This is a genomic window from Streptomyces sp. NPDC051207 (genome assembly GCF_040682395.1).
In the GTDB taxonomy this organism is placed as follows: Bacteria; Actinomycetota; Actinomycetes; order Streptomycetales; family Streptomycetaceae; genus Streptomyces.
This window is the reverse complement of the sequence record NZ_JBFBAX010000021.1, coordinates 1-55,819: the sequence shown is the minus strand read 5'-3', so window position 1 is coordinate 55,819 and position 55,819 is coordinate 1. Positions and strand designations below refer to the sequence as shown.

Sequence of the window (55,819 nt, the reverse complement as noted above, 5' to 3'; positions counted from 1 at the left end):
ATGTTCAACGGCGAACGTGAGGTTTCCATCCATGCTGACCGTCCTCGGCTTCGCCATGATCACGGCGGGCCCGGCCCGCCGCGGGGCAGGAAATCCAGGCCTCCGGGTGCACCGTTCCGGTCACGTTTGGGCCGAAAGGGGGATATCTGACGGTTCATCCGGCGTTGTCTCCGTGATTCCGCGTCAAACGTGACGCAGAGTCAGACGCAGAGTGATTTGTATGAAAATCACCTGACTCGGAGGAAAGTACATGACCACCTCGGTCCGTCCGCGCCGCGCCGCCGCGCTCGCGGTTCTCGCCACCGCGGGATCCATGCTCCTCGCGGCACCCACGGCCTCCGCCGCCCCCGGCGACAACGGAGACATCAAGATCCACTCGGCCACCACCGCGGCCGACGACCCCGTCAACGAGCCGAAGGTGTGCGACTTCTACCTCGCCGCCTTCAACTTCGCCCCGGGCCAGACCGTGAACTGGACCGTCGAGACCCAGCCGAAGGTCCCCAACGGCCCCACCGAGAGCGGCGTCCTCACGCTGCCGACCGGTGCCGGCAAGACCAAGAACCTGAAGCTTCCGGACGGCACCTACAAGGTCACCTGGAAGACCGTCGGCGGCATGGGCGCCGACAAGCAGAAGACGTTCAAGGTCGACTGCCCCGACGACCCGGCCTCGCCCAACGGCGGTCCCCCGGCGGGCGGCGGCGGCCTGGCCCGCGACGACGCCTTCACCTCGGTCGCGGGCGCCGCGGGCGTCGGCATGGCCGCGGTCGGTGGAGTCGCCTGGCTCCGGCTGCGTCGTCGCGCCGATGGCACGGCCTCCTGAGCGCAGCGGCCGGCCCGTCAGCCGGACGCGCGCCTACCGCCTGACGCGGACGGTCCTCGTGGCCGTCTGCCTGGTGGCGGGCGGCGTCTGGTGGGCCCAGGACGACGAGCCCGGAGCGGCCACCGCCGCTCCGGGCCCCGCGGCGACCCGCCCGGACGGCACGTCCCACGCCGCCGGGCGGGCCCCCGCACGGACGGCCGCCCCGGCCGCCCCGCCCGGCGCCAGGCGGAGCCCTCCGCCCGGCGCGCCCACCAGGCCGAGTGCCCCGGCCGCCGCGCCCGCCAGACCCGGCTCCCCGGCCGCCCGGCCCGCCGCGCCGCGTCCCCCGGCCGCGCCCCGGTCCCTGCCGCCGTCCCGCGCCACCCGCCTGTCGGTCCCCTACCTCGACGTCGACGCCCCGGTCATGGGCCTGGAACTCGACTCGCGGCGCCGGATGACGGCCCCGCCCGACGACGACCCCAACCTGGTCGGCTGGTACACGGGCGGTCCCACCCCCGGCGAGAACGGCACCGCCGTCGCCGTCGGTCACCTCGACACCGCGCAGGGTCCCGCCGTCTTCGCGGGCCTGACCGAGCTGCAGCCCGGCCGCCGCATCGAGGTCCGGCGCGCCGACGACCGCACCGCCGTCTACACGGTCGACGCCGTCAAGTCGTACGAGAAGGACGATTTCCCCGACGAGGAGGTGTACGGCCACCGGGGCCGTCCCGAACTGCGGCTGATCACCTGCGGCGGCAGCTACGACCGGCGCAATGGCTACTCCGGGAACGTGGTCGTCTTCGCCCACCTCGCGCAGGTCCGCGACCCGGGCCGGGCCCCCGCGGCGAACTGAATCCGGGCGTCCGCTTTCTCACCTGCTGAGCCGCGGCGTCCGATCCCGCCCTGTCTCTTCCCCCGAGTGCGCACATTCCGTTAACTTCCGTGACCCACAACCCCGTACGGCCCGTGCGGGGCACCGACCGCGGAGCACCAGCGCCCAGTGAGCCCTCGGGGGCACCTCGCCATGACACGCGCCATCTCCCTGCACGACGTCAGCAAGTCCTACACCCGCGGCACCCGCGTGGTGGACCGGCTGTCCCTGGACATCTCACCGGGTGAGTTCCTCGTGCTGCTCGGCCCGTCCGGGTGCGGCAAGTCCACGGTGCTCCGGATGATCGCCGGGCTGGAGGAGATCGACGAGGGCCGCCTCTTCCTCGACGGCGAACTCTCCAACGAACTGCCGCCGTCCGGGCGCGACATGGCGATGGTGTTCCAGAACTTCGCCCTCTACCCGAGCATGACCAGCCGCGACAACATCGGCTTCCCGCTGCGCATCGAGAACCCCGGCGGCGACCCCCGCCCGCGCGTGGACGCCACCGCCCGCATGCTCGGCATCGAGGACCTCCTCGACCGATTCCCGAGCCAGCTCTCCGGCGGCGAACGCCAGCGCGTCGCCATGGGCCGGGCCATCGCCCGCCACCCCTCGGCCTTCCTGATGGACGAGCCGCTGTCCAACCTCGACGCCAAGCTCCGCAACCACCTGCGCGCCGAGATCTCCAAGCTCACCCGCGAACTGGGCGTCACCACCGTCTACGTCACCCACGACCAGTCGGAGGCCATGTCGCTCGGCGACCGGGTCGCCGTCCTGCGCGGCGGAGTCCTCCAGCAGGTCGACACCCCCCGCATGGTCTACGGGCTGCCCGCCAACGTCTTCGTCGCCGCCTTCATCGGCACTCCGCGCATCAACCTGCTGCGCGGCCTGGTCCGGGCGCCCCTCGACGGCGCGATGACCGTCAGCCTCGGCAAGCAGTTCCTGCGGCTGCCCGAACCGCTGTCGTTGGACCACCAGTTGCTCCGGGTCCAGCAGGGCCGCGAGATCATCGTGGGGCTGCGCTCGGAGGCCGTCCGGATCGCCCAGCCCGCCGCCGCCCGGCCCGGCGAGGTGCCGCTCACCGGACTCGTGGAGCACGTGGAGTACCAGGGCCACGAGAATCTCGTGCACTTCAACACCGGCTCGCGCCCCGCCGTCGTCCCCGACTTGGAGGCGCCGCGCCCCGCGCCGCCCGTCCGCCGGCGCCGCCGGGAGGGCACCGTCCTGGACCGGCTCAAGGAGAAGGCGGGCGCCCTGCGCGCCGGCCCGGTGGTCGTGCTCGACCACCCCGCGGACGACGGGCCCGAACCCGCGCGCGCCGATCCCCGGCTGCCCGGCGACCTCATCGTCCGCACCACGCCGGACATCGCCCTGCGCCACGGCATGCAGGTCCCGCTGCTCGTCGACCTCGCCCACATGTTCGTCTTCGGCCAGGACGGCGAACGGATCTGCCCCACCCCGGAGCGGCTGCCGGACCTGGGGGCGTGAACCGGGTCGACTTCCGAGCCTCCGGCGGGCAGGGTGAGCCGTGCCATGCGGACCGCCCCTGGTGCCGGAAAACTAACAGCGCTAGTTTGGGGTGCGGACGACGACGCCCGCCCGGAGGGAACGCCATGAAGGCACACGACGGCATGTACATCGACGGCGCCTGGCGCCCGGCCGCCGGCCAGGACGTGATCGAGGTCGTGAACCCGGCCGACGAGCAGATCATCGGCCAGGTCCCGGCGGGCAACGCCCTGGACATCGACGCCGCCGTACGGGCCGCGCGCGCCGCCCTCGCCGGGTGGGCCGCCACCCCGCCCGCCGAGCGGGCCGCGCGCATCGCCGCCCTGCGGGACGTGCTGGTCGCCCGCAAGGACGAGATCGCCGGGACCGTCACCGCCGAACTCGGCTCGCCGCTGAAGTTCTCGCAGGCCGTGCACGTGGGCGCCCCGATCGCGGTGGCGGGCTCGTACGCCGAGCTGACCGCGTCGTACCCCTTCGAGGAGAAGGTCGGCAACTCGACCGTCTACCAGGAGCCCATCGGCGTCGTCGCCGCCATCACGCCCTGGAACTACCCGCTGCACCAGATCGTCGCCAAGGTCGCCCCGGCGCTCGCCGCGGGCTGCACCCTCGTCCTCAAGCCCGCCGAGGACACCCCGCTGACCGCCCAGCTGTTCGCGGAGGCGGTGCACGAGGCCGGCGTCCCGGCGGGCGTCTTCAACCTGGTGACCGGCCTCGGCCCGGTCGCGGGCCAGGCCCTCGCCGAGCACCCCGGCGTCGACCTGGTGTCCTTCACCGGCTCCACCGCCGTCGGCCGGCGGATCGCCGCCACGGCCGGCGCCGCCGTCAAGAAGGTCGCCCTCGAACTCGGCGGCAAGTCCGCCAACGTCATCCTGCCCAGCGCCGACCTCGCCAAGGCCGTCAACGTCGGCGTCGCCAACGTCATGTCCAACTCCGGCCAGACGTGCAGCGCCTGGACCCGGATGCTGGTGCACTCCGCCCAGTACGACGAGGCCGTGGAACTGGCCGCCGCCGCTGCCGCCAAGTACGGCGACCGCATCGGCCCGGTCGTCAACGCCAAGCAGCATGAGCGGGTGCGCGGCTACATCGAGAAGGGCGTCGCCGAGGGCGCCCGCCTGGCCGCAGGCGGCCCCGAGGCCCCCCGCGACAAGGGCTACTTCGTCAGCCCGACCGTCTTCGCCGACGTCACCCCGGGCATGACCATCGCCCAGGAGGAGATCTTCGGCCCGGTCCTGTCGATCCTGCGCTACGAGGACGAGGACGAGGCCCTGGACATCGCCAACGGCACGGTCTACGGCCTCGCCGGCGCCGTGTGGGCGGGCGACGAGGCCGAGGCGGTGGCCTTCGCGCGCCGGATGGAGACCGGCCAGGTCGACATCAACGGCGGACGCTTCAACCCGCTGGCGCCGTTCGGCGGTTACAAGCAGTCGGGCGTCGGCCGCGAACTCGGCACGCACGGGCTGGCCGAATACCTCCAGACCAAGTCGCTGCAGTTCTGACCCGACCCGAGGCCCCCGCACCCTTCGCCCGTCGTCCTCCCGCCCCAGGAGAGTTGCCCCGCCATGGCTGTTCGCGCCGCCGTCCTGCCCGCCGTCGGCTCCCCGCTGGAGATCGCCGAGATCGACCTGCCCGACCCCGGACCCGGCCAGGTCCGCATCCGGCTCGCCGCGGCCGGCGTCTGCCACTCCGACCTGTCCCTGACCAACGGCACCATGCGACTCCCCGTCCCGGCCGTCCTCGGCCACGAGGGCGCGGGCACCGTCGTCGCCGTCGGCGAGGGCGTCGGGCACCTCGCGCCCGGCGACGCCGTCGTCCTCAACTGGGCGCCGGCCTGCGGAAACTGCCACGCCTGCGTGCTCGGCGAGGTCTGGCTGTGCGCCAACGCGCTGGCCGGCGCCGCCGAGGTGCACGCCCGCCGCACCTCCGACGGCACGGAACTGCACCCCGGCCTGAACGTCGCCGCGTTCGCCGAGGAAACCGTGGTGCACGAGTCCTGCGTGCTGCCCGTGCCGGACGGCGTGCCGCTCACCGACGCCGCCCTGCTCGGCTGCGCCGTCCTCACCGGCTACGGCGCCGTCCACCACTCCGCCAAGGTCCGTCCCGGCGAGACGGTGGCCGTGTTCGGCGTCGGGGGAGTGGGGCTGGCCACCCTCCAGGCCGCGCGGATCGCGGGCGCCTCGAAGATCGTCGCGGTCGACGTCTCCCCGGAGAAGGAGGAACTCGCGCGCGGCGCGGGCGCCACCGACTACGTCGTCGCCTCCGACACCACCGCCCGCGAGATCCGCGCCCTCACCGGCAAGCAGGGCGTCAACGTGGCCGTCGAGTGCGTCGGCCGCGCGGTCACCATCCGCACCGCCTGGGAATCCACCCGGCGCGGCGGACGCACCACGGTCGTCGGCATCGGCGGCAAGGACCAGCAGGTCACCTTCAACGCCCTGGAGATCTTCCACTGGGGCCGCACCCTCTCCGGCTGCGTCTACGGCAACTCCAACCCGGCCCAGGACCTCCCGGTACTCGCCGACCACATCCGCACCGGCCGCCTGGACCTCGGCGCCCTGGTGACGGAGCGCATCGCCCTGGAGGGCATCCCGGCGGCGTTCGAGAACATGGTGGCGGGCAAGGGCGGACGGGCGTTGGTGATCTTCTGACCGGCCGTCCCGGCCGTCTCATCGGCTGAGGGGGTGGGGATCGGGGCGCGGGCCCGGGCTGCGGTGTGGCGCCGACCGCTTGCGTCCGCGGACCTTGGCCGGGTCCGGCTCGCCCCACGGCCGCCGGCCGGGCGGTACCCGGCGCGCGGGGTCGGCGCCGAGCACTCGTCGATGGCCGCGTGAGGCTGCATCGCCGTGCTCGCCGTCGGCCTGCGGTCGGTGGAAGCCCCTGGCCGACCGGACGCGCGCCCGAGCCGGCTCAGCGGTGCCGGCTGCCCTGGCGCGCGCCGGGTCTGCTCAGCGGGCCGGGTCCGGGGCGTCCGGCACCACCGGGGTCTCCGGGGCCGGCGTCGTCCGGGGCACCGCCAGTGCCCGCGACCGGGACACCGCCACGCCCGCCAGGCACAGCGCCCCGCCGGCCAGGGTGAGCGGCCCCGGTACCTCACCGAGCGCCAGCCACGACATCAGCACCACCAGCGCGGGTACCGCGTACGTCGTCGCGCCCATCCTGCTGGCCGTCGTCCGCGCCAGGGCGTACGCCCACGTCGTGAAGGCGAGCGCGGTCGGGAAGATGCCGAGGTAGATCATGTTGAGGGTCGCGGAGGCCGGGGCGCCGGCCGCCTCCTGGACGAGCTGCCCGGCGAACGGCAGACAGGCCACCGCCCCGACCAGGCAGCCGAACGTCGTCACCTGCAACGGGCTCGCCGCGCCCAGCGCGGGCTTCTGGGCGACGACACCGCCCGCGTACGCGACGGCCGCGAGCAGGCAGAGCACCACGCCGAGCACCGAGGCGCCGCCCTCGCCCGACATCGACAGCCCGACGGTCACCGCCCCCGCGAAGGACACCGCCATGCCCGCCAGCAGCCGCGGCGGCATCGCGTCACCGAGCAGCCGCGCGCCGAGCAGGGCGATCAGCACCGGGCCGATGTTCACGACCAGCGCGGCCGTGCCCGCGTCGACCTGCTGCTCGCCCCAGTTGAGGGCGACCATGTAGAAGCCGAACCACAGCACCCCGGATATCGCGATCCCGCGCCACGCGCCCCGCGGCGGGAGCCCTTCCCGGCGTATCAGGCAGATGACGGCCAGCGCCAGCGCGCCGGACAGCAGCCGGCCGAGCGCGAGCGCGCCCGGCGAGTAGGCCTCGCCCGCGCTGCGGATCGAGACGAAGGCGGAGGCCCACAGCACGACGGTGACGGCCGCCGCACCGGCGGCGAGCAGTTCCGTGCGACGGGCGGGGACGGTGCTCATCATGCTCCAGAGGGTAGGTAAGGAATCGGACAGCGGTCTCGCGGATTCCGGACGACGGGCCCGACCCGCTCGGCACGGCCCGGCTGGCGCGGCTCGGCCCAGCCAAGCCGGGGTCGGTCCGGTCCGGCTCGGTCCAGCCGGGCGAGGCTCGGTCCAGGTTCGTCCGGCTCGGCCCAGCCATGCCGGGCTCCGCCCAGCCCGGCCAGGTCAGGTCAAGCTCGGTCCGGTCCGGTCCGCCCGGTTCGGCCCAACCCTGTCCGGCTCGGCCCAACTCGGCCCGGCCAAGCTCGGTCCCGTCCGGTCCCGTCCGGTCCCGTCTACTCAGGCTCGGTCCGGCAGGCCCAGCCATGTCGGGCTCGGTCCAGCCAGGCCAGGCCAGGTCAAGACCGGGTCCCGTCCGGTCCGGCAGGCCCGGCTCGGCAGGCCCTGCCCAGCTCGCCCCGCCCCGCCCCGGCTCCGCCCGGCCAAGCCCTGCCCGGCCGGGCCCCGCCAAGCCCCGCCCGGCTCGGTCGGTACGGCCCGGTCCCACCCTTTCGCGGCCGGAGTGCGCTGGTATGCGGGGCCTGGCCTCCCTGCTCAGCGCAACAGCACCACGTCGATGCCGAGCAACGTCGACAGGGCTGTCTCGCCCGACGCAGTCACCCGCACCGCCCGTTCCGAGCCGATGCGCACGCACCAGCCCGTGTCCAGGGCGTGCCGGCACAGGGCCGCGCCCGCGACGCCGGCGAGATGTGGGCGCCGTTCGGTCCAGTCGAGGCAGGCACGGGCGAGCGGGCGCCGGCCACGGCGGTCCAGGACGATCCCGGCCGCCGCGAACCACGCCAGTCCCGCGTCCGTCAGCGCGAACCCGGTGTCCTGGCGCAGCAGCCCGCGTGCCGTCAGCGCATCGGTCACCGCGATGCCGAGCCGCCCGGCGAGATGGTCGTAGCAGGTCCGGCCGCGGGCCATCGCCGACCCGGCGCTCGCCTCGCGCAGCGTGCGCGGGCGCGACGGCACGGCGTCCGGCGCGACCTGCGCGGCCAGGTCCTCGACGAGCTGCGCGACCCGCGCGTCGGCCAGCCGCACGTACCGGTGCCGCCCCTGGCGTTCCTCGGCGAGCAGTCCGCCCGCGACGAGCCTGCCGAGATGACCGCTGAGCGTCGACGCGGCCACGCCCGCGTGCCGTGCCAGCTCGCCGGCGGTCCACGCGCGCCCGTCGAGCAGCGCCAGCAGGCAGGCGGCCCGCGTCTCGTCGGCGAGCAGTGCGGCGAGCCGCGCCAGCTGCGCCGCCCGGACGTCCCTTGAGGTCATGCGTCCAGGGTGCGGCACACACACTTCGGCCTTCGCCGAACCATCCCGCAGGGGCGTCGGACGGCCCCCGCGAAGCACCCCCGGGAACGTCAGACAGTCCGCGCCACCCGCTCGTACTGCGCCGCCAACCCGTCCAGCAGCGCCGCGAGCCCCGTCTCGAAGGCCCGTTCGTCGATCTTGTCCTGCTGCTCGGCGAGGAGGTGGGCCTGCCCCAGGTGGGGATAGTCGGTGGGGTCGTAGGCGCTCGCGTCGTCGACGAAGCCGCCGGCGAAGGAACCGAGCGCGGAGCCCATGATGAAGTACCGCATCAGCGCGCCGATGGAGGTGGCCTGCGCGGGCGGCCAGCCGGCGTCGACCATCGCGCCGTACACCGCGTCCGCGAGCCGGAGCGCGGCCGGGCGGCGGCCGGGGCCGCGGGCGAGCACGGGGACGATGTTCGGGTGGTCGCGCAGGGCGGTCCGGTAGGAGACGGCCCAGTCGTGCAGCGCGGTCCGCCAGTCCCGGCCGTCCTCGAACATCGACAGGTCGACCTGGGCGCTCACCGAGTCGGCGACCGCCTCCAGGATCTCGTCCTTGGTCCGGAAGTGGTTGTAGAGCGAGGGCCCGCTGACCCCCAGTTCCGCGGCGAGCCGGCGCGTGGAGACGGCGGCGAGGCCCTCCGCGTCCACGAGCGCACGGGCCGTCTCGACGATCCGGTCGGTGCTGAGCAGGGGCTTGCGCGGTCGGGCCATGGCGCACATAGTAGGGCTGCACCTGGAAACTAGCAGTGCTAATTTAAATGTACGGCTTTCAAGATCCGTCTTCTGTGGGGTGACTCGGCATGAACCTGGAGCTCAGCGAGGAGCAGACCGCCGTCCGGCAGCTCGCCCGGGACTTCGTGGAGCGCGAGATCGCCCCCCATGTCGTGGCCTGGGACCGCGCCGAGGAGGTGGACCGCGCCATCGTGAAGAAGCTGGGCGAGGTCGGCTTCCTCGGCCTGACCGTCGACGAGGAGTACGGCGGCTCGGGCGGCGACCACCTCGCGTACTGCCTGGTCACCGAGGAACTCGGCCGCGGCGACTCCTCGGTGCGCGGCATCGTCTCCGTCTCGCTGGGCCTGGTCGCCAAGACGATCGCCACCTGGGGCGACGAGGAGCAGAAGCGGCAGTGGCTGCCGGGCCTGACCTCCGGCGCGTACGTCGGCTGCTTCGGCCTGACCGAGCCCGGCACCGGGTCCGACGCCGGGAACCTCGCCACGCGCGCGGTGCGCGACGGCGGCGACTTCGTCATCAACGGCAGCAAGATGTTCATCACCAACGGCACCTGGGCCGACGTCGTGCTGCTCTTCGCCCGCTCCACCGACGCGCCCGGCCACAAGGGCGTCTCCGCCTTCCTGGTCCCCGCCGACACGCCCGGCCTGACCCGCCGCACCGTGCACGGCAAGCTCGGCCTGCGCGGCCAGGCCACCGCCGAACTGGTCCTGGAGGACGTCCGCGTCCCCGCCTCCGCCCTGCTCGGCGAAGAGGGCCAGGGCTTCAAGGTCGCCATGTCCGCCCTCGCCAAGGGCCGGATGTCGGTCGCCGCCGGCTGCGTCGGCATCGCCCAGGCGGCCCTGGACGTGGCCGTCAAGTACGCCGGGGAGCGCGAGCAGTTCGGCAAGACCATCGCCCACCACCAGCTCGTCCAGGAGCTGATCAGCGACATCGCGGTCGACGTGGACGCCGCCCGGCTGCTCACCTGGCGGGTGGCCGACCTCGTCGACCGGGGACGGCCGTTCGCCGTGGAGTCCTCCAAGGCCAAGCTCTACGCCTCGGAGGCCGCCGTCCGCGCCGCCAACAACGCCCTCCAGGTCTTCGGCGGCTACGGCTACATCGACGAGTACCCGGCGGGCAAACTGCTGCGCGACGCCCGCGTGATGACCCTCTACGAGGGCACCAGCCAGATCCAGAAGCTGGTCATCGGGCGCGCCCTGACAGGGGTCTCCGCGTTCTGAGGCGCCGACCGCCGCAGCCTGCCCACGCGGCCCACTGAGTACGACACCTGAGTATCCCGGCGGATGTGGTGCCCGCCACGTCCGCCGATCCTTGTCCCCATGAGCGAGACACCGGTCAAACAGCAGAACACGGCCGCCTTCTACGGCCAGGCCGTCGCGTCCTTCGCCGTCGCCCTCGCGGCCACGGCCCTCGGCATCCTCAACCTCGACACCGACATGTGGGTGCGCGCCTTCCTCGGCATCGCCGTCCTCTACCTCGTCACGTCCGCCTTCACCCTCGCCAAGGTCGTCCGGGACCGCCAGGAGGCCGGGCAGATCGTGAGCCGCGTCGACCAGGCGAGGCTCGAGAAGCTGCTCGCCGAGCACGACCCCTTCCAGAAGCTCTGAAACCGAAGCTCTGAAACCTAAGCTCTGCAGCCGTGCGGCTCCGCAGCTCCGAGCGATCATGCTAAGCGCTCGCTCACCTTCGGGGGTATGGTGATACCCCTGTCGGAGAGTGAGGGGTGAGTGATGAGTACGGCGGAGGAGACGGCCGGCGGTGAGGCGCAGGCGTGGGGCGAGGTCACGCCCGACGCGGCCCGGCGACTGCTGATCGCCGCCGTGGAGGCCTTCGCCGAGCGGGGCTACCACGCGACGACGACCCGTGACATCGCGGGCCGCGCCGGTATGAGCCCGGCCGCGCTCTACATCCACTACAAGACGAAGGAAGAACTGCTCCACCGCATCAGCCGGATCGGCCACGAGAAGGCCCTGCAGATCCTGCGGACCGCGTCGAGCGGCGAGGGTGGCGCCGCCGAGCGGCTCGCCCGCGCGGTCAGCTCCTTCGTCCGCTGGCACGCCGGAGGGCGCACCACGGCCCGGGTCGTGCAGTACGAACTCGACTCGCTCGGCCCCGAGGCCCGCGCCGAGATCCTCGCGCTGCGCCGCAAGGTCGACGGCGAGATCCGCGGCATCATCGAGGACGGCGTCGCCACGGGCGAGTTCGACGTCCTTGACGTACATGGCACGACGCTGGCGATCCTCTCGCTCTGCATCGACGTGGCCCGCTGGTTCAACGTGGACGGCCCGCGCACGCCCGACGAGGTCGGCGCCCTCTACGCCGACCTCGTGCTGCGCATGGTCGGGGCCAGGACGGCCCACGGCGGGCACGGGCCCTCTGACGATGCCCGGAGGTAGCGGGCGCGGAGCCCCCGGCGACGCTCAGAGGTAGTGGCGCGCCACCGACTCGGCCACGCTCAGAGGTAGTAGCGCGCCACCGACTCGGCCACGCACACCGGCTTGTCGCCGCCCTCGCGCTCCACGGTGAACGCGAGCGTCAGCTGCACACCGCCGGTCACGTCCTCGACGTCCGCGATCCGCGCGGTGGCGCGCAGCCGTGAGCCGACCGGCACGGGGGCGGGGAAACGGACCTTGTTGGTGCCGTAGTTGACGCCCATCTTCACGCCCTCGACGCCGATCAGCTGCGGCCCGAACAGCGGCAGCAGCGACAGGGTGAGATAGCCGTGCGCGATGGTCGTGCCGAACGGGCCCGCCGCCGCCTTCTCCGGATCGACGTGGATCCACTGGTGGTCGCCGGTGGCCTCCGCGAACAGGTCGATCCGCTTCTGGTCGACCTCCAGCCAGTCGGTGTACCCCAGCTGCTCGCCCACCGCCGCCTTCAGTTCGTCGGCGGAGGTGAAGATCCTCGGCTCTGCCATGTCGCTGGCCTCCCGCGTCGCAAGTCCGGTCCTACGTCTAAGCGACTGCTTAGCATGGTCGTCCCGGCGTTCCCTGTCAACGGAAGCGGGGCGGGGAGAGTGAGGCCAAGGGGACGGGGAGCGGAGGGCAAGGAGGGCGGGAGAGTGGTGGGCAAGGGGCAAGGGAGCGGTCGGTAGGCTTCGGGGAGTGCCCCAGATTCCCGAGAAGATCCACGAGCTCACGGTCGGCCAGCTCGCCGCGCGCAGCGGCGCCGCCGTCTCCGCCCTGCACTTCTACGAGGCCAAGGGCCTGATCAGCAGCCGCCGCACCACGGGCAACCAGCGCCGCTACAGCCGTGACACCCTGCGCCGCGTCGCCTTCATCCGGGCCGCGCAGCGCGTCGGCATCCCGCTGGCCACGATCCGCGAGGCGCTCGCCGAACTCCCCGAGGAGCGCACCCCGACCCGCGAGGACTGGGCGCGGCTGTCCGAGGCCTGGCGCTCCGAACTGGACGAGCGGATCAACCAGCTGAACCGGCTCCGCGACCACCTGACCGACTGCATCGGCTGCGGCTGCCTCTCCCTGGACGGCTGCGTCCTGTCCAACCCGGACGACGTCTTCGGCGAACGCCAGGCCGGCTCCCGCCTGCTGGTGGAACAGTCCGGCACCCGCCGCCGTGGCGGAACGCCACGACGAGGGCGGGAGACCCGAGGCTGATCCGCCGACGGCCTGCGGTGGCCGGCTCGACCGCCTACCGGTTCCGGACCGGAACGCAGTGGGTCCACCTGCCGCAGAAGCGCGGCAACTGGCGAGGTGTCCACAACCGGGTGCGGATGTGGGCCGTCGAGGTCACCCGGGAGCGGGTGTGCACCGCCCCGGTGGCAAGCCGACGGGGAGGACGACCTGGCCCGGCCGGCGCCGGTGGACTCCACGATCGTGCGCTCACCAGCACGCGGCCGGGGCCCGTGGAAGGGGCCCCGGCCGGTGAGCCGGACGACCATGCCATCGGCCGCTCCCGCGGCGGACCGACCACGAGGACTCCCCCCGCGGCCGACGGCCGGTACCGGCCACCGACGTTCGTCCTCTGGTCCGCACGCCGATCCGAGCGAAACCGCCTAGTAGTTGAACTGGATGTAGCCTCCGATTCCCGCGTCCCCGCTCGGGCTCCGGCGGATGCACTCGAGTTGGACCCTGGGGTTGGACCCGGTGTTGCCCAGCCATGTCCAGAGGTTGTACGTGGGGTCGATGTACCTCACGTCGAAGCGGCCCCCGTTGACGACGATGCGACAGGCCTCCCCTCCGGCCGCGTGGTTGTTGACCAGGAGGTGAACGCTCGGGGACCCGCCGGGGTACCAGACGGCCTCGGCGGGGAATTCGCTTGACGAGGGGCTGCACGTCGTCCAGGTGTCCGCCGACCCGCAGTAGAACGCCGTCCGCCACGAATCCTGGGCGCCCGCCGGCCCGCTCGCCGCTGCGGGCGCCGCCTGTGCTCCGGGCGCCGTTGCCAGGAGTGTGCTGGCGGCGGCTGCCAAGAACACGCTGCCGATGAATTTTCTCATCGTTCTCTCTCCTCAGCTCTCTTGATCGAATGGTGGTTCGCCCCCGGTCCGCCGCCGCACGGATGCCTTCGGCGACCGGCCGGCGGGAACGGGCGGGGACAGGGATCACCGTGTCGCGTGCCGTCCCCGTGACGTCATCACCGCGTCACCATCGGCCGCTGGGCGGGCATTTCCGTGAACGCTATGCTGTGGTCGAGTCACTTTCGGTCAGGGGAGAGCTTCGGGGGGATGGACTTTCGCGTACTCGGCGCGCTGGAGGTCTGGACGGGCTGTGAGCGGGTGCTGGTGCCCGGAGCGCGTCGTCAGCGGGTGCTGGCGGCGTTGCTGCTGGCACCGAACTCGGTGGTGCCGCTGTCCAGGCTCACCGAGATGACCTGGGACGACGAGCCTCCCGCCACCGCCGTCAAGCAGCTGCAGAACTCTGTCTCGGCACTGCGCGAACGCTTGGGTCGCGACGGCCGGCGGCTCATCCTCACCGAGGAACCCGGCTACCGGATCCGCGTCGGTGGGGAGGAGCTCGACTCGCTCCGGTTCGCCGCCGGGCTCGCCGACAGCCGCCGCCACGCCGCCGAGGGAAGGCTGGACCGGGCAGTCGAGGTGATCCGGACGGCGCTGAGTCTCTGGCGCGGGACCGCGCTCGGCGGGCTGGGCACCGCGGCGCTGACCAGATCCGCCGCACGGCTGGACGAGCAGCGGCTCAACGCGCTGGAGCTGTGTGCCGGGTGGCGGCTGGAGCTGGGCGAGCACCACGAGGTCGTCGACGACCTCACAGACCTCGTGCACGACCACCCACTGCGCGAAGGGCTGCACGCGCAGCTGATGACGGCGCTGGACCACTGTGGCCGGCGCGCGGACGCGCTGCACGTTTTCCACCGCCTCAGGACCCGTCTCGCCGAAGAACTCGGAGTCGGCCCCGGAGCCGATGTGCAGCGGCTGCACGAGCGGATCCTGCGCGGTGAACCCCGGCCCCGCCGGGACAGCCCCACCCGGGCCGTCGCCATCCTGCCCGCCCCGGGGCCGCCCCGGTCCGTCGCGTCACCGGTGCCCCGGCAGCTGCCACAGCCGATCCGCGACTTCACCGGCCGCGCCGACCACCTGGCCGCGCTCGACGCCCTGTTACCGCCGGCCGGCGGGCAGGCCGTGGTGATCTCCGCGCTCGACGGTTCGGGCGGGGTAGGCAAAACCACGCTCGCGGTGCACTGGGCCCACCGCGTCCAGGACCGGTTCCCGGACGGCACCCTGCACACCAACTTACGCGGTTACGGTCCCGGCAAGCCCGCGAGCCCGGACGAGGTGCTCGAGGACTTCCTGGTCGCGCTCGGTGTGCATCCGGCGGCGGTGCCCGCCGGGACCGGCGCGCGCTCGGGACTGTTCCGCACGCTGGCGGCGGGACGGCGCATGCTGATCGTGCTGGACAACGCCAACAGCGCCGAACAGGTCCGGCCGCTGCTGCCGGGCGCTCCCGGATGCATGGTGCTGGTGACCAGCCGCGACAGCCTGACCGGCCTGGTGGTCACCGAAGCCGCGCACCGGCTCACCCTCGACGTGCTCTCCCCGGCCGAAGCCTTGAGCCTGGTCGTCGGCATCATCGGCCCCGTCCGGGCCCAGGCGGAACCAGCCGCGGTGGAGAACCTCGTCCGGCTGTGCGCGCGGCTGCCGCTGGCGCTGCGGATCGCCGCCGGGCGGGCGGCGGCGTACGAACAGGTCCGCGTCACCGACATCGTCGCCGAACTCGCCGACGAGGACGTCAGACTCGACGCACTGAGCTGGGGCCAGGACCCCTACGCCGCGGTCCGCAACGTTCTCGAGTGGTCCTACGAACAATTGACTGCTCCGCAGGCCAACCTCTTCCGGCGCCTCGGCCTGCACCCCGGTCCGGACATCTCGGCACCCGCTGCGGCGGCCCTCGCGCGCCTGCCACCACGCGAGGCACGGCATCTGCTCAACGCGCTGGCCGACGCGCACCTCATCGAACCGGTCACGCACGACCGGTACCGCTTCCACGACCTCCTGCGCGCCTACGCGGACGAGTTGGCCCGTGAACACGACACCGAGGACGAGCGCCGCCACGCCCTCGACGCGGTGCTCACCTGGTACAGCCACACCGCTCACACCGCCGACCGCCGCCTGTACCCCACCTGCACACGCCTGGTGACGGACCCCGCCACGCCCGCCCACCCCCACCCCATAGCCGACCGTGACCAGGCATGGGCGTGGTTCACCGCCGAACGGGCCAATCTGGTCGCCGCCCTGCACCACGCCGTCGACCGCGCCATGGACCGGTACGCCCTGCACTTCGTCGACGCCCTGGGCTTCCTCGTGCTCATGGGCGGCTGGCAGGAACGCATCGACACCGCCACCGCAGGCCTGCGCGCGGCACAGCGGTCCGGCCGGCGCGAGCACGAAGCCAACGTCCTGCTCGCCCGCGGAGAGGCACTGGCGCACCTGCACCATCCCGACGCAGAGCAGGACCTCGTCCGCGCCTGCGCACTCGCCCGGGATGCCGGCAACATCCACATCCAGATCGCCGCCCGCACCGAACTCGGCCAGCTGCTGCGCCGGCAGACCCGGTTCGCCGAAGCACTGCACCACTTCGCCGAGGTGCGCGTCCTCAGCAGAGGCTTCGACACCGGACGGTGGGAAGCGGTCGCGGAGGGCAACCTCGCCAACCTCCACGCCGATCTCGGCAACCACCGGCAAGCCATCGAGCACGGCACACGCAGCGCGCAGCTGCGCCACCGGCTCGGCGACACCGACGGCGAGGCATGCGCCCTGTCGGCCATCGCCCGGGGCCGGCAGGGCATCGGCGACCACGACACGGCGATCACGCACTGCCGACGCGCGATCGCACTGGGCCGCGCGTCCCTCGGCAGCCACGACGAGACACTCGCCTGGCCCCTCGCCGTCCTCGCCACATCGCTGAACCACCTCGGACGCGTGGAGGAGGCCCTTGCCTGCTGGCAGGAAGCCGCCGCGATCTACACCGACCGAGGGCTGGACGCCGACGCCGCCACGATGCACCACCACATCCGAACGGCAGCCCGTCTGCCCACCGGTCCGCCGCCCACTCCCGGGACACCGGGTGGCGACACGGTCCGGCCCCGCACAGACGGGAGGCGGACCACGTAGGCGGTGTCGTCCGGCCAGGTGGACGGCCGCGGTCCACTCCTCACGGGCCCCGATGCGGCGCCACTGCTTCAGGCGGTTGATGCACCGCCCGACGGCGTGCCCTGCGTGCGGCAGGTGGACCACTGCGTCCCGGTCCGGAACTTGTCGGCGAGTGCGTCGATCAATCAGTTGACGCAGACGAAACCGCCTGGCCTCCGCCCGCCACCCCCCGCTCGCGCGCGTACTCCGCCAGCGCCTGCGTCACCAACCGCGCGTTCGACACCGCGGGCGTGCCGTCCGGCAGGAACAGCGTGTCCTCCAGGCCGATCCGGGTCGCCAGGCCCAGCCGGGCGGCCAGGCGCAGCACCGGCCAGGTGCCGCCGTCCTCGCCGTGCAGCAGGACCGGGCGGCCGTGGCCGGTGTCCAGGTCGGCCAGCAGGGCGCGGGCCGTGTCCGCCGCCGTACGCGGTACGGGATCCGTCACCTCGGCGAGCACCCGGAGCACCCTGGGCGCGAGCGGCGACGCCGCGAACCGGGCCGCGCCGTCCGTGCCGGACCAGATGCCGGCCTCCACCCCGACACCCCGGTCGAGCAGCGCGGCGGCGACCTCCTCGGCGCCCGGCTCGTGCCAGTTGACCGACGCGTGGTCCGGCAGGACGGTCCAGCCGCGCACGCGCTCCACCCGCGCCGCGGCGTCCGGCTCGGCCCACGCGCCGGTGGTCACCCCGACCGGCACCCGCACCCGGGCCCGTATCGCCACGAGCGTCGCGGCGATCACCCGGGGCGACAACGTGTCCCGCCCGCACGGCGTCTTCGGGTGGACGTGGATGTCGGTGGCGCCCGCCGCGACCGCGAGGGCGGCCGACCCGGCCAGCGCCCCGGGGGACAGCGGCACCATCGCACCGTCGGCGGCTCCACGGGCGCCGTTCAGGCAGACCTGCACCATGCCCCCGATGGTGCCAGGCACCGTCGGGTAAGGGGGTGCGGCGTCCCCGTCGCACCCCCGACGGGCTCGGGCGTGGTCAGGCGGACACCAGCATGCGCCCGTGCCTGGCGTCCGCCAGGGCCTGCGGTGTCAGGACCGGACGCGGCACCAGGATGCCGCAGTCCGTGCAGACCGGGCCCGCCGACGGCTCGTGGTCCAGGCCGTACTTCCACACCAGCCGTTCCCCGCCGCACACCGGGCAGTCCGTGCCCGGTTCGCGCTCCAGGGCGGCGATCAGCCGGCGCAGCACCTCGGCCAGCGGCTCACGGGGATGCAACCGCGGGTCGTCGCACCAGGCCACGCCGAACCCACCCCAGGTCAGGCGGTGCCAGTCGTCCACGCTGCCCGGCCTGCGCAGCCCGTCGTGCTTCTCCTTCCTGCGGCGCTCGGCGAACTCGACCTCGTAGGCGAGCCACACCGCGCGCGCCTCCTCCAGTTCCTCCAGTGCGGCCACGAGCCGCGCCGGGTCGGGGGAGCGGTCCTCGGGGCCGAACCCGGCCCGGGAGCACAGATGGTCCCAGGTCGCCCTGTGCCCGTAAGGGGCGAACCGCTCAAGGCACTTGCGCAGTGAGTAGCGCCGTAGCGCCAGGTCGCACCGTGGATCACGGACCTGTCTTGCGAGACTCCGGAAACCGGCCATCGCCTTGCACCTCCGTCACACCTGCACCTTGTTTTCCGGTCACTTCGGCGTCGTCGTGAGGACGTCTCGGAATGGACGTGTCGACAAGCGATTCGGCTCCCTCCGCCGTCCGGCGGCCCCCGGAACCGGGTGGGGTGGCACAGGGCCCAACTGCCGTGACTCGTACGCCCGTTGGGCCTCCTTGGCAAACTGACGCATGTTCACCTTCCCTCCCGGGGATACCGGCGGTAACGTCGGCCCACCCCGTCGGGAGGAGCTGCCATGCCTCGGCACACCCCACGCACCGCCCTCGACAGACTGAGAACTCCCCGCGCGATCCCCGGGTTCCTGAAAGCCGCATTCGTATGCGCGCTGTTCGCAGGTCTTTTGTCACCGCTTTCCCCGGCGGTGGCGGATCAGGCGGTCGGGACGGCGACGGAATCCGCTGCCGCCGCGGCCGTCGACCACTGCGGCGGCCAGTGCGCGGACATCCTGCCGCCCGGCCAGAACGGCACCGCCACCCTCGCCCAGATCCTCCTCAACCAGGCCTTCGGCACCCGGCCCGCGCACGCCGGGGACCAGCTCGGCCCCTACGCCCGCCTCGCGTCGGGTTACCCGGCGCTGACCAACGACACGATCGCCACCTTCTTCAACGACGCCTCGTTCGGCGTCCCCGCCGACCAGGTCGCCTCCACCGTCCGGCCGGCCGGACGCGGTGACGTCACGATCGTCCGCGACAAGAAGACCGGTGTGCCACACATCACGGGAACCACCCGGTACGGCACGGAGTTCGGCGCCGGCTACGCCGCGGCCCAGGACCGGCTGTGGCTCATGGACCTCTTCCGGCACGTCGGGCGCGGCCAGTTGACGCCCTTCGCGGGCGGAGCGGCGGCCAACCAGGGCCTGGAACAGCAGTTCTGGCGCGGCGCCCCGTACACCGAGGCCGAGCTGCAGGCCCAGATAGACAGCGCCGTCACCTCCGGCGGCGAGAGCGGCGCCCAGGCACTGGCCGACGTCAACGCCTACCTGGACGGCATCAACGCCTACATCGACGCCTCCGACCGGGGCCGCTACTTCCCCGGCGAGTACGTCCTCACCGGCCACAAGGACTCCCTCACCAACGCTGGCACCATCGAGCACTTCAAGGCCACCGACCTGGTCGCGCTGGCCTCCGTGGTCGGCTCCCTGTTCGGTTCCGGGGGCGGCGGCGAGGTCGGCAACGCGCTGTCCCTGCTGGCCGCCCAGGAGAAGTACGGCGTCACCGAGGGCACCGAGGTCTGGGAGTCCTTCCGCGAGCGCAATGACCCCGAGGCCGTTCTCACCGTCCACGACGGCAGCTTCCCCTACGCGCAGAAGCCGCAGGACCCGCAGGGCACCGCGCTGCCCGACGCCGGTTCGGTGGCGGCGGAGCCGCTGGTGCACGACCGCACCGGCAGCGCGGCCACCGCATCAGCCACCGGCGCGACCGCCGACGCCGTGAGGAGCGCGGCCTCCTCGGCCCGGCGCGGCATGTCCAACGCCCTCGTGGTCAGCGGCGAACACACCGCCAGCGGCCACCCGGTCGCCGTCTTCGGCCCGCAGACCGGCTACTTCGCGCCCCAGCTGCTGATGCTCCAGGAGATCCAGGGCCCCGGCATCAGTGCCCGCGGCGCCTCCTTCGCAGGCCTGAGCATGTACGTCCAGCTCGGCCGCGGCCAGGACTACGCGTGGAGCGCGACCACCTCCGGCCAGGACATCATCGACACCTACGCCGTCGAGCTGTGCCGGGACGACCACCACTACCTGTACCGCGGCACCTGCACGCCGATGGAGAAGGTCGAGCGGAAGAACGCCTGGAAGCCGACCGTCGCCGACGGCACCGCGGCCGGCTCGTACACGATGCGGGTCTGGCGCACCGCGTACGGACCGGTCACCCACCGGGCCACGGTGGACGGCAAGAAGGTCGCCTACACCACCCTGCGCTCGTCCTTCCTGCACGAGACCGACTCGATCGTCGGCTTCCAGATGCTCAACGACCCCGGTTACGTGACCGGCCCGGAGTCCTTCCAGCGGGCTGTGCGGCACATCAACTTCACCTTCAACTGGTTCTACGTCGACTCCCGGCACAGCGCCTACTACAACAGCGGCGACAACCCGGTGCGGGCGAGCGGCGTCGACCCGGACTTCCCGGTGTGGGCGCGCCCGGCGTACGAATGGCGGGACTGGGACCCGGCGGGCAACACGGCCGCCTACACGCCCCCGGCCGAGCACCCCGCCTCCGTCGACCAGGACTACTACATCTCCTGGAACAACAAGCAGGCCAAGGATTACTCGGCGGCGCCCTGGGGCGAGGGCTCCGTGCACCGCGGCGACCTGCTGGACGACCGGGTGCGCGCGCTGGTCGCCGGCGGCGGGGTGACCCGGGCCTCACTGGTGCGGGCGATGGCCGACGCGGGCCTCGCGGACCTGCGGGCGCAGCAGGTGCTGCCCAAGCTGCTGAAGGCGGTCACCAGCGCGCCGGTGACCGACACCGAGGCCGCGGCGGCCGTCGGCAGGCTCCGGGCCTGGCTGTCCGCGGGCGCCAGGCGCACGGAGACCTCGGCCGGCTCGAAGGCGTACGCCCACGCCGACGCGATCCGCATCCTCGACGCGTGGTGGCCGCTGCTGGTGAAGGCCCAGTTCGAACCGGGCCTCGGCAGCGGCCTGTACCGCGCCCTCACCCACAACCTGCCCGTCGACGAGCCCCCGTCGGCGGGGCACGGCGCGACCGGCGCGCACGCCGGGAGCGCCTTCCAGTACGGCTGGTGGAGCTATGTGGACAAGGACATCAGGGCGGTGCTCGGCGAGGAGGTGCGCGGGCCGCTGGCGCGCGAGTACTGCGGCGGCGGCAACCTCGGCGCCTGCCGGGACATCCTGCTGAGCACCCTCAAGGAGGCGGCCGGCAGGACCGCCGCCCAGGTCTACCCCGGCGACGAGCTGTGCCGGGCGGGCGACCAGTGGTGCGCCGACGCGATCGACCACCGCGCGCTCGGCGGCATCACGCACGGCATGATCGGCTGGCAGAACCGGCCGACGTACCAGCAGGTGGTGGAGTTCACCTCGCACCGCTGACCGGGCGGACGGGCCGGGACACGCGCCCCGGCCCGTTCCTGGTCACTTGTAGAGCAGGTACTGCGCGCGCGTCCTGCGGAACGCCGCCAGCTCCTCCTGCCAGCCCGCCGCCACCTCGTCCGGGCTCGCGCCCGCGTTGATCGCGGTGCGCACCTGCGTCGAGCCGGTCAGCTTGTCGATCCAGTTGTCCGGGCGCCAGGCGAAGCCGCTCCACACCCGCTTCGCGGTCACCAGCAGCGCGATCCCGGTCAGCACCGGGTCGAACGCCACCCGGTCGTGCACATGGAGCTGCACGCCCCCGACGGTCCTGCCCTGGAACTTGGAGAACGTGGGCGCGAAGTACGCCTCCCGGAACCGCACGCCCGGCAGGCCGAGTCCGTTCGCCGCGGCGGCCCAGCGGCCGTCGATGCCCTCCGCGCCCAGCAGCTCGAACGGCCGGGTCGTGCCGCGCCCCTCGGACAGGTTCGTGCCCTCGAACAGGCACGTCCCCGAGTACACCAGCGCCGTCTCCGGCGTCGGCATGTTCGGGCTCGGCGGCACCCACGGCAGCCCGGAGGCGTCGTAGAACTCCGAGCGCCTCCAGCCCGTCATGGTCACCGTCTCCAGCGGCACCGGCGCCGTCAGGAACTCCGCGTTGAACAGCAGCGCCAGCTCCGCGACCGTCATCCCGTGCGCCTGCGAGATCGGCTGCCGCCCGACGAACGTGGCGAACTCCCTGTGCAACACCGGCCCTTCGGCGGAGCGCCCGGTGGCCGGGTTCGGCCGGTCCAGCACCACGAACCGCTTGCCCGCGAGCCGCGCCGCCTCCATGCAGTCGAACAGCGTCCAGATGTACGTGTAGAAGCGCGCGCCCGCGTCCTGGATGTCGAAGACCACCGTGTCCACGCCGGACGCGGTGAAGATGTCGGCGAGCGCCCGGCCGCTCTTGAGGTACGTGTCGTAGACCGGCAGGCCGGTCGCCGGGTCGTCGTAGCGGCCTTCGGAGCCGCCCGCCTGCGCGGTGCCGCGGAAGCCGTGCTCGGGCCCGAAGACCGCGATCAGGTCCACGCGGTCGTCGGCGTGCATGACGTCGACGATGTGCCGTACGTCCCGGGTGATGCCCGTCGGGTTCGTGACGACGCCGACGCGCTGCCCGTCCAGGACCGCGTACCCGTCGGCGACGAGGTTCTCGAAGCCGGTGCGCAGCCGCCGGCCGCCCTCCGGTGCCGCGTGCGCGGCGGACGCGAGGACCCCGGGCGAGGCCGCCACCGCGGCCGTGGTGGCGAGCAGGCTCCGTCTCGACAGCTTCATGCGGTGACCTCCGTGATCGCGGCCGGTGTCACGGCCGGTGTCATGGCCCCGCACGCTAGCGCGCGGCACGCCCCGGCGGAACGGTGAGGAGCCGATTGGTCTTTACCACTTGCCCGCGCCATCGGTTCCGGCCGTCAGGGCCGCGGGTTTCGCCGCGAGTACCCGGCTCGCGTGCCCCTTCCCCTGCACATACCGACTGGTTAGTCTGTGGTCGCGGCGGTCGGCGCCGCGCCGTGTCGGGTCGTACCGGGCCGTGTCGAAGGAGACCGATCGTGGAAGCCGTGCAGGATGCGGGAGTCGTCGTCACCGGTGCGGGAGGCGGCATCGGCGCCGCCCTGGCCCGCCGGTTCGCCGCCGAGGGCGCGCGGGTCGTCGTCAACGACCTCGACGCCGCCAGGGCGAAGGCCGTCGCCGACGAGATCGGCGGCATCGCCGTCCCGGGCGACGCCTGCGCCGTGGTCGCCGACGCCCGGGACGCGCTCGGCGGCACCGTCGACGTGTACTGCGCCAACGCCGGGATCGGCTCGGGCGGCTCCGAGTCCGCCGACGACACGGTGTGGGACCTCGCCTGGGAGGTCAACGTCATGGCCCACGTCCGCGCCGCCCGCGCCCTGCTCCCGGACTGGCTGGAGCGCGGCAGCGGCCGGTTCGTCTCCACCGTCTCCGCCGCCGGACTGCTCACGATGATCGGCGCCGCCCCCTACAGCGTCACCAAGCACGGCGCGTACGCCTTCGCCGAGTGGCTGTCCCTGACGTACCGCCACCGCGGGCTGAAGGTGCACGCCATCTGCCCGCAGGGCGTGCGCACCGACATGCTCAACGCCTCCGGCAGCGCGGGCGACATCGTGCTCAGGCCCACCGCGATCGAGCCGCAGGACGTCGCGGAGGCCCTGTTCAAGGGCATCGAGGAGGACCGCTTCCTGATCCTGCCGCACCCCGAGGTCGCCGAGTACTACCGGGCCCGCGCCGCCGAACCCGACCGCTGGGTCGCCGGGATGAACCGCCTCCAACGGCAGTGGGAAGCGGCCCGGTGACCGCCCCGTCCCGCTACGCGGCAAAGCCCTGGCTGGCCCTGCTCACCGACGCCCCGGCCGGCTCCCTGGTGCACGCCCTGCGCGCGTCGGCCGCCGGGGCCCCGGACCGTGCCTGCCTCGCCTACTTCGACGGCCGGCTGACCTACCGGGAGGTCGACGCGCTCAGCGACTCCGTCGCCGGCCACCTCGCCGCGCGCGGGCTGGAGCGCGGCGACCGCGTCGCGGTGATGCTGCAGAACTCACCGCACTTCGTGCTGGCCGCGCTCGGCGCGTGGAAGGCGGGCGCGGTCGTCGTCCCCGTCAACCCGATGTACAAGTCCGGCGAAGTCGCACACGTCCTCGAAGACGCCGGGACCACCGCGCTGATCTGCTCCGCACGAACCTGGGAGGCGTACCTGCGCGAGACGGCCGCCGGCTCGCCGGTGCGGATCGCGCTCACCGCCTGCGAACTGGACTTCCAGACACGCAACGACGACCGGGTGCTGAACTTCGCCCGCCTCCCGCAGGCCGCCGACGCCGACGACCTCACCGCCGTCGCCCGCGCCGGGCACCGCGCCCCCGACGGCCGCGACCCGGGCCCCGACGACATCGCGCTGATCAGCTACACCTCGGGCACCAGCGGCACCCCCAAGGGCGCCACCAACACGCACCGCAACATCATGTACAACGCCGAGCGGCAGGCCACCGGCCTGGCACTGCCCGAGGCGCCCGTGTACTTCGCGCTCGCGCCGCTGTTCCACATCACCGGCATCGTCTGCCAGTTCGCCGCCTGTCTGACCAGCGCGGGCACCCTGGTCCTGGCGTACCGCTTCGACGCGGGCGTCGTCCTCGACGCGTTCGCCGCGCACCGGCCGCACTACACGGTCGGCCCGTCCACCGCGTTCATGGCCCTGGCCGCCCACCCGTCCGCGACCCGGGACCACTTCGCCTCCTTCACCACGATCTCCTCCGGCGGCGCCCCGGTGCCGCCCGCCCTGGTGGAGAGGTTCCGCGCGGGCTTCGGCCCCTACATCCGCAACGGCTACGGCCTCACCGAGTGCACCGCCCCCTGCGCCGCCGTCCCGCCCCACCTGGAGGCCCCCGTCGACCCGGGCTCCGGCACCCTCGCCGTCGGCCTGCCCGGCCCCGACACCCTCGTGCGCGTCCTGGACGAACAGGGCGAGGAGGTGCCCTTCGGGGAACAGGGCGAGATCGTCGTCAGCGGGCCGCAGGTCGTGCCCGGCTACTGGCGCCGCCCCGACGCGACCGCCGAGACCTTCCCGGACGGGGAACTGCGCACCGGCGACATCGGCTTCATGGACGAACAGGGCTGGCTGTACGTCGTGGACCGCAAGAAGGACATGATCAACGCGTCCGGCTTCAAGGTCTGGCCCCGCGAGGTCGAGGACGTGCTGTACACCCACCCGGCGGTGCGCGAGGCGGCCGTCGTCGGAGTGCCCGACGGGTACCGGGGTGAGACCGTCAAGGCGTACATCAGCCTGCGCCCCGGTGCCGACGCCGACCCAGGTGAACTCGCGGCGTACTGCAGGGACAGACTGGCCGCCTACAAGTACCCGCGCCAGGTGGAGATCCTCACCGACTTGCCGAAGACGGCGAGTGGGAAGATCCTCCGTCGGGAACTGCGTTCCCACGCGCACGGCAACCAGTAGCGACACGGAAGGCAGGTGGCGGCAGTGCCCAGGACGACGGACGGGGACGGCACTCCGGTGCCGCAGCGGCTCCTGGCCGCCGCCACCCGGCTCTTCGCCGAGCGGGGATACGACCGCACCTCGGTGCAGGAGATCGTGGAAGCGGCAGGCGTCACCAAGGGGGCGCTCTACCACTACTTCGGCTCCAAGGACGACCTCCTGCACGAGGTGTACGCGCGCGTGCTGCGTGTCCAGCAGGAACGGCTCGACGCCGTCGCGGGCTCCGACGAACCGGTGGAGAAGCGCGTCAGGGACGCCGCCGCCGACGTCGTCGTCACGACCATCGAGAACCTGGACGACGCGTCCATCTTCTTCCGCTCGATGCACCACCTGAGCCCGGAGAAGAACAAGCAGGTACGCGCCGAGCGCCGCCGCTACCACGAACGCTTCCGCGCGCTGATCGAGGAGGGCCAGGAGGCCGGCGTCTTCTCCCGGGCGACCCCGGCCGACCTCGTCGTCGACTACCACTTCGGCTCGGTCCACCACCTGTCGACCTGGTACCGCCCCGACGGTCCGCTCGGCCCGCGCGAGGTGGCCGACCACCTGGCCGACCTGCTGCTGCGCGCCCTGCGCCCCTGACCGGCCCGCACGCGCGTGAAGGGGGGCAACGGCGGCGCCCGTCCCGCCGTCCACAGCGACCGGCCCGCACGCGCGCGTGCGAGGCGGCCACCGCTACGCGCGCGTGCGGGGCGGCGGCCACCGACGCGGCAGCCGCCCCCGGCCGTGTGTCACGCGTACTTCTTCAGCTCCCGGCGGGCCAGCGAGCGCTGGTGCACCTCGTCCGGGCCGTCCGCGATCATCAGCGTCCGGGCACCGGCGTACAGCTCCGCCAGCGGGAAGTCCTGGCTGACGCCGCCCGCGCCGTGCAGCTGGATCGCCCGGTCGAGGATGTCCACCACCGCGCGCGGGGTGGCGATCTTGATGGCCTGGATCTCGGTGTGGGCGCCCCGGTTGCCGACCGTGTCCATCAGCCAGGCCGTCTTCAGCACCAGCAGCCTGAGCTGCTCCACCGTCACGCGCGCGTCCGCGATCCAGTTGTGCACCACGCCCTGGTTCGCCAGCGGCTTGCCGAAGGCGTTGCGGGACACCGCCCGCCGGCACATCAGCTCGATCGCCCGCTCGGCCATGCCGATCAGCCGCATGCAGTGGTGGATGCGGCCGGGGCCGAGGCGGGCCTGCGCGATGGCGAAGCCGCCGCCCTCCTCGCCGATCAGGTTGGCGACCGGCACCCGCGCTTGGTCGAAGACCACCTCGGCGTGCCCGCCGTGCCAGTGGTCCTCGTAGCCGAACACCTGCATCGCGCGCGTCACCGTGACGCCCGGGGTGTCGCGCGGGACCAGCACCATGGACTGCTGGCGGCGGATGTCCGGCCCGTCCGGGTCGGTCTTGCCCATCACGATGAAGATCTTGCAGTCCGGGTTCATCGCCCCGGAGATGTACCACTTGCGGCCGGTGATGACGTACTCGTCGCCGTCCCGCTCGATGTGCGTGGTGATGTTCGTGGCGTCCGAGGAGGCGACGTCCGGCTCGGTCATGGCGAACGCCGAGCGGATCTCACCGGCCAGCAGCGGCTCCAGCCACTGCTTCTTCTGCGTCTCGTCGGCGAACTGCGCGAGCACCTCCATGTTCCCCGTGTCGGGCGCGGCGCAGTTCGTCGCGGTGGGCGCCAGCTGCGGCGAGCGGCCGGTGATCTCGGCGAGCGGCGCGTACTGGAGGTTGGTGAGCCCGGCGCCGTACTCGGCGTCCGGCAGGAACAGGTTCCACAGGCCCTGCCGCTTCGCCTCCGCCTTCAGGTCCTTGACGATCTGCGGCTCGTCCCACGGCGAGGCGAGCCCTGCGCGCTGCTCGTGCGCGATCCGCTCGGCCGGGTGGACGTACTCGTCCATGAAGGCGAGAAGCTTGGCGCGCAGCTCCTCCGTGCGCGCGTCGAACGCGAAGTCCATGACTGGTCAGCCTTCCTGGAGAGTGGTCAGTCCGTGCTCGATGAAGACCGGCACCAGTTCGCCGATGCGGTCGAAACCGCGGCCGACGGTCTGGCCGAGCGTGTACCGGTAGTGGATGCCCTCCAGGATCACGGCGAGCTTGAACCAGGCGAACGCCGTGTACCAGGAGACCGCGGTCACGTCGCGCCCCGAGCGCGCGGCGTACCGCTCGATCAGCTCGGCCGGTCCGGGGTGCCCGGGGGCCAGCGCCGTGGTGGAGACGGGGGAGTCGGGCAGCTCCAGCGGCCGGCTGTACATCACCAGCAGGCCCAGGTCGGTCAGCGGATCGCCGAGCGTCGACATCTCCCAGTCGAGGATCGCCCGGATCCTGTCGTCGTCGCCGATCAGCACGTTGTCGAGCCGGTAGTCGCCGTGCACGACGGTCGCGGCGGGCGAGTCGGGCAGCTCCCGGCCGAGCGCCGCGTGCAGCTCGTCGATGCCGGGCAGGTCGCGGTTGCGGGAGGCGTCCAGCTGCTTGCCCCAGCGCCGCAGCTGGCGGTCCAGGAAGCCCTCCGGGCGGCCGAAGTCCCCGAGCCCGACCTCGGCGGGGTCCACGGCGTGCAGCTCCACCAGGGTGTCCACGAGGCCCAGCACCGCGTTCCGGGTGCGCTCCGGTCCGAGCGGGGCGAGCTGGCCGGCCGTGCGGTACGGCGTGCCCTCGACGAACTCCATGACGTAGAAGGGCGCCCCGAGCACCTCCTCGTCCTCGCACAGCAGCACCGGGCGCGGCACCGGCACGTCCGTCGGGTGCAGCGCGCTGATCACCCGGTGCTCGCGTCTCATGTCGTGCGCGGTGGCCAGCACATGACCGAGCGGGGGCCGCCGTACGACCCACCGGGCGGTGCCGTCGCCGACCGCGTACGTGAGGTTCGACCGTCCGCCCTCGATCAGCCGGCCGGACAGGGGGCCCGTCACCAGGCCGGGCCGCTCACGATCGAGCAGGGCGCGCAGCCGGTCGAGATCGAGTCCGGGCGGGTGGTCGGGGCTCATCGTCGCTCCTACGGCAGGTGAACAGATGCGACCATGATGCCGACCGGTCGGTATGCCGTCCAGTGGTGCGGACCGACGTGATCGGGGCCACGGCAGGCCGACGGCTCCCGGCCGGGGAGCGCGGTCATCGTGCTCGCCCTCGGCGGGCGCGGGTGATGACGCCGGACGGGCTGCCACGCGAACGGCGTATATCCGGCCATTCGGCTTGCGCGGCGTCCGGGCACCCCGGAGGGTCGAACGCATGAAGGCGATCAGCTACTCCCGCTACGGCGGCCCCGACGTGCTCGAGTACGGGGACGTCCGCGACCCCCGCGTGGGCCCCGACTCGGTGCTCGTGAAGGTGCGCGCGGCGGCCGTGAACCCCGTCGACTGGAAGTGCCGCGAGGGCCACCTCGACGCACTGCTGGAGCCCGTCTTCCCGGTCGTCCCCGGCTGGGACGTGTCCGGCGTCGTCGTGCAGCCGGGCCTCGCCGTCTCGGAGTACGCCGTCGGCGACGAGGTCATGGGGTACGTGCGGGAGGACTTCCTGTCCCGGGGCACCTTCGCCGAGTACGTCGCGGCGCCCCTGCGCACCCTCGCCCGCAAGCCGCGCACGCTCTCCTTCGAGGAGGCGGCCGGGCTGCCGCTGGCCGGGCTGACCGCGTACCAGACCCTCGTCAAGGTGCTCCAGGTCAAGCGCGGCGAGACCGTGCTGGTGCACGCCGCGGCGGGCGGTGTCGGCTCCGTCGCCGTCCAGCTCGCCCGGCATCTGGGCGCCCGGGTCATCGGCACCGCGAGCGAGCGCAACCACGACTTCGTCCGCTCGCTCGGCGGCGAGCCGGTGGCGTACGGCGACGGGCTCGGCGAACGGGTGCGCGGGCTGGCGCCGGAAGGGGTGGACGCCGTGCTCGACACGGTCGGCGGCGACACGACGAAGGTCTCCGCGAACCTCCTCGCCCCCGAGGGCCGGCTCACCTCCATCGCCGACCCGGACGTGGTCGACTACGGCGGCCGGTACTACTTCGTGCGCCCCGACCCCGAGGACCTGCTGCGCCTGTCGGAACTGGCCGAGCAGGGCGTGGTGGGCGTGCACGTGTCCGAGACGTTCCCGCTGGCCCGCGCGGCCGACGCGCACCGGCTGAGCCAGGAAGGGCGCACGCGGGGGAAGATCGTGGTGACGGTGGACTGGGAGCCGGAACCGGAGCCGGAGGTCGGACGGCAGACGGGCTGACGGGTCCCGGGCGCGGAACCGGCGGAGTCCGAGGGGGAGACGGGCTGGCGGGGGAGACGGGCTGGGCGGGCTAGACGACGAGCGCCACCCCGCACCCCGCCACCGCCATCACGCACAGCACGGCCGCCGTCGCGTGGCGCGGGGTCATCGCCCTCGGGCCGGCGCCGGACGCCAGCGCGGTGATGCGGCGGTGGGCGACGAGCAGGAAGCCCAGCCACAGGACGCACACCAGGGCCGCGACGGCGACCCGGCCGGGCGACGCGCCGCCGTGCAGCGCGGTCCGCACGGCGAGCACGGCCGTGACGGCGCCCGCCAGCGTCGTACGGCGCCACGCGAGCCGCGTCCGCTCCGGCTGGAGCCCGGGGTCCCGCACCGCGACCGCCCCGCCGCTCACGCCGCCCATCCGCCGCTCACGTGTCCCACCGACCGCTCACGCCTCCCACCCGACGAGCACGACGACCACCATCGCCACCGCGACCACCGCGACGACGAGGCTCAGCAGCGCCGGGAACCGCGACACCGGCAGATCCTCGCCGCGCCGCATGGCCCGCTCGCAGCGCACCCAGTGGTTGACGGCCCGCAGGGAGCACAGCACGCCCGCCACGAGCAGCGCCAGCGCGAGCCCGACCCGCCAGCCCCAGCGCAGGGCCGGCAGGAACTGGTCCACGGCGAAGCCGCCGCCGATCAGCGCCAGCGCGGTGCGCAGCCAGGCCAGGAAGGTGCGCTCGTTGGCCAGCGAGAAGCGGTAGTCCGGGGTGCCGCCCTCCTCGCGGATCGCCTCGGGCGCGAACCACAGGCGGACGTTCCGTGCGAATCCGATCACGCGCAGGACACTACCCGCCCGCCCGGAAGGCCTTCAGGCGCTGGTACGCGGCCAGCCCGTCCGGCACCCACTCCCACTCGGTCAGGCGCCGCTCCACCTCCGCCTCGGGCAGGAAGTCGTACCAGGCGACCTCCTCCGCCTGAGGCCGGACCGGCAGGTCGCAGCGGACCTCGTAGACCGCCGACCACCAGCTCGCCCCGGCGCCGTCGTCGTAGAGGAAGGTGAACAGGAAGTCCGGTCGCGGCAGTCCGCTCACGCCCAGTTCCTCCTCGGCCTCGCGCAGGGCGGCCCCGTCGTAGGCCTCGCCCGCGCCGACCACACCGCCGACGAACATGTCGTACAGGGAGGGGAACACCAGCTTGGTGGGGGTGCGGCGGTGCACGAAGACGCGGCCCTGGGCGTCCCGGGCCTGGATGAACACGCAGCGGTGGCGCAGGCCTCGCGCGTACACCTCGCCGCGCGGCGACCGGCCCACGACCCGGTCGTGCTCGTCGACGACGTCGAGGATCTCGTCGGCAGCGCTCATAGGGCCATCCAAGCAGGCCAGGCCGCGGCCCGGCAGCCAGCGCCGTGGCCCGGGCGGTGCCCGCCCGGGCCACTGCGGCCGTCCCTGCTGCGTGAGCCGGAAGTAATGTGTTTCCGGCTCACGCAGCAGATTCTTCGGCCCCTGAGCCGTCCGGGTCTCCCGGATCTTGCAGCCCATCGCATCCCTGGACTGGGAAGGCGCGGTGCCGGGCCTGCCTCGCACGGGGACGGGCGCCCCGGCTATATCACCAGGGACAGCAGCAGGACGACGCCGCCCGCGACGACCGAGATGATCGTCTCCATCACCGACCAGGTCTTGATGGTCTGGCCGACGTTCAGCCCGAAGTACTCCTTCACCAGCCAGAAGCCGGCGTCGTTGACATGGCTGAAGAACAGCGAGCCGGCACCGATCGCCAGGACCAGCAGGGCGGCGTGCGTGGTCGACATGTCCGCCGCGAGCGGCGCGACCAGACCGGCCGCCGAGACGGTCGCCACGGTCGCCGAACCCGTCGCCAGCCGGATCGCCACCGCGATCAGCCAGGCCAGCAGCAGCGCCGGGATCGACCAGTCCTCGGAGATGTCCAGGACCATCCGACCGACGCCCGAGTCGATCAGCGTCTGCTTGAAGCCGCCGCCCGCGCCGACGATCAGCAGGATGCCCGCGATCGGGGCGAGGCCCTTCTCGACCATCCCGGAGACCCGTTCCCGGGAGAAACCGGCGGGCCGGGCCAGCGTGAAGATGCCCACCAGCACGGCGGCCAGCAGGGCGACCAGCGGGGAGCCGATCACGTCGAAGACGCGCTGCACGGTGTTCTCGGGGTCGTCGATCACGATGTCCACGAGCGCCTTGGCGAGCATCAGCACGACCGGCAGCAGGATCGTCGCCAGCGTCGCGCCGAAGCCCGGCCGCTTCTCCAGGTCCTCCGAGGCGCGCTGCGGGATCATGCGGTCCGGCGCCGGGACGTCCACCCAGCGGGCCGCGAAGCGCGAGAACAGCGGACCGGCGATGATCACCGTCGGGATGGCGACCAGCACGCCGAGCCCCAGCGTCACACCGAGGTTGGCGTCCACCGCGTCGATCGCGACGAGCGGACCGGGGTGCGGGGGCACCAGCCCGTGCATGACGGACAGACCCGCCAGCGCCGGGATGCCGATCCGCATCAGGGAGTAGTTGCCGCGCTTGGCGACCATCAGCACGACCGGGATCAGCAGGACGACGCCGACCTCGAAGAACAGCGGCAGACCGATCACCGAGGCGATCAGCACCATCGCCCACGGCATGGACCGGCCGCCCGCCCTGGCCAGGATCGTGTCGACCACCTGGTCGGCGCCGCCGGAGTCGGCGAGCATCTTGCCGAGGATCGCGCCGAGGGCGATCAGCACGCCCACGCCCGCGACCGTGGAGCCCAGGCCGGTGGTGAAGCTGGTGATGGCCTTGTCGAGGGGCGCCCCGGCGAAGGCGCCCAGCGCCAGCGACCCGATGGTCAGCGACAGGAAGGCGTGCAGCCTGAACTTGGTGATGAGCAGGACGATGACGGCGATGCCCGCCAGCACGGCCATGCCCAGCTGGGCATGACCGGCGTCGGTGATGGGCTCGACGGTGTCCGCTGCCAGCATCTCGACGCTGAGTCCGGTCACGGTGCGGTTCCCTTGCGGTTACGGGGATGGGGGGAAGGGCGTGGGGGGTGGACCGGGGCGTGGGAGCCGCCCCGGGCGGGTCTCATTCGAGGGGCCCGGCGAGTTCCTCCAGGGCGTGCGCCGCCCGCTCGGTGATCTCCTCCGGGCTGCCGGTCACGTCCACGGCGACGCCCGGCTCGTCCGGCTCCAGCGGCTGGAGGGTGGCGAACTGCGAGTCGAGCAGCGCCGTGGGCATGAAGTGGCCCTGCCGGTGCGACATCCGCTCCTCGATGAGCGAGCGGTCGCCCGTGAGGTGCACGAAGACCAGGCCGGGAGCGGCGGCACGCAGCCGGTCGCGGTACGACCGCTTCAGCGCCGACGAGCTGACCACCCCGCCGAGCCCGGACCTGCTCTGCGCCCAGTCGCCGATGGCGTCCAGCCACGGCCAGCGGTCCTCGTCGGTCAGGGGCACACCCGCCGACATCTTGGCGATGTTGGCCTGCGGGTGGAAGTCGTCGCCCTCGGCGTACGGGACGCCGAGCCGGGCGGCGAGCAGCGGACCGATGGTGGTCTTGCCGGTGCCCGCGACGCCCATCACCACGACGACATGAGGGGTGTTCATCGCTGCCTCGCTGTCTGATGTCTTCGTCGACACGGAATGTCGACGCCACTGAAACCCATTAGGTACGACGAATTCAAGACCCTGTGACAAACAAGTCTGACCTTTTGATCTCGTGATCCGGCACGTACGCTGAGTGCATGAGCACACCGGGCCGGGGCCTGCACGGCCATGTACTGGACACCCTGGGTCCCGAGATCACCGCGGGTCAGTACCCGCCGGGCAGTGTTCTCCGCACCGACGAGCTCGCCCAGCGTTTCGACGTCTCACGCTCCGTGATGCGCGAGGCGGTCCGCGTGCTCGAGTCCATGCACCTCGTCGAGTCCCGCCGACGCGTCGGCGTCACGGTCCGCCCCAAGTCCCAGTGGAACGTCTACGACCCGCAGGTCATCCGCTGGCGCCTGGCCGGCGCCGACCGCCCCCACCAGCTGCGCTCCCTCACGGTGCTGCGCTCCGCGGTCGAACCGGTCGCCGCGGGCCTCGCCGCGAAGCACGCCACGGCGGCCCAGTGCGCCGAACTCACCGAGTGCGCGCTCGGCATGGTCGCCCACTCACGCGGCCACCGGCTCGAGGGCTATCTGCTCCACGACGTCGCCTTCCACCGCGTGATCCTCAACGCCTCCGGCAACGAGATGTTCGCCCGCCTCGGCGACGTCGTCGCCGAGGTCCTGGCCGGCCGCACCCACCACGCCGTGATGTTCGACGACCCCGACCCGGCCGCCGTCACCCTGCACGTCCAGGTCGCCGAGGCGGTACGCGCGGGCGACGCGGAACGCGCGGAGCGGCTGACCCGCGAGATCACGGTCGGTGCCCTGCAGGAACTGGACATCCTGGCACCCTGACGGCCGGCCTCGCGTCAGCCGGCTCAAGCGAGAAGGTCCCCGTCGACGTACACCCAGGCCCCACCGACCCGCTCGAACCGGCTCCGCTCGTGCAGCGATCCACCCCGGTACGACGCCCGGAAGGTTACGGTCCCGGTGGCGTGAAAGGCGGACCCACCGCTGGTGTCCAGGATCTCCAGCCCGGTCCACCGCATCCCCGGCTCCGGCTCGAGCCGCGCGGGCCGCGTCCACGGATGCCAGGTCCGCAGCAGATACCCGGCATCCAGCCGCACAAAGGCGGTATAGCGCGACCGCATCAGCTCCTCGGCGGTCCCCGCACCCACATCCCCGACGTGGAACCGCCCACAGCACGCGTCGTAGGCCCGGGGCAGGCCGCACGGGCAGGAACGCGTCGTCATGTCACCCTCCCGGGAAACGCCCGAGGGCCGCGACCTCGCGGTCGCGGCCCTCACGCTTCGTGTGTCCGAGGGGGGACTTGAACCCCCACGCCCGATAAAGGGCACTAGCACCTCAAGCTAGCGCGTCTGCCATTCCGCCACCCGGACAAGGTGTCCGTCGCGCGGGCGTGCCCGCGGCGACAGAGGAAACTTTACCAGGCTTTCCGAGGTGGCCGATCACCCCCGTCCCCCCGTGAACGGCGTGTGACGGGGCGGGACCGGTCTTGGGCGGGGCGGCCCGGAGGTGGAGGATGAGGGGGACCGGCCGGCAGGGACAGCGGGAGGAAGCACGTGAGCGAGACGGACACGGCCAAGGGCGTCACCGGTGAGGACGAGGTCGTGGACCTCTGCCGCGAGCTGATCCGGATCGACACCAGCAACTACGGCGACCACTCGGGCCCCGGCGAGCGCAAGGCCGCCGAGTACGTCGCCGAGAAGCTCGCCGAGGTGGGACTGGAGCCGCGGATCATCGAGTCGCACCCCGGACGCGCCTCGACGGTGGCCCGCATCGAGGGCGAGGACCCGTCGCGGCCCGCGCTGCTCATCCACGGCCACACCGACGTCGTACCCGCCAACGCGGACGACTGGACCCACCACCCCTTCTCCGGCGAGATCGCCGACGGATGCGTGTGGGGGCGCGGCGCCGTCGACATGAAGGACATGGACGCGATGACCCTCGCGGTCGTCCGCGACCGGCTGCGCAGCGGCCGCAAGCCGCCGAGGGACGTCGTCCTCGCCTTCCTCGCCGACGAGGAGGCGGGCGGCACGTACGGCGCGAAGCACCTGGTGCACCGGCACCCCGAGCTGTTCGAGGGCGTCACCGAGGCGATCGGCGAGGTCGGCGGCTTCTCCTTCACCGTCAACGAGAAGCTGCGGCTCTACCTCGTCGAGACCGCCGAGAAGGGCATGCACTGGATGCGGCTCACCGTGGACGGCACGGCCGGGCACGGCTCCATGACCAACGACGACAACGCCATCACCGAACTGTGCGAGGCGGTCGCCCGGGTCGGCCGGCACAAGTGGCCGGTCCGCGTCACCAAGACCGTACGGGCCTTCCTGGACGAGCTGTCCGACGCGCTCGGGACCGAGCTCGACCCCGAGAACATGGACGACACCCTGGCCAAGCTCGGCGGCATCGCCCGCATGATCGGCACCACACTGCGCAACTCGGCCGCCCCGACCATGCTCGGCGCCGGCTACAAGGTCAACGTCATCCCCGGCCAGGCCACCGCGCACGTCGACGGCCGCTTCCTGCCGGGCTACGAGGACGAGTTCCTCGCCGACCTCGACCGGATCCTCGGCCCGCGCGTCAGGCGGGAGGACGTGCACGCCGACAAGGCGCTGGAGACCGACTTCGACGGCCGCCTCGTGGACGCCATGCAGAGCGCGCTGCGCGCCGAGGACCCGATCGCGCGGGCCGTGCCCTACATGCTGTCCGGCGGCACCGACGCCAAGTCCTTCGACGACCTCGGCATCCGCTGCTTCGGCTTCGCGCCGCTCAAGCTGCCGCCGGAGCTGGATTTCGCAGGCATGTTCCACGGCGTCGACGAGCGCGTGCCGGTGGACGGCCTGACATTCGGCGTACGCGTGCTCGACCGGTTCCTGGACGCGTCCTGACCGTATTCGGCAGTGTGTGCGACGGGTCCCGGAAAGGGTGAATGTGACGATAGGTTCGTAGCCTCATTACATCCTCCTCGTTACTGGTCATGCGGTCCGCGATTTTTGAGACCGCATTGCCAACAAGGAGGAACAATGATCAAGAAGGTCGTCGCTGCCGCGGTCGCCACGGGTGGACTGGTTCTCGCGGGCGCGGGCATGGCCGTCGCCGACGCGGGCGCGCAGGGTGCCGCCGTGCACTCCCCGGGCGTGCTGTCCGGCAACGTTGTCCAGGTGCCCGTGCACATCCCGGTGAACCTCTGCGGCAACACGGTCAACGTGATCGGCGCGCTGAACCCCGCCTTCGGCAACGTCTGCATCAACAAGTGACGTCGACCCGCTGAGGGGCGTCCACACCGTCGGCCCCGGAGTGCGCGCCATGCGCTCCGGGGCCGTCCGGTCTTTCGCGGGAGCCAAGCACCCGCGAAGCACGAGGAGATCCGGGGAATTCGGGGACTCCGAGCCAAGCGCGAAAGCAGGGGAATCAAGGAATGCGACAGGTCACCCGCAAGGGCCTCATGACCGTGGTGGCTGCGACCGGTGTGCTCGCCGGGGTGGGCGGCGCCGCCCACGCCGACTCGGGGGCGCACGGCAGCGCTTCGGGTTCGCCGGGCGTGCTGTCCGGCAACTCGGTGCAGGCGCCGGTGCACGCACCGGTCAACGTCTGCGGCAACACCGTCGACGTCGTCGGCGTGCTCAACCCGTCGATGGGCAACTCGTGCGCCAACGAGAGCGGCGGCGGCTCGTCCGGCGGCGGCTCGCACGACGGTTCGCCGGGCGGCGGCCACGGCTCGCCCGGCGCCGGAACGGGCGGCGGTGGGTCGCACGCCGACGGCAAAGCCGTCGGCTCGCCCGGCGTCGGCTCGGGCAACAACGTCCAGGTGCCGGTCGACGTGCCGGTGAACGTCTGCGGCAACTCGGTCAACGTCGTGGGCGCCCTCAACCCGTCGTTCGGCAACCGCTGCGAGAACGACTCCGACGGCCACACCACGCAGCCCGGCGGTGGTCCCGAGACGCCTCCGCCCGGGAAGCCGGAGCAGCCCGGTAAGCCGGAGCGGCCGGGCCACCCCGAGAAGCCCGGCAGCCCGGAGGAGCCGGGCCGTCCCGGCAAGCCGTCCACCCCGGGTGACAACGAGCCGGGCCCGCAGACCGGGCAGGGTGGCGACCAGCTCGCCGAGACCGGTGGCAGCCTGCCGCTCGGAGTCGTCCTGCCGGCGGGTGCGGGCGCGCTGCTCGCGGGCGCGGTGCTGTACCGCAGGGCACGCGCCTCGGCGTAACGGCCGTCGTCGTCAAGGTATGGCGGAGCGGGCCCGCGTCGGCGGGACCCGCTCCCTTTTCGTCTCGCGTCGTCTCTTCTCGCCTTGTCGTCCAGCGTCCAGGCGTGTTCTCGCCGTCCCGTGGACGTCCGTCTCACCAGGTGGCGCGGACCTGGCGGATGATCCGCCGCCGCAGGCGCACCCTGCGGCTGCCGTCGCGCAGCAGGCTCAGGCGGTACAACTCCCAGTGTCCGTACTCGGCATGGTCGGTCAGCAGACGCGTCGTCTCCTTGCGGGAGACCCCGCGCGGCAGGTACACGTCGACAAATTCGTATTCCGGCATCGCATCTATTGTGCGGGCAGCCGCCCGGTACGGATAGCGTCTGCGGTATGTCTGATGCTGCGCAGCCCACCGCTGCCGAGGTACGTGCCGCCGCCGAGGCGGTCAAGACCGCGCTCGACCGCCACCTGGCCGCGGTCGAACGCCGGTCGGGTGAGGACGACCCCGCCGTCTACGAGGCGTTCAACGAGCTCGCCGCGGCCGCCGAGGCGTACGACGAGCTGCTCTACGACCGCTACGACGAGGTCACGCCCTTCGAGATCCCCGGTACGGACGACGCACCCCCGTACACGGGCCCCGAGGAGCCGAACGCGCTGAGCGTGCTGATCCGCCGTGACTACACCGTCGCGGAGCCGCAGCGGCTGCTGGCGCAGGCCCAGCGGATCGAGGCGGCGGACGACGACAGCGGCGCGGACATCTCGGGCACCGTCCACGGGGCGCTGGGCCTGCTGTTCGGCGAGTTCGAACCGGACGAGATCGCCTCCCGGCACAAGGAATTCGGTCTGGAGGAGGGCGACTCCACGCTCTGGGTGACGGCCGCCGACGAGCCGGCCGACGCCGGTGAGTGGCTGGAGGCGCCGTTCGAGCAGGTCGACGCGCAGCGGGTGGTGTGCCGCTTCGACGTCAGCGCGGTGTTCGACGACGACATCGACATGGATGACGACGACGAGGACGAGCCCGATGTCGACGCCGACGGGCCGGACGCCGACGTCCTGGGCGAGGACGACGATCTCGAGCCGCTGGACGCGGACCGGTAGCGGCGCGCCGGCACGCGCACGGCGGCGCGGGCGCTCACCTTCACGGTGACGGCGACGACACGCACGGTCGCTTCCACGATGACGGCGGCGGTCGCGGGGGACCCTCCCCGTGGCCGCCGCCGTTGCTGTCCGCTGTCCGCGTCCGGTGTGCCCGGTGTGGGGCTCAGCCCGTGGTCGGGACCTGCGGGGCGAGCAGCGCGGGCAGCCGGGTCGTGCGCGGCTTCGCCGGGACCTCCGCGACGGCCCTGGGCAGCGCCTGCTCCACGCCGTGCACCACGGACAGGTGGCGGTCGGCGCGGCTGAACGCGGTGTAGACCCAGGGGCGGCTCAGTGCCTGCGCGGCGTCGCCGGGCAGCACGACGACCGCGGCGGGCCAGCGGGCCCCCACCGCCTGGTGCGCGGTCAGTGCCCACCCGTGCCGCATGGTCTGCTCCACCCGCTCCTTCGGTACGACCACGGCCTCGCCCGCGCAGGACAGGTGCAGCCCGTCGGCGTCGGCCTTGACCACGCGGCCCGGCAGCGTGCGGCCCGGGGCGGGGGAGTAGGCGACCCGGTCGCCGGGGTCGAAGCCGCCGAAGCGGCCCGGGCCGGGGTTGAGCCGCTCCTTCAGCGCCGCGTTGAGCGCGCGCGTGCCGACCGCGCCGCCGTGCCCCACGGTGATCACCTGCGTCTCCTCGGCCGGGACGCCGATCGCCCGCGGCACCGAGTCCGCGACGAGCTGCACGGTCCGGTGCACGGCCTCGCCCGCGTCCCGCACGGGCACGATCACGACCTCCTTGCCGGGCGCCTCGACCTCGATCAGCTCGCCGACGCCGACGGCGGACACCAGCTCGCCCAGCGGGCCGGGGTCGGGCCGCCGCGAGGCGATCTGCGGACACACCTTGGCGGCCAGCAGGTCCGCGAACACCCTGCCGGGGCCGACGGACCACAGCACCGCCGGGTCCCCGGCCAGCACGAGACGGGCCCCGTCCGGCAGAGACTCGGTGAGCAGGGCGGCCGACTCGACGTCGAGCTGCGGCGCGTCCAGCACCACCAGCAGGTCCAGGTCCAGTGCACCGTCCGCGTCCCGCCCCGGGCCCTCGCTCCCGGCCAGCAGACCGGTGACGGTGGCGACCGCGGGCCCGTCCGCCCCGTCGGCCCCGGCCGTCCGCAGCAGGGCCGCGAAGCGGTTCCGGCCGAGCGGGCCGTGGGCGGCGGCCCAGGCGCGCAGCCCGAGGCCGCGTGCCGTGCGCAGCAGCGCCGCCGGTTCGGCGAGGGAGGCCTCGCCGCCCGTGTGCAGGACCAGGCCGTGGCCCGCGACGGCGCGGATCAGCTCACCGGCCGAGCCCCCGGCCGCCGCGGCGGCCCGCTCCCACTCCGCGGCCGAACCGTCCTCCTTCGGCACGGAGTTGACCAGCCGGGCCAGGCCGTCGGCGAGGGACTCCTCCGCGAGCGCGTACCGCTCCAGACCGACGAGGACGCGAACCGGCCGTTCCTCCTCCTCGCCGTCCTCACCGTCCTCACCGTCCTCGGCGTCCCTGGCGGGGGCCGGTGCCGGTGCGCCCGGCTCGTCCAGGGCGTCCTGGAAGACCAGGGCGTCCCCCTCCGCGAGGGCGCCCTGCACGGCGGAGTCGGGGTCCGGCACGCCCTGCTTGGCCAGCGCGGCGGTCAGCGTGGGCATCTCCAGCGCCGTGTGCCCGGCGAGCGCCGCCTGCTCCAGCAGCCAGCCCGTGACCGCCCGGCCCCGACGCTCGTCGTCCGGACCGCACTCCGGGCCGAGCAGCGCCCGCGCGAACCCGTCGGCCTGCTCGGGCCGGACCCCGGGCACCCGCAGCAACTGCCAGGGGTCGTCCGCCAATTGCTCCTGCGCGCCCTCGGCCAGCACGGCCGCGACCTGCGGTGCCAGCGTCTCCGGCGCGCCGCCCCGCCCGAGCACGGCCCGTACACCCTCGACGGTCTCCGGCGCGGGCGCGGCGGGCGTGGCCCCGGCCGCCACCGGCTGCGGCCGGCGCACCGGCTCCGGCGCGGGGCGGCGCGGTGCGGGATCGGGCTCGGCGAAGACCGCGGTCACCGGCTTGTCGCCGCTCTCCACGGCCCGTACGGCGGCGAGCAGGTCGGCCGCCGTGCCGCTGAGCTTGGCGCCGGCCTCGATCGGGGTCTTCTTCTCGGCCTTCCGTCGCTCGATGCGCTCGCGCTCCAGCCGCTGGGCGAGCAACTCGGCCTCGGCCTCCGACAACTCAGCGGCGCCCGCGCCGCCCCCACCGTCCCCGCCCGCCGTGCCGGTGGCATCCGGCTCACCGGCACCGCCGGTCGGGTCACCCCCGCCGTCGGCCTGCGACGACGCCCCGGCGTCCCCGGGGGCGACAGTGTCCTCCGCGCTGCCCGCTTCCCCCGCCCCGGCCGTCCCCCTGACCTCGGCCCCGGCCGGTTCCTCACCCTCAGCCGACGCACCAGCCGCACCCGCCCCCGTCGAGCTGCCCCCGCCGTCACCCCGGGACGACTCGCCGCCCCCAGCGGCAGCCCTCGGCGCCCCCGGCTCCGTCTCCTCCGTGGTCTCGGGCTCCGTGCTCACAGCGTGCTCCAGTCGTGATCGGGATAGCGGTGCACCGGCGCCGACACGTCGTCGAGCGCTCGGCAGATCTCGTCAGGAAGACTAAGCGCCTCCACTGACAATGCCGCCGTGAGCTGCTGCGCGTTGCGCGCGCCGACGATCGGCGCGACCACCCCCGGCCGGTCGCGGACCCAGGCGAGGGCGACCTGCAGCGGTGTCACCGCGAGCCCGTCGGCGGCCGTCGACACGGCGTCCACGATCCGGCTCGCGGTGTCGTCGAGGTACGGCGCGACGAACGGCGCCAGGTGCTCGGACGCCCCCCGCGAACCGGGCGGCGCGGCCCCGCGGTACTTGCCGGTCAGCACCCCGCGCCCCAGCGGCGAGGACGGCAGCAGCCCCACCCCCAGGTCCAGCGCGGCGGGCAGCACCTCGCGCTCCACGCCGCGCTGCAGCAGTGAGTACTCCATCTGCGTGCTCGCCAGCCGGGTCCGCACCCCCGGCGCCGCAAGCTGCCAGGTCGCCGCCTTGGCGAGCTGCCAGCCGCAGAAGTTGGACACCCCGGCATAGCGGGCGCGCCCGGTGCTGACGGCCAGGTCGAGGGCCTGGAGGGTCTCCTCCAGCGGGGTGTACGGGTCGAAGGCGTGCACGTGCCACACGTCCACGTGGTCGGTGCCGAGCCGGGAGAGCGAGGCGTCCAGCGCGGAGAGCAGGTGGCCGCGCGAGCCGTCGAACCGGCGGTCCGGGTCCGGGACGCTGCCCGCCTTGGTGGAGATCACCAGGTCCCGGCGCGGCACGAGCCCGTCCATCAGCTTCCCGAGCAGGTACTCGGCCTCCCCGTCGCCGTACACGTCCGCCGTGTCGACCAGGCTGCCGCCCGCCTCCCAGAACGTCTTCAAGAGGTCAGCGGCGTCGTGCTCGTCCGTGTCCCGGCCCCAGGTGAGGGTGCCGAGACCGATGCGGGACACGCGCAGGCCGGTGCGACCGAGATGCCTCTGCTCCATGAGCGCCGAGATTACTGGCCGGAACCTGTCGCGTGGGGGCCTGTGGACAACCGATTTCGTCCCGCCGGCGCCCGCACTCCCCGCCCGTGCCGGGCCCGCGCTAAGGTCTCCCCAACGGACGTTACTCATCAGTAAGGGGATCGGCCATGCAGCTCGGGATCAACCTCGGCTACTGGGGCGCCGGAATGGACGGGGACAACCTCGCCGTCGCCCAGGAAGCCGACCGGCTCGGCTACGCCGTCTGCTGGGCCGCCGAGGCCTACGGCTCCGACGCGGCCACCGTGCTCAGCTGGGTCGCCGCCCGGACCGAGCGCATCGACGTCGGCTCGGCCATCTTCCAGATCCCGGCCCGCCAGCCCGCGATGACCGCGATGACCGCCGCCACCCTCGACTCGCTGTCCGGCGGGCGTTTCCGCCTCGGCCTCGGCGTCTCGGGACCGCAGGTCTCCGAGGGCTGGTACGGCGTCAAGTTCGACAAGCCGCTCTCCCGCACGCGTGAGTACGTGGAGATCGTCCGCAAGGCCATGAGCCGCGAGCGCCTCACCCACGACGGCGAGCACTGGACGCTGCCGCTGCCCGGCGGCCCCGGCAAGCCGATCAAGCTCACGGTGCACCCGCAGCGCGAGCACATCCCGCTCTACATCGCCGCGATCGGCCCGAAGAACCTGGAGCAGACCGGCGAGATCGCCGACGGCGCCCTGCTCATCTTCCCGTCGGCCGACCACCTCGAGGACACCGCGATCAAGCACTTGCGCGCCGGGCGCGAGAAGGCCGGCAAGACCCTCGACGGCTTCGACGTCTGCCCGACGCTCCCGCTCGCCGTCGGCGACGACAAGGACGTGCCGGCGCTCGCCGACACCTTCCGGCCGTACACCGCCCTGTACGTCGGCGGCATGGGCAGCCGCAAGCAGAACTTCTACAACCAGCTCGCCCGGCGCATGGGCTACGAGAAGGAGGCCGCCGAGATCCAGGACACGTACCTGTCCGGCGACAAGCAGGGCGCCGCGGCGGCCGTACCGCACGACCTGATCGACTCCACGACGCTGCTCGGTTCGGTGGACCGCATCGCGGACCGGATGAAGGCCTACGCGGCGGCGGGTGTCACGACGCTGACCCTGGCCCCGGCGGGCTTCACGCTCGACGAGCGCCTCACCGCGCTCCGCGCCGGCACGCAGGCCCTGGAACGCGCGGGCCTCGCCTGAGAGTTCAGCGGCCGTGGTGGGGGCTCGGGGGTCTTCCCCGCCACGGCCGTCACCGGGAACAACGCGCGCGGCCCCGCCCGGTTACGCCCCCGCCGTGACGAGGACCACCACCTTGCCCGCTGCCACGGGGAGTTGCCACGCCGCACGCGCGGGCCACGGTCAAGGGCATCGGCGTGGGCGACCCCCTCGGGAGGCCCGCGCCTCGCGCGGGCCGGGCGCGGCGGGCCGTCCTGCGCCTGCCCCTACAGCCAGCCCCGCCGCTTGAACAGCCGGTACAGCAGCACCTCCAGGACCGCCATCAGCGCGATCACGGCCGGGTACGCCCACTCCCAGCGCAGTTCCGGCATGTGGTCGAAGTTCATGCCGTAGACCCCCGCGATCATCGTGGGGACCGCGGCCATGGCCGCCCACGCGGAGATCTTGCGCATGTCGTCGTTCTGACGGACGCTCATCTGCGCCAGGTGCGCCGACAGGATGTCCGACACCAGCCGGTCCAGGGCCTCCACCGACTCGTTCACGCGCGTGACGTGGTCGTGCACGTCGCGGAAGAACGGGCGTGCCTTGTCGTTGACGAACGGCACCGAGCCGAGCGGTCCCGACGCCGCGAGGCGGTTCAGCGGCGCCGCGAGGGGGCCGGTCGCCCGGCGGAACTCCAGGACCTGCCGCTTGAAGTTGTAGATCCGCGAGGCGGTGTGCCGGGAGCCGCCGTCGTCCGGCGAGAACACCTCCGCCTCCAGCTCCTCCAGGTCGGTCTGCAGCTCCGTCGCCACCTCCAGGTAGTGGTCGACGGTCGCGTCGGCGATGGCGTACAGCACCGAGGTGGGGCCCTTGGCGAGCAGTTCCGGCTCCTGCTCCAGGCGGCGCCGCACGGTCTTCAGCGGGCCGGCCTCGCCGTGCCGGACGGTCACCACGAACGAGTCGCCGAGGAAGATCATGACCTCGCCGGTCGAGACGGTGTCGCTCTGCGGCTCGTAGAAGACCGGCTTCAGGACCAGGAACAGTGAGTCCTCGTACGTCTCCAGCTTGGGCCGCTGATGGGCCTTGAGGGCGTCCTCGACGGCCAGCGGGTGCAGCGCGAACTCCTCCGCCACCAGGTCGAACTCGGTCTCCGACGGCTCGTGCAGCCCGATCCACACGAAGCCCCCCGCCCCGCGTGCCTCGGCCAGGGCGTCGGAGAGGTCCTCGGGGCCCTGGGCCCGCTGTCCGTCGCGGTAGATGGCGCAGTCGACGATCACTCGGCGCGTTCTCCTGTCGCTCGGGCGTCACCGCGTCGCGGCGTACGCCTACCCTGGGCCGCATGCCCACGTTGATCCTGGTCCGGCACGGACGTTCCACCGCCAACACCGAGGGACTGCTCGCCGGCTGGACGCCCGGCGTCGCCCTCGACGAACGCGGCGCCGCGCAGGCCGCCGCGCTGCCCGGCCGGCTCGCCGGGCTCCCCCTTTCGGAGGTCGTGAGCAGCCCGTTGCAGCGCTGCCAGGAGACGATCCGCCCGCTGCTTGAGGCCCGCCCCGGCCTCACCGCGCACACCGACGAGCGCATCGGCGAGTGCCACTACGGCGACTGGACCGGCCGCAAGCTCGCCGAGCTGATGGACGAGCCGCAGATGGACGTCGTCCAGACCCATCCGTCGGCCGTGCAGTTCCCCGGCGGCGAGTCCATGCGCGCGATGCAGACCCGGGCCGCCGAGGCGGTGCGCGAGTGGAACGCGCGCGTGGAGCGCGACCACGGCCCCGACGCCGTGTACCTCATGTGCTCGCACGGCGACATCATCAAGTCGCTCGTCGCGGACGCACTCGGACTTCATCTCGACCTCTTCCAGCGGATTGCCGTTGAACCGTGTTCCATCACCGCGATCCGCTACACCCGCCTGCGGCCGTTCCTCCTCCGGCTCGGCGACACCGGCGACTTCGCGTCCCTCGTGCCGCGCGAGGAGCCGCCCGCCGGTGACGCCCCGGTGGGAGGTGGTGCGGGCGCGCCGTGATCGTCGGCCGCAGTAGGGTGAAGCGGTCGGCCGTTGCCGTGACCACCCTCCCGACGTTTCCCGCGCAGTCCTCGTCCTCGCCCGACCCCAGTGCCTCGATCGCTCGATCCTCTCGATTCCCCCGATCCCCATGGAGACAGGACGTGTCCCGTCAGGTGTTCCTCTACGACCAACCGGACCGCTTCGTGGCCGGTACGGTCGGACTGCCAGGGCGCCGTACGTTCTTCCTCCAGGCCTCCGCCGGCTCCCGGGTGACCAGCGTGGCCCTGGAGAAGACCCAGGTCGCCGCGCTCGCCGAGCGCATGGAAGAGCTGCTCGACGAGGTCGTACGGCGCAGCGGCGGCAGCGCGGCCGTGCCCGCCGTGGCACCCACGGAGGTCGCCGACACCGCACCGCTGGACACCCCGATCGAGGAGGAGTTCCGGGTCGGCACCATGGCGCTCGCCTGGGACGGCGAGAGTCAGTGCATGATCGTCGAGGCGCAGGCGCTCGTGGAGTTGGACGCCGACTCCGAGGAGGACCTCGCCGAGGCCGAGGAGCGGCTGCTCCAGGACGAGGAGAACGGGCCCCCGATGCTGCGGGTCCGGCTGACCGGCGCGCAGGCCCGGGCCTTCGCCAAGCGCGCCCTCGACGTCGTCAACGCCGGGCGGCCGCCGTGCCCGCTGTGCAGCCTCCCGCTCGACCCGGAAGGACACGTATGTCCGCGCCAGAACGGATACCGCCGCGGAGCGTGACGGCCACCGGCCCGGCCGCCGCCGACCTGCTCGCCGCGGGCGAGCTGACCGTGCGCGGACGCATCCGTGAGGCGTCCAACGCGGCGCTGTACTGCACGGTGACCCTGAACGGGCAGCAGGCGTCCTGCGTCTACAAGCCGGTCGCAGGCGAACGGCCGCTGTGGGACTTCCCCGACGGCACCCTGGCCCGCCGCGAGGTCGCCGCCTACGAGGTGTCCCGGGCGACCGGCTGGGACCTCGTGCCGCCGACCGTGCTGCGCGACGGGCCCTACGGCGAGGGCATGTGCCAGCTGTGGATCGAGGCGGCGCCCGACGCGGAACTCCTCGCCCTGGTGGAGGGCGAGGAGCCCGGACCCGGCTGGAAGGCGATCGGATTCGCCGAGGTGGGCGAGGGACGCACCGCGCTGCTCGTGCACGCCGACGACGAGCGGCTGCGGCGCCTCGCCGTGCTGGACGCCGTGATCAACAACGCCGACCGCAAGGGCGGCCACCTGCTGCCCACCGCCGACGGCCGGCTGCACGCCATCGACCACGGGGTCGCCTTCCACGCCGAGAACAAGCTGCGCACGCTGCTGTGGGGCTGGGCGGGGGAGCCGCTGCCCCCGGAGGCGACCGACGTCCTCAAGGACCTGCGCGGCGGCCTCGCCGAGGGCGGGACCCTCGCCGCGCGGCTCGCCCCGCTGATCACCGCCGCCGAACTCGACGCCACGCGCGCGCGTGTCGACGCGCTGCTCGCCTCCGGCACCCACCCGGAGCCGAGCGGCGAGTGGCCGGCGATCCCCTGGCCGCCGGTGTGACGCCCCGCCGTCCCGGCAGCACAGCGGCCGGGACGGCGCAAGAGTGCCGTACCGGCCATCCGGCTCCTACCCGATCGTGCGGGGAACATCCGTCCGGTTACGCTCTTGGCATGCATGCCTGGCCCGCTTCCGAGGTCCCCGCCCTGCCTGGTCAGGGCCGCGACCTGAGGATCCACGACACCGCGACCGGCGGCCTCGTCACCCTCGACCCCGGTCCCGTCGCCCGTATCTACGTCTGCGGCATCACCCCGTACGACGCGACCCACATCGGTCACGCGGCGACCTACAACGCGTTCGACCTCGTACAGCGCGTGTGGCTCGACACCAAGCGGCAGGTTCACTACGTCCAGAACGTCACCGACGTCGACGACCCGCTGTTGGAGCGCGCGCAGCGGGACGGCCTGGACTGGGCCGACCTCGCCGAGCGGGAGACGGCCCTGTTCCGTGAGGACATGACGGCGCTGCGGATGCTGCCCCCCCAGCAGTACATCGGCGCGGTCGAGGCGATACCCGGCATCGTCCCGCTCGTGGAGCGGCTGCGCGATGCCGGCGCCGCCTACGACCTCGACGGGGACATCTACTTCTCGGTCGAGTCCGACCCGCACTTCGGCTCGGTCTCCCACCTCGACGCCGCCGCGATGCGCCTGCTGTCCGCCGAGCGCGGCGGCGACCCCGACCGGCCGGGCAAGAAGAACCCGCTCGACCCCATGCTGTGGATGGCGGCCCGCGAGGGCGAGCCCAGCTGGGACGGCGGCTCGCTCGGCCGCGGCCGGCCCGGCTGGCACATCGAGTGCGTCGCCATCGCCCTCGACCACCTCGGGATGGGCTTCGACGTCCAGGGCGGCGGCTCCGACCTGGTCTTCCCGCACCACGAGATGGGCGCCTCGCACGCCCAGGCGCTCACCGGCGAGTTCCCCATGGCCAAGGCGTACGTGCACGCCGGCATGGTGGCGCTGCACGGCCAGAAGATGTCCAAGTCCAAGGGCAACCTCGTCTTCGTGTCGCAGCTGCGCCGCGAGGGCGTCGACCCGGCCGCCGTCCGCCTCGCCCTGCTCGCCCACCACTACCGGGCCGACTGGGAGTGGACCGACGAGGTGCTGCGCGACGCCCTCGCGCGGCTCGGCCGCTGGCGCGCCGCGGTCTCACGGCCCGACGGTCCGCCCGCCGAGACCCTGGTGGACGAGATCCGCGAGGCCCTGGCGAACGACCTGGACGCCCCGGCCGCGCTCGCCGCCGTCGACCGCTGGGTGGAGCTCCAGCGGACCGCGGGCGGCACGGACGAGGGCGCGCCCGGCGTGGTCTCCCGCGCGGTGGACGCACTGCTCGGCGTCGCCCTCTAGAGGGTGGCCGGCACGACGAAGGGGCGGTGCGCCTCTCCGCGCACCGCCCCTTCGTCCTGCCTGCTCAGTCCTCCGCCGGGTCCTCGTCGTCGGGGCTGCCCGCCTTCGGCGGCTTCGGCGGCCGGGTACGGCCGCTCGGGTTGTCCCGCAGGTACGGCGAGCCCGGCGGGCCCTCGCCGCCCTCCGCGGTGGCGTGCCCGGCCGGCCCCGTCGGGCCGCCTCCGCCGTCCCGGCGCCGCAGATACCGCTCGAACTCGCGGGCGATCGCCTCGCCCGACGCCTCCGGCAGCTCCGCGGTGTCCCGGGCCTCCTCCAACGTCTGGACGTACTCGGCGACCTCGCTGTCCTCGGCGGCCAGCTGGTCCACGCCCACCTGCCAGGCGCGCGCGTCCTCGGGCAGCTCGCCCAGCGGGATGCGCACGTCGATCAGGTCCTCCAGGCGGTTCAGGAGGGCCAGCGTCGCCTTCGGGTTCGGGGGCTGCGACACGTAGTGCGGGACGGCCGCCCACAGCGACACGGCCGGGACACCGGCGTGCGTGCAGGCCTCCTGGAGGACCCCGACGATGCCCGTGGGCCCCTCGTACTTCGTCTCCTCCAGGCCCATCCTGCGCGCCAGGTCCGGATCGGAGGTCGTCCCGCTGATCGGGACCGGACGCGTGTGCGGGGTGTCGCCCAGCAGGGCGCCCAGCACCACCACCAGCTCGACGCCCAGCTCATGGGCGAAGCCGAGCAGTTCGTTGCAGAACGAGCGCCAGCGCATCGACGGCTCGATGCCCCGGACCAGGACCAGGTCGCGCGGCTTGTCACCGCCGACCCGCACCACCGACAGCCGCGTCGTCGGCCATGTGATCTTGCGGACGCCGGCGTCCATCCACACCGTGGGGCGGTTGACCTGGAAGTCGTAGTAGTCCTCGGCGTCCAGCGCCGCGAACACCTCGCCCTTCCACTCCCGTTCCAGATGCGCGACCGCGGTGGAGGCGGCGTCGCCGGCATCGTTCCAGCCCTCGAACGCGGCCACCATGACCGGGTCGATCAGCTCGGGAACCCCCTCGAGCTCGATCACCCAGTGCCTCCTTCCGACGTGCCCTCACGTACGCCCCAACCTTACGGCGTGGCGCGCGGGCGCCCGCAGCCCCCTTGCACGGGGCAGTGCCCCCATCACTGCCCCGGCCACCGCCCCGGAACACCCGCGGCCCGTTCGCCCGGGGAACGGCTACTCCTTGTCCAGCAGCTCCTGGACCTTCGCGCGGACCTCGTCCGTGGCCAGCCCGCGGATCGTGAGCGTCGTACGGCGGCGCAGCACGTCGTCCGCCGTCTCGGCCCACTCGTGGTCCCGGGCGTAGACGACCTGCGCCCAGATCTCCGGGGCGTCCGGGTGGACGCGCTCGCCCAGTTCGGGGTTCTCGTTGGCGAGGCGGGCGATGTCGAAGGCCAGCGAGCCGTAGTGGGTGGCCAGGTGCCGGGCGGTGTCGGGGGCCATGCGCGGGCCCGGCGCCGGGTTGTCGACCAGCAGCCGGTGGGCGACCGCGCGCGGGTTGGCGACACCCGGCAGCGGCAGCCTCTTCGGCAGGGCGGAGACGGGTTCGACGTCGTCGCCGAGCGGATGCCCCGGCAGCGACTGGAGCTTGCGCATCACCGTGCGGCCGATGTGCCGGAACGTCGTCCACTTGCCGCCCGCGACGGACAGCATGCCGCCGCTGCCCTCGGTCACCACGGTCTCGCGCTTGGCCTTCGCGGTGTCACCGGGGCCGCCCGGCAGCACCCGCAGCCCGGCGAAGGCGTACGTGATGAGGTCACGGTCGAGCTGCTGGTCGCGGACGGAGAACGCGGCCTCGTCCAGTATCTGCGCGATGTCCCTGTCGTTGACGGAGACGTCCGCCGGGTCGCCCTCGAACTCCTCGTCGGTGGTGCCGAGCAGCAGCATGTCCTCCCACGGGAGGGCGAACGTGATGCGGTACTTGTCGATGGGGGTGGCGAGCGCGGCCTTCCACGGCGAGGTGCGCTTCAGCACCAGGTGCGCGCCCTTCGACAGCCGGATCGACGGCGCCGCGTCCGGGTCCTCCATGCGGCGCAGGTGGTCGACCCACGGGCCGGTCGCGTTCAGCACCAGACGGGCGTTCACCCCGAACTCGTCACCGGACAGCCGGTCGCGCAGCTCGGCCCCGGTGACCCGGCGCCTGGTGAAGCGCAGGCCGGTCACCTCGGCGTGGTTGAGCACGACCGCGCCCGCCTCGACGGCCGCGCGGACCGTCATCAGCGCCATGCGCGCGTCGTTCATCTGGTCGTCGCCGTACACGGCCACGGCCCTGAGGTTCTCGGTGCGCAGTTCCGGCACGTCCTGCGCGGCCTTCGCCGGGCTCAGCAGGTGGCCCACTCCGTCGCCGAAGGCGGAGAGCGCGGAGTAGGCGAAGACGCCCGCCCCGAGCTTCGCCGCGCCGTGCGGCCCGCCCTTGTAGACGGGGAGGTAGAACGTGAGCGGGTTCGCCAGGTGGGGGGCCACCTGACGGGACACCGCACGGCGCTCGAAGTGGTTCTCCGCCACCAGCCTCACCGCGCCGGTCTGCAGGTAGCGCAGGCCGCCGTGGAGCAGCTTGGAGGACGCGGAGGAGGTGGCACCGGCGAAGTCGCCGGCGTCGACCAGAGCCACCCTGAGGCCGGCCTGCGCGGCGTGCCAGGCGGTGGAGATGCCCAGGATGCCGCCGCCGATCACGAGAAGGTCGTACGACGCCTTGGCGAGCTGCTCGCGGGTCTCGGCGCGGCTCGGACCCACGCCGTGGGCCGGGCGCGTGCCCAGGGCGGGCACGGACTGCAGGGTGGGCTGAATGGTCATGTCGGGTTCTTACTCCTCGTCCTCGAGCCAGCCCATGGTCCGCTCGACGGCCTTGAGCCAGTTCTTGTACTCACGGTCGCGGATGTCCGCGTCCATGCGGGGCGTCCACTCGGCGGCCCGTCGCCAGTTGGCGCGCAGGTCGTCGGTGCTGTTCCAGAAGCCGACGGCGAGACCGGCGGCGTAGGCGGCGCCGAGGCAGGTGGTCTCCGCGACCATCGGGCGCACCACGGGGGCGTCCACGAAGTCGGCGAGCGTCTGCATCAGCAGGTTGTTGGAGGTCATGCCGCCGTCGACCTTCAGCGCGGCGAGTTCCACGCCGGAGTCCTTGGTCATGGCGTCGGCGATCTCCCGCGTCTGCCAGGCGGTGGCCTCCAGTACGGCGCGCGCGAGGTGCGCCTTGGTGACGTACCGGGTCAGGCCGGCGATCACGCCGCGGGCGTCGGAGCGCCAGTACGGGGCGAACAGGCCGGAGAAGGCCGGGACGAAGTAGGCGCCGCCGTTGTCCTCGACGGACAGCGCGAGCGTCTCGATCTCGGCGGCGGTGGAGATCAGGCCCATCTGGTCGCGCATCCACTGCACCAGCGAACCGGTGACCGCGATCGAGCCCTCCAGGGCGTAGACCGTGTCCTGGCCGCCGATCTTGTAGCCGACCGTGGTGAGCAGGCCCGAGTAGGAGTTGATGATCTTGTCACCGGTGTTCATCACCATGAAGGTGCCGGTGCCGTACGTCGACTTGGTCTCGCCCTCGGCGAAGCAGGTCTGGCCGAACAGCGCCGCCTGCTGGTCGCCCAGCGCGGAGGCGACCGGGATGCCGCCGAGCAGGTCGCCCAGCTTGCCGCCGGTGATCTCGCCGTAGACCTCGGCGGAGGAGCGGATCTCGGGGAGGATCTGCCTCGGCACGCCGATGGACTCGCAGATCCTGTCGTCCCACTCCATGGTGTGGAGGTTCATCAGCAGGGTGCGGGAGGCGTTGGTGACGTCGGTGACGTGCCTGCCGCCGTTCACACCGCCGGTCAGGTTCCAGATGACCCAGCTGTCCATGGTGCCGAAGAGGATGTCGCCGGCCTCGGCGCGCTCCTTGAGCCCGTCGACGTGGTCGAGCAGCCAGCGGGCCTTGGGGCCGGCGAAGTAGGAGGCCAGCGGCAGGCCGGTCTCGCGGCGGAAGCGGTCCTGGCCGACGTTGCGGCCCAGTTCCTTGCACAGGGTATCGGTGCGGGTGTCCTGCCAGACGATGGCGTTGTGGACGGGCTCGCCGGTGTTCCTGTCCCACAGCACGGTCGTCTCGCGCTGGTTGGTGATGCCGATGGCCTTGATGTCGTCGCGGGTGATGCCGGCCTTGGCGACGGCTCCGGCGACGACCTCCTGGACGTTCGTCCAGATCTCGGTGGCGTCGTGCTCGACCCAGCCCGGCTTCGGGAAGATCTGCTCGTGCTCCTTCTGGTCGACGGAGACGATGCGTCCGTCGCGGTCGAAGACGATGCAGCGGCTGGAGGTGGTGCCCTGGTCGATGGCTGCGATGAACGGGCCGGCGGTGTGCGCGTCGGTCACTGTGTGCTCCTGGAAGTTCCGTGGTTGCGGGCGGGGTGTGCGGCGGGTCGCGCTGCCTTCGGGGGAGCCGGGGGGCTCCCGGAGATGATGCTCATGCGAAGGCGACGTTGTAGATACCCGCCGCCAGGGCACCGCCGATCAGCGGGCCGACCACCGGGACCCAGGCGTAGCTCCAGTCGGAGCCGCCCTTGTTGGGCAGGGGGAGCAGGGCGTGCACGATGCGCGGGCCGAGGTCGCGGGCCGGGTTGATCGCGTAGCCGGTCGGGCCGCCGAGGGACAGGCCGATCGACACCACCACGAGCGCGGTGATCAGGCCGCCCAGCGGGCCGAGGCCGTCGCCCTCGGCGTTCAGTCCCTGGGTGAGGACCGCGAGCAGCAGCACGACCGTGCCGATGATCTCCGTCAGGAGGTTCTGCACCGGGTTGCGGATCTCGGGGCCGGTGGAGAAGACGCCGAGGACCGGGCCCGCGCCCTTCTCCTGGGCCTCGACGGCCTTGACCGTGGTGTCCTGCGCGCCGGGCCCGCCGACGATCTCCCGGTCGGTGAGGTGGGCGAGGAACTGGCCGTAGTACGCCACCCAGACCAGCGCCGCGCCGATCATCGCGCCGAGGAGCTCGCCGGCGAAGTACACCGGTACGTCGCCCCACTCGCCGTCCTTGACGGCGAGCGCGACCGTCACCGCCGGGTTGAGGTGGGCGCCGGAGAGCGGCGCGGAAATGTACACCGCCGTCATGACGGCGAAGCCCCACCCGAAGGCGATGGCGAGCCAGCCGGCGTTGCGGGCCTTGGAGGCCTTCAGCGTCACGGCGGCGCAGACCCCGCCGCCGAGCAGGATGAGTACGGCGGTACCGATGGTCTCGCCGATGAAGATGTCGGAGCTGGACACCCGCGACTCCTTTGTCCTTCGTCCAGGGGAAGCCGAACCCCCTCCGGGAGTTCTGGCGCCCTCAGGTGATGAGAGCGATGCCGGCCCTTGGCGTCGTCACACTCTAGCGCGTATTGCCGGTAGGTGTTCGACAATGCCGACCGATGGACGGGAGTCTTGCTCTGGCCTCGCACGTGCGTCAAGGGTTCTGTAATCGAAAGCACGATCGTTATTGATCGTCAGTGACTATCGATTCCCCGGCTGCGGCAGAGGATGCGTCGGGGCACGACCGGCCCGGAACGCGGCACGGCGCCCCTGCTCACGCGCGCGTGGCGACCCGGCGCGGCAGCACCTGCGGCCGCATCGCCGGCGTCCCCGGTGACGCACGCGCGTGGCGACCCGGTGCTAGAAGCGCCCGGCGCCCAGGTCCCGGGACACCGCGCGGGCGCAGTCGCGCACGGCGGCGATCAGGTCGGGGCGCAGCTCGCCGTCCCGGCACAGCCGCTCCACGGCACCGGTGATGCCGACCGAGCCGACCGGCATGCGGCGCCGGTCATGGATGGGGGCGGCGACGGACGCGACGCCCTCCCAGGTCTCCTCGACGTCCGCCGCGTAGCCACGGGCGCGCGTCATGTCGAGGATCTGCTCGAACGCGTCCAGCTCGCAGACGGTCCGGTCGGTGAACGCCTTGCGGTCGGCCTCCAGGGCCTCGCTGTGCGCCACCGGGTCGTAGGCCGACAGGACCTTGCCGAGGGCCGTGGAGTGCAGCGGCTGCATGGCTCCGATCTCCAGGACCTGACGGCTGTCGTCGGGCCGGAAGACATGGTGCACGATCAGGACGCCCTGCTGGTGCAGGACGCCCAGGTAGACGCTCTCGCCGCTGGAGCGGGCCAGGTCGTCCGTCCACACCAGGGCCCGCGCCCGCAGCTCGTGCACGTCGAGGTAGGTCGTGCCCAGCCGCAGCAGCTCGGCGCCCAGCTGATAGCGCCCTGAGGCCTCGTCCTGCTCGACGAAGCCCTCGTGCTGGAGGGTGCGCAGGATGCCGTGGGCGGTGCCCTTGGCGAGGCCCAGGGACGAGGCGATGTCCGACAGGCCGAGCCGCCGCTCGCCGCCCGCGAGCAGCCGCAGCATCGCGGCCGCCCGTTCGAGCGACTGGATGTTCCGTGCCATCGCCGTCCTGCCTCCGTCCCCTTCGAGCGTCGACTCACGACGTCGCTGCCGCCGTTCGGCAATGTCGAACACTACCGGTCGCTGCCGACCTGTTGCCAATGATCGGCCGAATCCCGCCACGGCCGGCGGCCACGCCCGGCGTGGTGGATGCCGCGCCACATCCCTACGGGCGCGCCTCCGGCGTGGCGCGTGCCGCCCCCAGCGTGACGGGTGCGCGCTCCGGCGTGGCGGGTGCCGCGCCGTCCGCCATCCTCGTCCGGCCTGTGGACCCTCTGACCATCGGGCCCCCGTCCCGGCTACCCTGGCGGCGTGCGTCATGCCCCGGGGGCTCCAGGTGAGCCGGCTCCGGGCAGCCGCAAAGCCGACAGCCGTCGCATCAAAGGGAGCCCTTTCATGGCCTCGTTGCCGCCGACCCCCACTGCCGACAGCCGGACCCGCGCGTCCGCCCTCCGTGAGGCGCTCGCCACCCGTGTGGTGGTCGCCGACGGGGCGATGGGCACCATGCTCCAGGCCCAGGACCCCACGCTCGAGGACTTCGAGAACCTCGAGGGCTGCAACGAGATCCTCAACGTGACGCGCCCGGACATCGTCCGCACTGTCCACGCCGAGTACTACGCCGTCGGCGTGGACTGCGTGGAGACCAACACCTTCGGCGCCAACCTCGCCGCCCTCGGCGAGTACGACATCGCCGACCGGATCGTCGAGCTGTCCGAGGCGGGCGCCCGCATCGCCCGCGAGGTCGCGGACGAGTTCACGGAGCGGACCGGGCAGCAGCGCTGGGTGCTCGGTTCGATGGGTCCCGGCACCAAGCTGCCCACCCTCGGCCACACCACCTTCGCCGCGATCCGCGACGCCTACCAGCAGAACGCCGAGGGCCTGCTCGCCGGCGGCGCCGACGCGCTGCTCGTGGAGACCACGCAGGACCTGCTGCAGACCAAGGCGTCCGTCGTCGCCGCCCGGCGCGCGATGGAGGCCACCGGTCACGACGTGCCCCTGATCGTGTCGGTGACGGTGGAGACGACGGGCACGATGCTGCTGGGGTCGGAGATCGGTGCGGCGCTGACGGCGCTGGAGCCGCTGGGCATCGACATGATCGGCCTGAACTGCGCCACCGGCCCGGCGGAGATGAGCGAGCACCTGCGCTATCTCTCGCGCCACGCGCGCGTGCCGCTGTCCTGCATGCCGAACGCGGGCCTGCCCGTCCTGACCTCGGACGGCGCCCACTACCCGCTGACCGCCCCCGAGCTGGCCCAGGCGCAGGAGAGCTTCGTCCGCGACTACGGCCTGTCCCTGGTGGGTGGTTGCTGTGGTACGACGCCGGAGCATCTGCGTCGGGTGGTGGAGCGGGTGCGGGGTCTGGTTCCGGCGGTGCGTGATCCGCGTCC

The 55,819-nt window shown here is 72.9% G+C and carries 51 protein-coding genes and 1 tRNA gene; 26 read left to right on the top strand and 26 right to left on the bottom strand.

What is annotated here, in order from left to right; translation table 11 throughout:
* The first annotated feature begins 250 nt into the window (after positions 1-250).
* The 5 genes from AB0M97_RS20915 (at position 251) to AB0M97_RS20895 (ending at position 5,818) form a co-directional block, all read left to right on the top strand.
* Complete coding sequence (locus AB0M97_RS20915) at positions 251-820, top strand: hypothetical protein (protein WP_365962412.1); 570 nt, start codon at positions 251-253, stop codon at positions 818-820.
* Positions 804-1,649 (top strand): class F sortase, encoded by an 846-nt coding sequence (locus AB0M97_RS20910; RefSeq protein ID WP_365962411.1) that lies wholly within the window; start codon positions 804-806, stop codon positions 1,647-1,649. Before AB0M97_RS20915 ends, AB0M97_RS20910 begins: the two co-directional genes overlap by 17 nt.
* A gap of 171 nt (positions 1,650-1,820) precedes the next feature.
* Positions 1,821-3,155: an ABC transporter ATP-binding protein gene (locus AB0M97_RS20905; protein ID WP_365962410.1), complete on the top strand. Its 1,335-nt coding sequence runs from the start codon at positions 1,821-1,823 to the stop codon at positions 3,153-3,155.
* 125 nt (positions 3,156-3,280) lie between these two features.
* Positions 3,281-4,669, top strand: coding sequence for an aldehyde dehydrogenase family protein (locus AB0M97_RS20900; protein ID WP_365962409.1), 1,389 nt, complete (start codon positions 3,281-3,283; stop codon positions 4,667-4,669).
* Positions 4,670-4,732: 63 nt separating this feature from the next.
* On the top strand, positions 4,733-5,818 hold the full coding sequence (locus AB0M97_RS20895) for a Zn-dependent alcohol dehydrogenase (protein ID WP_365962408.1): 1,086 nt from the start codon (positions 4,733-4,735) through the stop codon (positions 5,816-5,818).
* Positions 5,819-6,115: 297 nt separating this feature from the next.
* Here the strand turns inward: AB0M97_RS20895 and AB0M97_RS20890 are convergent, their stop codons facing one another.
* From AB0M97_RS20890 to AB0M97_RS20880, 3 genes are all read right to left on the bottom strand, one after another.
* Positions 6,116-7,066 carry a DMT family transporter gene (locus AB0M97_RS20890; protein WP_365962476.1) on the bottom strand — a complete coding sequence of 317 codons (951 nt, stop codon included), beginning with the start codon at positions 7,064-7,066 and terminating at the stop codon, positions 6,116-6,118.
* 576 nt (positions 7,067-7,642) lie between these two features.
* A complete protein-coding gene (locus AB0M97_RS20885) occupies positions 7,643-8,356 on the bottom strand; it encodes a winged helix-turn-helix domain-containing protein (protein WP_365962407.1) in 714 nt (237 codons plus the stop codon).
* A gap of 89 nt (positions 8,357-8,445) precedes the next feature.
* Positions 8,446-9,087 carry a TetR/AcrR family transcriptional regulator gene (locus AB0M97_RS20880; RefSeq protein WP_365962406.1) on the bottom strand — a complete coding sequence of 214 codons (642 nt, stop codon included), beginning with the start codon at positions 9,085-9,087 and terminating at the stop codon, positions 8,446-8,448.
* A gap of 89 nt (positions 9,088-9,176) precedes the next feature.
* Between AB0M97_RS20880 and AB0M97_RS20875 the strand changes: the two genes are divergently transcribed.
* The 3 genes from AB0M97_RS20875 (at position 9,177) to AB0M97_RS20865 (ending at position 11,504) form a co-directional block, all read left to right on the top strand.
* On the top strand, positions 9,177-10,328 hold the full coding sequence (locus tag AB0M97_RS20875) for an acyl-CoA dehydrogenase family protein (protein WP_365962405.1): 1,152 nt from the start codon (positions 9,177-9,179) through the stop codon (positions 10,326-10,328).
* A gap of 99 nt (positions 10,329-10,427) precedes the next feature.
* Positions 10,428-10,715 (top strand): YiaA/YiaB family inner membrane protein, encoded by a 288-nt coding sequence (locus AB0M97_RS20870; RefSeq protein WP_365962404.1) that lies wholly within the window; start codon positions 10,428-10,430, stop codon positions 10,713-10,715.
* 123 nt (positions 10,716-10,838) lie between these two features.
* Positions 10,839-11,504, top strand: a complete 666-nt coding sequence (locus AB0M97_RS20865; protein ID WP_365962403.1) for a TetR/AcrR family transcriptional regulator — start codon at positions 10,839-10,841, stop codon at positions 11,502-11,504.
* 59 nt (positions 11,505-11,563) lie between these two features.
* Here the strand turns inward: AB0M97_RS20865 and AB0M97_RS20860 are convergent, their stop codons facing one another.
* Positions 11,564-12,025, bottom strand: a complete 462-nt coding sequence (locus AB0M97_RS20860; RefSeq protein WP_365962402.1) for a MaoC family dehydratase — start codon at positions 12,023-12,025, stop codon at positions 11,564-11,566.
* 187 nt (positions 12,026-12,212) lie between these two features.
* Between AB0M97_RS20860 and soxR the strand changes: the two genes are divergently transcribed.
* Positions 12,213-12,722, top strand: coding sequence for a redox-sensitive transcriptional activator SoxR (gene soxR / locus AB0M97_RS20855; protein ID WP_365962401.1), 510 nt, complete (start codon positions 12,213-12,215; stop codon positions 12,720-12,722).
* A gap of 398 nt (positions 12,723-13,120) precedes the next feature.
* On the opposite strand, the gene AB0M97_RS20850 is transcribed toward soxR, so the two are convergent.
* Positions 13,121-13,564: a hypothetical protein gene (locus tag AB0M97_RS20850; RefSeq protein ID WP_365962400.1), complete on the bottom strand. Its 444-nt coding sequence runs from the start codon at positions 13,562-13,564 to the stop codon at positions 13,121-13,123.
* Between the two features lie 228 nt (positions 13,565-13,792).
* On the opposite strand from AB0M97_RS20850, the gene AB0M97_RS20845 reads away from it, so the two are divergent.
* The gene (locus AB0M97_RS20845) at positions 13,793-16,693 is read left to right on the top strand and encodes a BTAD domain-containing putative transcriptional regulator (RefSeq protein ID WP_365962399.1); all 2,901 of its coding nucleotides are present in this window, start codon (positions 13,793-13,795) and stop codon (positions 16,691-16,693) included.
* 160 nt (positions 16,694-16,853) lie between these two features.
* On the opposite strand, the gene AB0M97_RS20840 is transcribed toward AB0M97_RS20845, so the two are convergent.
* Both AB0M97_RS20840 and AB0M97_RS20835 read right to left on the bottom strand, forming a co-directional pair.
* Positions 16,854-17,618, bottom strand: a complete 765-nt coding sequence (locus AB0M97_RS20840) for a 3-keto-5-aminohexanoate cleavage protein (protein ID WP_365962398.1) — start codon at positions 17,616-17,618, stop codon at positions 16,854-16,856.
* Positions 17,619-17,694: 76 nt separating this feature from the next.
* Positions 17,695-18,297: a hypothetical protein gene (locus tag AB0M97_RS20835; RefSeq protein WP_365962397.1), complete on the bottom strand. Its 603-nt coding sequence runs from the start codon at positions 18,295-18,297 to the stop codon at positions 17,695-17,697.
* A gap of 261 nt (positions 18,298-18,558) precedes the next feature.
* Between AB0M97_RS20835 and AB0M97_RS20830 the strand changes: the two genes are divergently transcribed.
* Positions 18,559-21,366, top strand: a complete 2,808-nt coding sequence (locus AB0M97_RS20830) for a penicillin acylase family protein (RefSeq protein WP_365962396.1) — start codon at positions 18,559-18,561, stop codon at positions 21,364-21,366.
* Positions 21,367-21,408: 42 nt separating this feature from the next.
* Here AB0M97_RS20830 and AB0M97_RS20825 read toward each other — a convergent pair whose 3' ends face one another.
* Positions 21,409-22,656, bottom strand: a complete 1,248-nt coding sequence (locus tag AB0M97_RS20825) for a DUF1343 domain-containing protein (protein ID WP_365962395.1) — start codon at positions 22,654-22,656, stop codon at positions 21,409-21,411.
* 269 nt (positions 22,657-22,925) lie between these two features.
* Here AB0M97_RS20825 and AB0M97_RS20820 point away from each other — a divergent pair, with 269 nt between their 5' ends.
* The 3 genes from AB0M97_RS20820 to AB0M97_RS20810 are packed head-to-tail and all read left to right on the top strand — an operon-like array spanning position 22,926 to position 25,957.
* Positions 22,926-23,690: an SDR family oxidoreductase gene (locus AB0M97_RS20820; protein WP_365962475.1), complete on the top strand. Its 765-nt coding sequence runs from the start codon at positions 22,926-22,928 to the stop codon at positions 23,688-23,690.
* Positions 23,687-25,339: an AMP-binding protein gene (locus AB0M97_RS20815; protein WP_365962394.1), complete on the top strand. Its 1,653-nt coding sequence runs from the start codon at positions 23,687-23,689 to the stop codon at positions 25,337-25,339. Before AB0M97_RS20820 ends, AB0M97_RS20815 begins: the two co-directional genes overlap by 4 nt.
* A 24-nt stretch (positions 25,340-25,363) precedes the next feature.
* The gene (locus tag AB0M97_RS20810; RefSeq protein ID WP_365962393.1) at positions 25,364-25,957 is read left to right on the top strand and encodes a TetR/AcrR family transcriptional regulator; all 594 of its coding nucleotides are present in this window, start codon (positions 25,364-25,366) and stop codon (positions 25,955-25,957) included.
* A gap of 149 nt (positions 25,958-26,106) precedes the next feature.
* On the opposite strand, the gene AB0M97_RS20805 is transcribed toward AB0M97_RS20810, so the two are convergent.
* Positions 26,107-27,321: an acyl-CoA dehydrogenase family protein gene (locus AB0M97_RS20805; protein WP_365962392.1), complete on the bottom strand. Its 1,215-nt coding sequence runs from the start codon at positions 27,319-27,321 to the stop codon at positions 26,107-26,109.
* 6 nt (positions 27,322-27,327) lie between these two features.
* Positions 27,328-28,350 (bottom strand): phosphotransferase family protein, encoded by a 1,023-nt coding sequence (locus AB0M97_RS20800; protein ID WP_365962391.1) that lies wholly within the window; start codon positions 28,348-28,350, stop codon positions 27,328-27,330.
* Positions 28,351-28,591: 241 nt separating this feature from the next.
* Between AB0M97_RS20800 and AB0M97_RS20795 the strand changes: the two genes are divergently transcribed.
* Positions 28,592-29,560, top strand: coding sequence for an NADP-dependent oxidoreductase (locus AB0M97_RS20795; protein WP_365962390.1), 969 nt, complete (start codon positions 28,592-28,594; stop codon positions 29,558-29,560).
* A 70-nt stretch (positions 29,561-29,630) separates the two neighbouring features.
* Here the strand turns inward: AB0M97_RS20795 and AB0M97_RS20790 are convergent, their stop codons facing one another.
* The 5 genes from AB0M97_RS20790 to AB0M97_RS20770 form a co-directional block, all read right to left on the bottom strand.
* Positions 29,631-29,954 (bottom strand): DUF202 domain-containing protein, encoded by a 324-nt coding sequence (locus tag AB0M97_RS20790; RefSeq protein WP_365962389.1) that lies wholly within the window; start codon positions 29,952-29,954, stop codon positions 29,631-29,633.
* Positions 29,955-29,990: 36 nt separating this feature from the next.
* Positions 29,991-30,383, bottom strand: a complete 393-nt coding sequence (locus AB0M97_RS20785) for a DUF202 domain-containing protein (RefSeq protein ID WP_365962388.1) — start codon at positions 30,381-30,383, stop codon at positions 29,991-29,993.
* A 10-nt stretch (positions 30,384-30,393) separates the two neighbouring features.
* Positions 30,394-30,909 carry an NUDIX domain-containing protein gene (locus tag AB0M97_RS20780; protein ID WP_365962387.1) on the bottom strand — a complete coding sequence of 172 codons (516 nt, stop codon included), beginning with the start codon at positions 30,907-30,909 and terminating at the stop codon, positions 30,394-30,396.
* A gap of 239 nt (positions 30,910-31,148) precedes the next feature.
* The gene (locus tag AB0M97_RS20775; protein WP_365962386.1) at positions 31,149-32,546 is read right to left on the bottom strand and encodes a gluconate:H+ symporter; all 1,398 of its coding nucleotides are present in this window, start codon (positions 32,544-32,546) and stop codon (positions 31,149-31,151) included.
* An 82-nt stretch (positions 32,547-32,628) separates the two neighbouring features.
* Complete coding sequence (locus tag AB0M97_RS20770) at positions 32,629-33,147, bottom strand: gluconokinase (RefSeq protein WP_365962385.1); 519 nt, start codon at positions 33,145-33,147, stop codon at positions 32,629-32,631.
* Positions 33,148-33,284: 137 nt separating this feature from the next.
* Between AB0M97_RS20770 and AB0M97_RS20765 the strand changes: the two genes are divergently transcribed.
* Positions 33,285-33,986 carry a FadR/GntR family transcriptional regulator gene (locus tag AB0M97_RS20765; RefSeq protein WP_365962384.1) on the top strand — a complete coding sequence of 234 codons (702 nt, stop codon included), beginning with the start codon at positions 33,285-33,287 and terminating at the stop codon, positions 33,984-33,986.
* 23 nt (positions 33,987-34,009) lie between these two features.
* Here the strand turns inward: AB0M97_RS20765 and AB0M97_RS20760 are convergent, their stop codons facing one another.
* Together AB0M97_RS20760 and AB0M97_RS20755 are read right to left on the bottom strand one after the other, a co-directional pair.
* Entirely contained in the window at positions 34,010-34,384 is a 375-nt protein-coding gene (locus AB0M97_RS20760; protein ID WP_365962383.1) for a YchJ family metal-binding protein, read from the bottom strand.
* A 62-nt stretch (positions 34,385-34,446) separates the two neighbouring features.
* Positions 34,447-34,531, bottom strand: a tRNA-Leu gene (locus AB0M97_RS20755).
* Positions 34,532-34,714: 183 nt separating this feature from the next.
* Between AB0M97_RS20755 and AB0M97_RS20750 the strand changes: the two genes are divergently transcribed.
* From AB0M97_RS20750 to AB0M97_RS20740, 3 genes are all read left to right on the top strand, one after another.
* Entirely contained in the window at positions 34,715-36,040 is a 1,326-nt protein-coding gene (locus AB0M97_RS20750; protein WP_365962382.1) for a M20/M25/M40 family metallo-hydrolase, read from the top strand.
* Positions 36,041-36,175: 135 nt separating this feature from the next.
* A complete protein-coding gene (gene chpH, locus AB0M97_RS20745; protein WP_365962381.1) occupies positions 36,176-36,409 on the top strand; it encodes a chaplin ChpH in 234 nt (77 codons plus the stop codon).
* Between the two features lie 161 nt (positions 36,410-36,570).
* Positions 36,571-37,356, top strand: a complete 786-nt coding sequence (locus AB0M97_RS20740; protein ID WP_365962380.1) for a chaplin — start codon at positions 36,571-36,573, stop codon at positions 37,354-37,356.
* A 133-nt stretch (positions 37,357-37,489) separates the two neighbouring features.
* Here the strand turns inward: AB0M97_RS20740 and AB0M97_RS20735 are convergent, their stop codons facing one another.
* A complete protein-coding gene (locus AB0M97_RS20735; protein WP_190206279.1) occupies positions 37,490-37,678 on the bottom strand; it encodes a DUF5703 family protein in 189 nt (62 codons plus the stop codon).
* 47 nt (positions 37,679-37,725) lie between these two features.
* Here AB0M97_RS20735 and AB0M97_RS20730 point away from each other — a divergent pair, with 47 nt between their 5' ends.
* Positions 37,726-38,433, top strand: coding sequence for a hypothetical protein (locus AB0M97_RS20730; protein WP_365962379.1), 708 nt, complete (start codon positions 37,726-37,728; stop codon positions 38,431-38,433).
* A 163-nt stretch (positions 38,434-38,596) separates the two neighbouring features.
* Here the strand turns inward: AB0M97_RS20730 and AB0M97_RS20725 are convergent, their stop codons facing one another.
* Entirely contained in the window at positions 38,597-40,984 is a 2,388-nt protein-coding gene (locus tag AB0M97_RS20725; RefSeq protein WP_365962378.1) for a helix-hairpin-helix domain-containing protein, read from the bottom strand.
* Positions 40,981-41,964, bottom strand: a complete 984-nt coding sequence (locus tag AB0M97_RS20720) for an aldo/keto reductase (RefSeq protein WP_365962377.1) — start codon at positions 41,962-41,964, stop codon at positions 40,981-40,983. The genes AB0M97_RS20725 and AB0M97_RS20720 overlap by 4 nt, the downstream gene beginning before the upstream one ends.
* A 146-nt stretch (positions 41,965-42,110) precedes the next feature.
* Between AB0M97_RS20720 and AB0M97_RS20715 the strand changes: the two genes are divergently transcribed.
* Entirely contained in the window at positions 42,111-43,166 is a 1,056-nt protein-coding gene (locus tag AB0M97_RS20715) for an LLM class F420-dependent oxidoreductase (protein ID WP_365962376.1), read from the top strand.
* Positions 43,167-43,408: 242 nt separating this feature from the next.
* Here AB0M97_RS20715 and corA read toward each other — a convergent pair whose 3' ends face one another.
* Positions 43,409-44,401, bottom strand: a complete 993-nt coding sequence (gene corA / locus AB0M97_RS20710) for a magnesium/cobalt transporter CorA (RefSeq protein ID WP_365962375.1) — start codon at positions 44,399-44,401, stop codon at positions 43,409-43,411.
* Between the two features lie 62 nt (positions 44,402-44,463).
* Here corA and AB0M97_RS20705 point away from each other — a divergent pair, with 62 nt between their 5' ends.
* The 4 genes from AB0M97_RS20705 to mshC all read left to right on the top strand — a co-directional run bounded on the left by AB0M97_RS20705 (position 44,464) and on the right by mshC (position 48,021).
* Positions 44,464-45,150 (top strand): histidine phosphatase family protein, encoded by a 687-nt coding sequence (locus tag AB0M97_RS20705; protein WP_365962374.1) that lies wholly within the window; start codon positions 44,464-44,466, stop codon positions 45,148-45,150.
* A 143-nt stretch (positions 45,151-45,293) separates the two neighbouring features.
* On the top strand, positions 45,294-45,884 hold the full coding sequence (locus tag AB0M97_RS20700; protein ID WP_365962373.1) for a DUF3090 domain-containing protein: 591 nt from the start codon (positions 45,294-45,296) through the stop codon (positions 45,882-45,884).
* On the top strand, positions 45,848-46,681 hold the full coding sequence (locus AB0M97_RS20695) for an SCO1664 family protein (protein ID WP_365962372.1): 834 nt from the start codon (positions 45,848-45,850) through the stop codon (positions 46,679-46,681). The genes AB0M97_RS20700 and AB0M97_RS20695 overlap by 37 nt, the downstream gene beginning before the upstream one ends.
* A 110-nt stretch (positions 46,682-46,791) precedes the next feature.
* Positions 46,792-48,021 (top strand): cysteine--1-D-myo-inosityl 2-amino-2-deoxy-alpha-D-glucopyranoside ligase, encoded by a 1,230-nt coding sequence (mshC, locus tag AB0M97_RS20690; protein ID WP_365962371.1) that lies wholly within the window; start codon positions 46,792-46,794, stop codon positions 48,019-48,021.
* Positions 48,022-48,085: 64 nt separating this feature from the next.
* On the opposite strand, the gene AB0M97_RS20685 is transcribed toward mshC, so the two are convergent.
* The 5 genes from AB0M97_RS20685 to AB0M97_RS20665 form a co-directional block, all read right to left on the bottom strand.
* The gene (locus AB0M97_RS20685; protein ID WP_365962369.1) at positions 48,086-49,084 is read right to left on the bottom strand and encodes a PAC2 family protein; all 999 of its coding nucleotides are present in this window, start codon (positions 49,082-49,084) and stop codon (positions 48,086-48,088) included.
* Positions 49,085-49,234: 150 nt separating this feature from the next.
* On the bottom strand, positions 49,235-50,851 hold the full coding sequence (locus AB0M97_RS20680) for a glycerol-3-phosphate dehydrogenase/oxidase (RefSeq protein ID WP_365962368.1): 1,617 nt from the start codon (positions 50,849-50,851) through the stop codon (positions 49,235-49,237).
* Positions 50,852-50,860: 9 nt separating this feature from the next.
* On the bottom strand, positions 50,861-52,399 hold the full coding sequence (gene glpK, locus AB0M97_RS20675; RefSeq protein WP_365962366.1) for a glycerol kinase GlpK: 1,539 nt from the start codon (positions 52,397-52,399) through the stop codon (positions 50,861-50,863).
* Between the two features lie 91 nt (positions 52,400-52,490).
* Positions 52,491-53,285, bottom strand: a complete 795-nt coding sequence (locus AB0M97_RS20670; RefSeq protein ID WP_365962365.1) for an MIP/aquaporin family protein — start codon at positions 53,283-53,285, stop codon at positions 52,491-52,493.
* Positions 53,286-53,669: 384 nt separating this feature from the next.
* A complete protein-coding gene (locus tag AB0M97_RS20665; RefSeq protein WP_365962364.1) occupies positions 53,670-54,434 on the bottom strand; it encodes an IclR family transcriptional regulator in 765 nt (254 codons plus the stop codon).
* 393 nt (positions 54,435-54,827) lie between these two features.
* Between AB0M97_RS20665 and AB0M97_RS20660 the strand changes: the two genes are divergently transcribed.
* Positions 54,828-55,819 (top strand): homocysteine S-methyltransferase family protein (locus AB0M97_RS20660; protein WP_365962363.1); only part of this gene is annotated, 992 nt, incomplete at its 3' end.

What these genes read in the sequence shown, in the direction of transcription:
- AB0M97_RS20680 (WP_365962368.1), bottom strand. Translation starts at nt 50,851, where the DNA reads ATGACCATTCAGCCCACCCTGCAGTCCGTGCCCGCCCTGGGCACGCGC.
- AB0M97_RS20665 (WP_365962364.1), bottom strand. Translation starts at nt 54,434, where the DNA reads ATGGCACGGAACATCCAGTCGCTCGAACGGGCGGCCGCGATGCTGCGG.
- mshC (WP_365962371.1), top strand. Translation starts at nt 46,792, where the DNA reads ATGCATGCCTGGCCCGCTTCCGAGGTCCCCGCCCTGCCTGGTCAGGGC.
- AB0M97_RS20900 (WP_365962409.1), top strand. Translation starts at nt 3,281, where the DNA reads ATGAAGGCACACGACGGCATGTACATCGACGGCGCCTGGCGCCCGGCC.
- AB0M97_RS20850 (WP_365962400.1), bottom strand. Translation starts at nt 13,564, where the DNA reads ATGAGAAAATTCATCGGCAGCGTGTTCTTGGCAGCCGCCGCCAGCACA.
- AB0M97_RS20735 (WP_190206279.1), bottom strand. Translation starts at nt 37,678, where the DNA reads ATGCCGGAATACGAATTTGTCGACGTGTACCTGCCGCGCGGGGTCTCC.
- AB0M97_RS20880 (WP_365962406.1), bottom strand. Translation starts at nt 9,087, where the DNA reads ATGGCCCGACCGCGCAAGCCCCTGCTCAGCACCGACCGGATCGTCGAG.
- AB0M97_RS20830 (WP_365962396.1), top strand. Translation starts at nt 18,559, where the DNA reads ATGCCTCGGCACACCCCACGCACCGCCCTCGACAGACTGAGAACTCCC.
- AB0M97_RS20910 (WP_365962411.1), top strand. Translation starts at nt 804, where the DNA reads ATGGCACGGCCTCCTGAGCGCAGCGGCCGGCCCGTCAGCCGGACGCGC.
- AB0M97_RS20795 (WP_365962390.1), top strand. Translation starts at nt 28,592, where the DNA reads ATGAAGGCGATCAGCTACTCCCGCTACGGCGGCCCCGACGTGCTCGAG.
- AB0M97_RS20870 (WP_365962404.1), top strand. Translation starts at nt 10,428, where the DNA reads ATGAGCGAGACACCGGTCAAACAGCAGAACACGGCCGCCTTCTACGGC.
- chpH (WP_365962381.1), top strand. Translation starts at nt 36,176, where the DNA reads ATGATCAAGAAGGTCGTCGCTGCCGCGGTCGCCACGGGTGGACTGGTT.
- AB0M97_RS20860 (WP_365962402.1), bottom strand. Translation starts at nt 12,025, where the DNA reads ATGGCAGAGCCGAGGATCTTCACCTCCGCCGACGAACTGAAGGCGGCG.
- AB0M97_RS20765 (WP_365962384.1), top strand. Translation starts at nt 33,285, where the DNA reads ATGAGCACACCGGGCCGGGGCCTGCACGGCCATGTACTGGACACCCTG.
- AB0M97_RS20865 (WP_365962403.1), top strand. Translation starts at nt 10,839, where the DNA reads ATGAGTACGGCGGAGGAGACGGCCGGCGGTGAGGCGCAGGCGTGGGGC.
- AB0M97_RS20895 (WP_365962408.1), top strand. Translation starts at nt 4,733, where the DNA reads ATGGCTGTTCGCGCCGCCGTCCTGCCCGCCGTCGGCTCCCCGCTGGAG.
- AB0M97_RS20835 (WP_365962397.1), bottom strand. Translation starts at nt 18,297, where the DNA reads ATGGCCGGTTTCCGGAGTCTCGCAAGACAGGTCCGTGATCCACGGTGC.
- AB0M97_RS20695 (WP_365962372.1), top strand. Translation starts at nt 45,848, where the DNA reads ATGTCCGCGCCAGAACGGATACCGCCGCGGAGCGTGACGGCCACCGGC.
- AB0M97_RS20730 (WP_365962379.1), top strand. Translation starts at nt 37,726, where the DNA reads ATGTCTGATGCTGCGCAGCCCACCGCTGCCGAGGTACGTGCCGCCGCC.
- AB0M97_RS20770 (WP_365962385.1), bottom strand. Translation starts at nt 33,147, where the DNA reads ATGAACACCCCTCATGTCGTCGTGGTGATGGGCGTCGCGGGCACCGGC.
- AB0M97_RS20825 (WP_365962395.1), bottom strand. Translation starts at nt 22,656, where the DNA reads ATGAAGCTGTCGAGACGGAGCCTGCTCGCCACCACGGCCGCGGTGGCG.
- AB0M97_RS20720 (WP_365962377.1), bottom strand. Translation starts at nt 41,964, where the DNA reads ATGGAGCAGAGGCATCTCGGTCGCACCGGCCTGCGCGTGTCCCGCATC.
- AB0M97_RS20760 (WP_365962383.1), bottom strand. Translation starts at nt 34,384, where the DNA reads ATGACGACGCGTTCCTGCCCGTGCGGCCTGCCCCGGGCCTACGACGCG.
- AB0M97_RS20915 (WP_365962412.1), top strand. Translation starts at nt 251, where the DNA reads ATGACCACCTCGGTCCGTCCGCGCCGCGCCGCCGCGCTCGCGGTTCTC.
- AB0M97_RS20800 (WP_365962391.1), bottom strand. Translation starts at nt 28,350, where the DNA reads ATGAGCCCCGACCACCCGCCCGGACTCGATCTCGACCGGCTGCGCGCC.
- AB0M97_RS20890 (WP_365962476.1), bottom strand. Translation starts at nt 7,066, where the DNA reads ATGAGCACCGTCCCCGCCCGTCGCACGGAACTGCTCGCCGCCGGTGCG.
- AB0M97_RS20780 (WP_365962387.1), bottom strand. Translation starts at nt 30,909, where the DNA reads ATGAGCGCTGCCGACGAGATCCTCGACGTCGTCGACGAGCACGACCGG.
- AB0M97_RS20805 (WP_365962392.1), bottom strand. Translation starts at nt 27,321, where the DNA reads ATGGACTTCGCGTTCGACGCGCGCACGGAGGAGCTGCGCGCCAAGCTT.
- AB0M97_RS20705 (WP_365962374.1), top strand. Translation starts at nt 44,464, where the DNA reads ATGCCCACGTTGATCCTGGTCCGGCACGGACGTTCCACCGCCAACACC.
- AB0M97_RS20840 (WP_365962398.1), bottom strand. Translation starts at nt 17,618, where the DNA reads ATGGTGCAGGTCTGCCTGAACGGCGCCCGTGGAGCCGCCGACGGTGCG.
- AB0M97_RS20905 (WP_365962410.1), top strand. Translation starts at nt 1,821, where the DNA reads ATGACACGCGCCATCTCCCTGCACGACGTCAGCAAGTCCTACACCCGC.
- AB0M97_RS20875 (WP_365962405.1), top strand. Translation starts at nt 9,177, where the DNA reads ATGAACCTGGAGCTCAGCGAGGAGCAGACCGCCGTCCGGCAGCTCGCC.
- AB0M97_RS20885 (WP_365962407.1), bottom strand. Translation starts at nt 8,356, where the DNA reads ATGACCTCAAGGGACGTCCGGGCGGCGCAGCTGGCGCGGCTCGCCGCA.
- AB0M97_RS20715 (WP_365962376.1), top strand. Translation starts at nt 42,111, where the DNA reads ATGCAGCTCGGGATCAACCTCGGCTACTGGGGCGCCGGAATGGACGGG.
- AB0M97_RS20845 (WP_365962399.1), top strand. Translation starts at nt 13,793, where the DNA reads ATGGACTTTCGCGTACTCGGCGCGCTGGAGGTCTGGACGGGCTGTGAG.
- AB0M97_RS20740 (WP_365962380.1), top strand. Translation starts at nt 36,571, where the DNA reads ATGCGACAGGTCACCCGCAAGGGCCTCATGACCGTGGTGGCTGCGACC.